Genomic DNA, 50,919 nt, shown 5'->3' on the forward strand with positions numbered 1-50,919 from the left:
CGACACTGTCGGCACCGTCGCCGTTATCGACTCTGCAGCTGTGCGGCGATCCGGTGGCTCGAAGTCGCGTGCGCTACTGGATGCGCTGACCGGCTCGGCGCTAATCATCGTCGTCACGATCCAAACGTTCCCGTATGTCAAGGGCCTGTTGGACACGACGCTGGGCGACAAGAACTTCGCCGTAATCATCGACGAAGCCCATACTTCGCAGTCCGGCAAAACGGCGTCGGACCTGAAGAAGGTCCTCACTGAGGGCGGCCAGGTCGCGACCGACGAGGAAGTCGACTCCCAAGACGTCGTGAACGAGATCGTCGAGGCCGACGACGCGCGCGAGGCGCAGATCGCCGCCGAGACGGCGGCCAGGGCCGGTGCTCGGAATGTGTCGCTGCTGGCCTTCACCGCCACGCCGAAAACGAAGACGAAGGTGCTGTTCGGCCGCAAGGACGAGGACGGGAAGCCGGTGTCCTTCGACGTCTACCCGATGCGGCAGGCGATCGAGGAAGGCTTCATCCTCGACGTGCTGCGCGGCTACCAGACCTACAGGACCGCGTTCGAGATCGAGCAGCGCGGCGCGGACGGCGTCGTCACGGGCATCATGGCGGACAGCGACGACCGCCTTGTCGACCCGAAGGTCGCGGCCCGCAAGATCATGCGGTTCGCGAACCTACACCCGACGAATATCGGCCAAAAGGTCGAGATCATCGTCGAGCACTTCCGCGCGAACGTCGCCCAGCTCCTCGACGGCCACGCCAAGGCGATGGTAGTCACGGACTCCCGCCAAGCCGCGGTGCGATACAAGGTCGAGGTAGACAAGTACCTCGCGCAGAAGGGCTACGGCTACCAATCCATTGTCGCCTTCTCCGACAAGATCAGCGACGACGAGTACGGCCTGACTGATGTCACCGAGGCGTCGATGAACCCCGGCCTCGGCTCGGACCTCGCGCGGGAGTTCCGCCGTCCCGAGTATCGCTTGATGCTTGTCGCCGACAAGTTTCAGACCGGCTTCGACCAGCCGCTGCTGTGTGCGATGTACGTCGACAAGAAACTCCCAGACGTGCATGCCGTCCAGACACTATCGCGGCTCAACCGCACCTACCGAGCGCCGTCGGGGGAGGGGAAGAACCGTACCTTCGTGCTCGACTTTGTCAACGACCCGGCCGAGATCCGCGAAGCATTCCTCACGTACTACCTCGAGGCCCACATCGAGACCGAGACCGACCCGAACTTGGTGCACCGGCTCGCGACCAAACTGGCCCAGGCGCGGATATACACCATCGAGGACGTCGAGCGTTACGCGAAGGCGTGGTGGACGCCGACGCAGTCGCACGCGGCGCTCGCGGCTGCCGTGACCCCGGCCCGCGACCAGTTCGCGCAGCGCTGGGCCGAGGTGACGGACCAGCAGGACAGTCAGGGCTTAGACGAGCTGCGGACCTTCCGCAAGGACTGCGGCTCTTACGTACGCCTGTACGACTTCATGTCGCAGGTTGTCGACTACGCCACCAGCGATTTGGAGAAGCTAGCCGAGTTTCTTCGGCAGCTCGTACGGCTGCTCCCCTCCAACGACCCGGGAGCGGACGCCGACGTGTCCGGCCTTGAGCTGCGCCGCGTCCGCCAGATCGAGCAGGGCAAGGCTGATATCGGCCTCTCCGGCGACCAGAACACGCCCGGTCTGTCCGGCATAACCGGCGTCGGGTCCGGAGTGTCCAGGCCCGATCCGCAACAGGAGTTGCTGTCGGACATCATCGCTCGCATCAACTCGCTCTTCGGCGCAGAGTTTGCCGACCCGCAGATCGCGGGCTTCGTCATCGCGGCCGCAGGGATGGCCGAGGAGGACCAGCGCATCGCCGACCAGATCGACCACAACGCCGTCGACCAGTTCCTGGCCTCGCGGGAGCTGCGCGAGACTCTAACGGACGCTGCCGTGCTGAACGAAGGCGCGTTCGGCAAGCTGACCGGTGCGCTGACCGGCGAGAACGAGCGGGCCGACGAATTCATCCGACTGATCGGGCAGTACCTGTACAAGTCGCGCAGGATGCGGATGGTGGATGCGGCGGATTTCGACGACGACCATTCGGTCGAGAACGAATAAGGCGATGGCGACGAAAAGCGCTCCACACCCCGCGATTCTCGCGGTGCTCCAAGACTTAGAGTCCGTGCCGTACACCGACGGTGACCGCGGCCCGGTTGGCTTGGACCATGCGACAAGTGTGTCCTTGGCGAGGGCCCTTGCCGTCGGCGGGCTCAGTCGCCTCGATCCGGGTCTCACGACCGTCGAGATCTGGGACCCTGCGGCTGGCTTGGGGTTCGCTGGTTTCCTGCTGGTCGAAGCGCTTCAGGCGTCAGGAGTCGAGATCCGCTACCGCGGCCAGGACATTAACGAGGCCGCCGCGTCCGCGAGCCGTCTTCGATTCAACGCGGTCCACGACGCCGAAATCGCTCAAGCGGACACGCTGGCGCACGATGCCTTCAAGGACTTCAGCGCCGACCTGGTGATTGTCGACGCGCCTTGGGGGTTGGACTGGCGGGGCTCGGCCTCGCACGTGGAAGCGCGGCAGTCAAAAGGTGAGTTCCGTTTCGGTCTTCCGCAGCGCTCCGACAGCACCTGGCTATTCATCTCTTTAGCCCTTGAAAAGCTTCATCCGGCTGAGCAGGGCGGGGGACGAGTCGCGGCATTGGTGAACCCGGGCGCTTTGAGTTCCGGCGGCGCAACCGCTGCGGTGCGGAAGCGGATAGTCGACGAAGGCCTTCTGGAATCGGTCACTCGGCTTCCCGACGGCCTGGCACCGAACACTCAGATCCCCCTTTACCTCCTTACATTCTCGAACAACGCCAGGGACGTCACCCGGGGCAGAGCGATGGTTGCCGACTTGCAAACGATGTTCACTACGGACCATCACCGAAGGTCGATCCCGGTCGAGGCGTTCCACGAGCTCGAATTCGGGCTGCGGACGACGAAGTCAGGCGCCCGCAACCGCACCATCAGCACTCGCCAGTTCACGCGACGGGACGCACGGCTGTCGCGCACCACTAAGGAAGGCAATCAGCTCTCTTGGCGCGTCACCACCCACAACAACACGGGAATCGACGGTGGTTTGCTGGAGGCCCGCTATGGGCCCCACTCCGGCGTCTCGCTAATCGAGGAACCGCGCGAGACCGTCGACCTCGATCCCAGTCACGTCTTCAAGGACGACTCGCGCGAGCTGCTGAGAGACATGGCCGCAAAAGGCTGGCCCAGCCGGCGTTTGAGCAGTCTCTTAGCCCGCGAGCCCTGCATTGAAACTGATCCGGATGACGAGCAAGACGGGCTGTATTTGTTCGTGCCAACCAGCCGGGGGGGCAGAGCCGCCACGGACCTATCCGAGACGACCGCCGGCGGTCGTGTCCTGGCGATCCAGCTCGACGACGACTCGATCTACCTACCCTTCATGGCGGCGTGGCTCAACTCGGAGCAGGGCATTGCCAGTAGGCTCCATGCGATCGACAAGGGAAGCTCGGGCCACCACCTTAAGGTACTGCGGTCGGACCCCAACTCATTGATGCGTTGGGCCGACGAGCTCCTCGTGCCGGTCCCGGATCTCCGCGTTCAGCTCTCCCTCGCGGCGGCGGATGAGCGGCTCAGCTCTTTCCAGACTGACCTCGGCACCCGACGAGCGAGCATATGGTCATCCCCAGAGGACGCCGACGAGGTGGTAAGCAAGGTCGCGGCCGCCTTCGACGACTCGTTGACGTCGTGGCTCGACCAGCTGCCATACCCGATCGCATCGGCGCTGTGGACCGCGGAGTCCGCCCAGTCGGCGGGGGAACAGCAGCGCGCCTATCTACACGCCTGGGAGGCGATCGTGACCTTCCACGCGACGGTCCTCCTCTCCGCGAGCCGCGCCGATCCGGGTGGCAGCAGCGAGACGGAGGCCGCTATTCGTCAAACCCTGCATGAGCAGCACCTGGGCATCGAGAAGGCTTCGTTCGGAACCTGGGTGGTGATCGTCGAAAAAACGTCAAAGAACCTGCGCAGCGCGATAGAGGACGGTGACGCCGATGACGTGGCACGTGTCCGCCGCGCGTTCGCCGAGCTTGGCCGCGCCGGAATCGAGCGGCTGATCTCGAAAGAACTCGTCAACAAGTTCAAAGAGGTGAATACCAAGCGCAACCGGTGGTCCGGCCACACGGGGTACACCTCAGAGCGGGAGTTGAGGACGCAGGTCGACTCGCTCGAGTCGGACCTCCGAGAGCTCCGCGGGCTCCTCGAAAACGTTTGGTCACAGCTCATGCTGGTTCGCCCCGGCAGCGCCAAACGCCGTCGCGACGGCCTCGTCCAGACCGCCGAGGTCGCAGTAGGGACTCGCACGCCTTTTGCGGCCCGGGAGTTCGCTGTGGGGGAGCAGATGTTCGAGGACGAGCTGTACCTCGTCCGGGATGGATCGCAGTCGCCGCTGTGCCTAGGTCACTTCGTGCAGCTTCGCGCCGCGCCGAGCAGTGCCCAGTTCACCACGTATTTTTACAACCGGACCGAGGGGCGCAGCGTGCGCATGGTCAGCTACCAGTACGGGCCGGAGAGCGAACTGCAGGACGACGTGAAGAGCCTCCTCTCGGATTTTGGGGGACTCGCCGACGCAGTCGCCGATGACCATCATGGAAGGACGTAAGGGCACAGCCTCACAGCCGAATATAGGACTACAATTTCCGGTGTGACCATCGCCGTCTGCGAACGTGAGGTACCGCAATGGATACTCGACAACGGAGAGGCCGCCTAACTACTCCATCGGCCGACCCGACCTCAAGGGAGCCATTTAATGATCTCCGCGCTACCGACTGCTCGTAGCTTCGACCAGCTTGTCGGCCCGTACTACGACACCTCGGGTCTGACCCAGTGGTGGGGCGTGAGCCGGCAGGCCGTCGCCAGGGCCGCATCGTCCGGAGACGTGATCGCCTGCCAGCTCGACGGCGGCGGATGGGTCTATCCCGCCTGGCAGTTCACCGACTCGGGAACGGTCTACCCGGACCTGGTGACCTTGTGGTCGATACTGCACGCCGCGGCCGACGCCTGGACCTGCGCAACCTGGATTCGCAGTCCGCTCGCCGATCTCGATGGCCGCAGCGCAGCGCAATGGGTCACCGAAGGGCGCCCGATCGAGCCAGTACTTGAGCTCGCACGCGCCGACGCGCGTAAGTGGGCGACGTGACCCGCGACCCGGTCGAATTGCGCCTGTCCGCGAATGATCGCGACTGCCGATAGCGAGTGAGTAGCGGATCGCGTCGACACTGCGCGGAAGCTCGATCAGGCTGCTAGCGTCGAAAACCGTACCGGCTTCGCAGTCACGCATTGTGTGTCAACCGAGGCCCCGGTTCTGCCCCGAATGTTGAGTGCGCCAGGGGGATTTGGACCGGGTCAGTCGCCCGTGGGGGCCGTCGTTAGCTGTACAGCGTCGGTCCTCGAAGGCAGTGAAAGACACGCCACACCCTGTCGGTCTTCTCTACTCACCCCGTAAGTTCTCGGAAGCGTAGCGACGACAGCTGCCTTGCTATCGAACTCACGACGCTGCTCGTTCACTGAATACGATTCGCAGCCTCGGTATCGGAGGCGATCGGCTGGCCCGGACAGGTGGACAGGACACTTGCGATCGCGGTCTTTTCCGCCTCGGTCACCCACAGTCGATACCGAAACTTGACCGCGACTTGACGGGCCACATAGGCGCACCGGAACGTCTTGTTCGGAGGCAGCCACGATGCGGCATCGGAGTCGCCCTTCGCCATGTTGGGGGCCTGAGTGGTAGCGATGAGATTGAGCGGATCATTCGCCAGATTGACCCGCTCGGCGACCGACAATTGCTGCGCGCCCTTTTGCCACGAATCACTCAGAGCGACGACGTGCTCGATTGGGACGAGCGGCGAAGTAGCCTCCCCCCGAACGAAATTCGATGTTGTCCCGGTATACGGATCGTGGAGAACTCCCGTCTGCACCACACACGGCGGCGAAGCAGCCGCCACACTCGATCGGACCTTGCACGTGATGTTCACCAGGTCGCGGGAGAGTATGTCCTCACGGGTGCTCAACGAGTTCCCGCCCCACAAAACGGTGTTCGCATCAGTCCACGCGGCCCCGAATGCGCTGCGCGCATACCCCGTCTTCGGCGCACGCCCCTTCACAGCGAGCTGCTCCAACACCGACAGCGCCGACAACGCCCCGTCGACCTCAACGCCAGGTAAAACGGTCCCTGGCGAAGCCGGAGCGGCCAAAACCGACCCACCCTCTTCCGGCAGAGCCGAGCAACCGGACACAGCGACGATGAAAGCCACAGCCGCCGCGGCACCCATCGCTCGCCTGCGCATCACAACGTCACCGTTTCGGTCAGCGGCATGGCGTCGACGCCCTGACCAGTAAAAGCGAGACGCCCAGTTGACAAAGCTGCAGATAAAACATGGTCGATCTGGATTTGTCCGGCGTCGGACTTGGTGAACAGCATCCGCTCGCCGGAGTACGGATCTGCGAGCGAACCCGCCAGCACGACGCAGTTGCGGGTGCCTGCCCGGAACTCGACCTCGGTCATCGACAGCGCCAGGACGTTGTCGCGGGTACCGCAGCCGTCGTGACCGCCCGGCCCGTCGTAGTCGTCCGTCCACGCCGGGCCGAACACACACCCTTCACCGCTCTTGCATCCACGCTCGTAGCCGAGGGGATCGGGTCGCGCAGCGACCACGCGAACCTGGGCGAGCAGCTCCTCGATCTGTGTGCGAGTAGGACTACCCGGAGCCGGTTCGGCGGGGGAGAAACCAGGAACGACGGGCCGGTCGCACGAGCCGAAGACCGCCATCACCGCCGCAGCGACCACCAGCAGGACCGCTACCCACAGTTTTCTCACACACGTCCCATCGTCGATCTTCTCGGTCGGTCTTCGGTTCTTGCGACAGCAGTGTGCCGTACGGGACCGACAGTGATCCGCTGCCGCGGAACCGGCGTCAGCGAACCTCGACGACGACCTTGCCGAGCACGTGCCCGTTCTCGACGAGCGCGAGAGCCTCGCCTGCTCGCTCGAGCGGGAAGACATGGTCGATGCGCGGGCGAAGGACACCCGACGCGGTCAGATCCGCCAGCCGCGCGAATGCTGCGGTGCTGCGGTCACGTTCGACTCCGGAACCACCGAACTGGGCTGCCGACACCGGATCTGCGACGCTGACGATCGGTACCCCCGCCGTCACTGCGGTCGCGGCGGCGCGCAACGTCGCGCCTCCGACGAGATCGACGATGCCGGTCACCGGTCGCGAGATCGCGTCGACGAAGTCGGGGCCCGATTCGACGAACTCGGCCCCGAGGCTCTCGATCCACTCCTGTTTACCTGCGCTCGCGACCGCGAGAACGTCGATCCCATCGGCTCGCGCGAGTTGCAGAACGGCCGAACCCACGCCGCCGCCCGCGCCGAGCACCAGGATGGAATCACCCGCGGCCGGATGAAGTCGGCGTAGCGCGTCGTACGCGGTGCCGGCTGCCACCGGAAGGGTGGCCGCGGCTGCCCACGAGACGGCCTCCGGCTTGTGTGCAGTGCTCGACGCGTTGAGCACGGTGTACTGCGCATAGCCTCCGAATCCCGCGGCGGTGGCTCCGAACACGTGGTCGCCGATCGGGAAGTCCACCACACCGGAGCCCGCCGCTACGACGGTGCCCGATACCTCCCGTCCCAGAACCGCGGGCAAGGTGATCTGCACGGTGTCCTTGCGATTGCCCTCCCGCACCTTCCAATCCGCTGGATTGACCCCGGCGGCATGTACCGCGACGAGAATTTGCCCGGGGCCCGGCTCCGCGACGGGTAGGTCGAGAAGGTGCTCGGTGTCGGGTCCGCCGTATTCGCTGAAGCCGTACGCGATCATGCGCCTACTGTGCCTTACCGGTCGGATCGATCGGTAGCGCAACGCAGAGACTCGCTCGGAGCGCCTCGCCTCGGCGGTGTCGGTGACTGCTGATTGGATGGACCGATGTTGCACGGTTTGTGGTCCCCCGGTGCCGGGCTGATGCTGTGGGACGACGAAACCACCACCGGCGACGAACCCGCGCTGCCCCAGACTCACGCGCATGTCCTGACCAAAACGTTCCGGCACCGTGCCGAGGTGTCGTTTCCGGCAGCGGGACGGAGGGCTACCGCGCCGGCCCCGGTGCAGGTTCCGGCCATCGCGCTCGCGCCGCACGATGCGGTCGAATTACTGCTGCGGACGCCGTCCGAGCACGCGTTGATCTCCGGTGATCTCCGCTATCTGGCGCACGTCGCCCGCGGAATCGAACGCTGGGTCCGTGGCGGCCGCGTCGTTCCGGCCCTGAAGTTGATGGACGGGCAGTGGTGGCCTCGCTGGCGTCTGGTCGGCGGCGAACGTCAACGCGCCTGGGCAAGCGAGCTCGCCGTCGCGATGCCGTCCGTGCAGCGCGCCGGCGAGCGGCCCAAGAGGATTCTCGACGACATGGTCGAAGAGCTCACCGATCCGATCGTCAGATCGGTTCTGGGCAGACCCGACTCGGAACATCCGCTGTTGTCGGCCCTGATTCGCGATGATCCATATCCCGATGGCACTCAACAGGTTTCGACGCTGCTCGAGAACTGGCGCGGAAGCCTCACCGTCGACGAGCCGTCCCTGGTGCTACGCCTGCTCGAACCCGATGACGACGAGGTCGCCGCCGAGAGCGCCTCCCCGGAAGAGGTGGAGTCGTACTGGACGCTGCAGGTGTGTCTGCGCGCGGACGGCGAAGCGCCGCGACCTGTTCCGATGAGCCGCAAGGTTGACGCGACCCTGCTGTCTATCGCGGTGCGCAAACTCGGCGAAGCTGTGGCGGCGTACCCGAGGCTGCGTGATCTGCCGTCGCAGGAAGGCACCCTCGATCTGCTGCTTCCGACGTCGGTGGTCATCGACCTCGTCGAGCACGGTGCGACGGCACTGCAGGCCACCGGTACGACGGTTCTGCTTCCTCGGGCCTGGACGAGATTGGATCCGTCGATGCGGTTGCGCGTCGAGTCACCCGCGGTGACGAAAGCGGCCGCCGACAGGGCGGTCGGCATGGACGAATTGGTGTCGTACGACTGGCAACTCCAACTCGGCGACATGGTGCTCACCGAGGTGGAGATGAACAGGCTCGCCGTCTCGAAGGGCGATCTCGTCAGGCTCCGCGGTCAGTGGGTGTTGGCCGACGGCGGTCAACTCGCGCGGGCCGCCAAGTACGTTGCCGAGCATCACGGCGACGGGACTGCACTGAGCACGCTGATGCGCGAGATGACGCTGGCCGATCCACCGCCGGCTCCGGTCCAGGACATCCGAGCCACCGGGTGGGCGGCCACGTTGCTCGAACCCGGTGCGGTGCCGGAGACCATCCCCGTACCGGCCGGTGTGAACGCGACTCTGCGGCCGTATCAGCAGCGTGGGCTCGATTGGCTCGCGTTCATGAGTCGGCTCGGTCTCGGAGCGGTACTCGCCGACGACATGGGGCTCGGCAAGACGCTGCAGGTGCTGACCCTGCTCGCGCACGAACGGAGTCCGATGCCGACGCTACTGGTGGCCCCGATGTCGGTGGTCGGTAACTGGCAGCGTGAGGCGGCGAAATTCACTCCGGCACTGCGAGTTCTGGTGCACCACGGGCCGGCTCGGTCCAAGGGCGAGGAGCTCGATCGGGCGATCGCCGAACACGATCTGATCGTCACCACGTACGCCCTGATGGCCAAGGATCGCGAGCAGCTCGCCGAGCAGACCTGGCGTCGTGTGGTTCTCGACGAGGCGCAGCACATCAAGAACTCGGGCACCGTTCAGGCCAAGGCTGCGCTCGCCATCCCTGCTGACCACAAGTTGGCACTCACCGGAACGCCCGTGGAGAACCGGCTGGACGAACTGAGGTCCATTCTCGACTTCGCCAATCCGGGCATGCTGGGCCGGCCGTCCGACTTTCGGAAGCGATTCTCGGTTCCCATCGAGCGCGAGAACGACGAGAACGCCGTCTCACGGCTGCGCGCCATCACCTCGCCCTTCATTCTGCGCCGCGTCAAGACCGATCCGACGGTCATCTCGGACCTACCCGAGAAGAACGAGATGACCGTGCGGGCGAATCTCACCGCCGAGCAGGCTGCGCTGTACAAGGCTGTCGTCGACGAGATGATTGCGCAGATCGCCGATGCGAAAGGCATGAAGCGCAAGGGTGCCGTCCTGTCTGCGCTCACTCGCCTCAAGCAGGTGTGCAACCACCCCGCCCATTTCCTGTCCGACGGCTCGCCGGTGCTCAAGAGGGGACAGCATCGCTCGGGCAAGATCGGTTTGGTGGAGGACATGCTCGATTCGATTCTGGGCGACAACGAGAAGGCGTTGTTGTTCACGCAGTTCCGGGAGTTCGGTGAGCTCGTGGCTCCGTACTTCGCCGAGCGATTCGGCACCGCGGTGCCGTTCCTGCACGGTGGTGTGAGCAAGTCCAAGCGCGATGAGATGGTGGAGAACTTCCAGAGCGGTGACGGTCCGCCGATCATGATGCTCTCGCTCAAGGCCGGCGGCACCGGGTTGAATCTGACGGCCGCCAATCATGTCGTTCATCTGGATCGTTGGTGGAACCCGGCGGTGGAGAATCAGGCGACCGACCGGGCCTTTCGCATCGGCCAGCGTAAGAACGTCGAGGTGCGCAAACTGCTGTGCGTGGGCACCGTGGAGGAACGTATCGACTCGATGCTCGTCTCCAAGCAGGATCTGGCGAATCTGGCGGTGGGCACCGGCGAGAACTGGGTGACCGAAATGGACACCGCGGAACTGCAGGAGCTGTTTCGCCTCAGTGAGGATGCGGTGGGGGAGTGATGGTCGACTTCTCGCAATACGGCAAGCGGCGACAAGCCAAGGGCGGCATCGAGTCCAGAAACAAGCGCGGCGCGTTCGGGCAGACGTGGTGGGGCAGGCATTTCGTGGCGGCCATGGAAGACCTCGCGGATCCGGGTCGGATTGCTCGCGGCAGAACGTATGCGCGCCAGGGACAGGTGCTCACGCTCGGGGTGGAGCGGGGGCAGATATACGGCGAAGTGCAGGGCAGTCAGCTCGAGCCGTTCTCGGCCTCGGTCACCGTCGATCCGCTCACACAGGGGGAGGTTGCCGCACTCGTCGACAGGGTGCGGTCGAACCCGGGCATGCTGGGCGAGTTGGCGTCCAATGCCATTCCGCAGGCGCTGGCTTCGGTGTTGCTGCCGCACGACAAGGGGCAGCTCGATTTCGACTGCACATGTCCCGACGACGGGTGGCCCTGCAAGCACGCGGCGGCTCTGATGTACATCGCCGCCGAGCACATCGACGCGTCCGCCGCCACCATCCTGACGCTGCGTGGAGTCGATCTCGACCAACTGATCGAGGGCGTCGGGGGCGGGGAACGAGAGGACGAGTTCGATCCCGACGACTGGTTCGCCGATCGAGCGTCGTTCCCCGACCTTCCCCAGGTGTCGTTCGCTCCCGCGATGGACGATCTCGATCCGTTGATCCTGCGCCGAATATTTCGCGCCGACGGCTCCACCGAGGCCGAGGTCAGTCGGGCCAACGCCGATCTGAGGCAGTTCTACGACCGACTGTGAAGGTGTTCTGGACTTACACGGACATCCGACTATAGGATGGGCGTACTTCACTTCCACGCTCGAGGACGGACGAATTCCATGGCTCGCGAACTCACACACTTCATCGGCGGCAAGCACGTCGCCGGAACCTCCGGAAACTTCGGGGACGTCTTCGACCCCAACACCGGCGAGGTGCAGGCCCGTGTGCCCCTGGCTGACGTATCCGAGGTCGAAGCCGTCATTGCCGATGCCGAACAGGCCCAACGTGAATGGGCGAAATGGAACCCGCAGCGTCGGGCCCGCGTCCTGATGAAGTTCCTGGCGCTCGTCACCCGCGACACCGAGGAACTGGCCCGCTTGCTCTCCTCCGAGCACGGCAAGACGATCGCCGACGCCAAGGGCGACATCCAGCGTGGCGTCGAGGTCGTGGAGTTCGCCGTCGGCGTCCCGCATCTGCTCAAGGGTGAGTACACCGAGGGTGCAGGCGGCGGAATCGACGTCTACTCGATGCGTCAGCCGCTCGGTGTCGTAGCCGGCATCACCCCGTTCAACTTCCCGGCGATGATTCCGCTGTGGAAGGCCGGCCCGGCCATCGCCTGCGGAAACGCGTTCATCCTCAAGCCCTCCGAGCGTGACCCGTCGGTCCCGCTCAAGCTTGCCGAGCTCTTCCTCGAAGCGGGACTGCCGCCGGGTGTGTTCAACGTCGTCAACGGAGGCAAGGATGCCGTCGACGTGCTCCTGACCGACGACCGCGTCAAGGCGATCGGCTTCGTCGGTTCGACGCCCATCGCGCAGTACATCTACGAGACCGCAGCCCAGCACGGTAAGCGCGCACAGTGCTTCGGTGGAGCCAAGAACCACGCACTGGTGATGCCGGACGCCGATCTCGACGAGGTCGCCGACGCTCTGCTCGGAGCTGCATATGGTTCGGCAGGTGAGCGGTGCATGGCGATTTCCGTCGCGGTTCCGGTCGGGGAGGAGACCGCCGACGCGTTGGTCGCCAAGTTGACCGAGCGCGTGGCGAAGCTGAAGATCGGTCGCTCCGATGACGAGAGCGCGGACTTCGGCCCGCTCGTCGGCAGCGATGCTTTGAAGCGAGTCAACGATTACACCCAGATCGGCGTGGACGAGGGAGCCGAGTTGGTCGTCGACGGCCGCGGCTTCGTGCTCGAAGGCCACGAGGGTGGATTCTTCGCCGGCGCAACACTGTTCGACAAGGTGACCACCGACATGCGCATCTACAAGGAAGAGATCTTCGGACCCGTCCTGATCGTCGTACGCGCGAAGGACTACGAGGACGCGCTGCGCCTGCCCACCGAACACGAATACGGCAACGGCGTCTCCATCTTCACCCGTGACGGCGACACCGCTCGCGATTTCTGCTCCCGCGTCCAGGTGGGCATGGTCGGCGTCAACGTGCCGATTCCGGTGCCGATCGCGTACCACACGTTCGGTGGTTGGAAGCGTTCGGGATTCGGCGATCTGAACCAGCACGGACCAGATTCGATCCGCTTCTACACCAAGACCAAGACCGTCACCCAGCGCTGGCCGTCGGGCACCAAAGAGGCGGCCGCTCAGAATCACTTCGTCATTCCGAACATGGACTGATCCGGCGATGTTCGCATTGAACGAGGACGAACGAGCGATCAACGACACCGCCCGCGAATTCGCCGACGAGTTCCTGGCCCCCAACGCCATCGAGTGGGATCAGCAGAAGCACTTCCCGGTCGACGTGCTGCGCAAGGCAGCGGGTCTGGGAATGGGCGGAATCTACATTCGCGAGGATGTGGGCGGATCGGGCCTGACCAGGGTCGACTCGGTGAGGATCTTCGAGCAACTGGCCACCGGTGATCCGTCCATTGCGGCGTACATCTCCATCCACAACATGGTCGCGTGGATGATCGACACCTACGGCAACGACGAGCAACGGCAGCGCTGGCTGCCGGGGCTGTGTGCGATGGATCAGCTGGGGAGTTACTGCCTCACCGAACCCGGTGCGGGATCCGATGCCGCGATGCTCAGCACCAAGGCAGTGCGGGACGGTGACGAGTACGTGTTGGACGGGGTCAAGCAATTCATCTCCGGCGCAGGTACTTCCGAGGTGTACGTCGTTATGGCTCGCACCGGTTCTTCCGGTCCACGGGGCATCTCGGCGTTCATCGTGCCGAAGGACTCCGCCGGTCTCTCGTTCGGAGCGAACGAGAAGAAGATGGGCTGGAACGCTCAGCCCACCCGGCAGGTCGTTCTCGAAGGAGTTCGCGTTCCGGCGGAGAATCTGCTCGGCAACGAGGGCGACGGGTTTCGGATCGCGATGAACGGACTCAACGGCGGACGTATCAACATCGCCGCGTGTTCGATCGGCGGCGCGCAGTCCGCTCTCGACAAAGCCGTCTCCTATCTGGCCGAGCGCAAAGCATTCGGGGCACGGTTGCTCGATGCGCAGGCGCTTCAGTTTCGACTGGCCGATTACAAGACCGAACTAGAGGCCGCGCGCACGCTGCTGTGGCGGGCCGCGGACGCCTTGCAGAACGATGCTCCGGAGAAGGTCGAAATGTGCGCCATGGCAAAGCGTTTCGGAACCGATACCGGTTTCGAGGTCGCCAACGGAGCGCTGCAGCTGTTGGGTGGCTACGGATACCTGGCCGAATACGGTGTCGAGAAGATAGTCCGTGACCTTCGGGTGCACCAGATTCTGGAAGGCACCAACGAGATCATGCGCGTCGTCGTCGCCCGATCGATCGTGGGTGCCGCATGAGCGACGTGATCCTCGAGGTCTCCGGCGGTATCGGCCGGATCACCCTGAACCGCCCCAAAGCGATCAACGCGCTCGATCATGCGATGGTGCGGGAGATCGCACCGGCGTTGGAGCAGTGGGCAATCGACGACGCTGTCGACGTCGTTCTCCTGACCGGAGCCGGAGAGCGTGGATTGTGTGCGGGCGGCGACATCGTCTCGATCTACCACGACGCCAAGGACGGCGGCAGCGGCAGCAAGGACTTCTGGCGTGAAGAGTACATCCTCAACGCCGCGATCGCGCGGTTCCCCAAACCGTTCGTGGCCATCATGGACGGCATCGTCATGGGCGGAGGCGTCGGACTCTCGGCGCATGCCAATACTCGCATCGTGACCGAACGGTCGAAGATCGCGATGCCCGAGGTCGGTATCGGCTTCGTCCCCGATGTAGGTGGCACGTACCTGCTCTCGCGCGCTCCCGGCGAGATCGGGACCCACTTCGCGCTCACCACGGCGCGAATGAATGCCGCCGACGCCATCGCGGTCGGATTCGCCGATCACTACATTCCGTCCGACAAGTTGGACGACTTCTACTCGGCACTCGAGACGGTCGGCGTCGGCGAGGCCGTCGCGACGTTCAGCGAGCCCGCACCGGAGTCCACGGTCGAAGGCCAGCAGGAATGGATCGACGAGTGTTACGCCGGCGACGACGTCCAGGGCATCGTCGATGCTCTTGCCGCCAGCACAGTGCCCGAGGCGCAGCAGTCGGCGGAGGACATTGCGTCCAAATCGCCTGTGTCGCTGGCAGTGACACTGAGGTCGCTGCGCCGGGCAGCGACGCTGCCGACGCTGGAGGCGGTACTCGACGAGGAATACCGCGTGTCGGTCGCGTCGCTGTCCAGCCACGACCTCGTCGAAGGAATCCGAGCACAGGTGGTCGAGAAGGACCGCAATCCGCAATGGCAACCGCGTACGTTGGCAGACGTCACGCCCGAGGACATCGACCGGTACTTCGTACCTCTCGGGGACGCGGAACTGGGCCTGTCGAACGCACACACAGAAGGTGAGCAGTCATGAGCGAGAAGACGATCGGCTTCATCGGCCTCGGCCACATGGGTGGGCCGATGGCCGCCAATCTGGCTGCGGCCGGCTACACGGTGCAGGGCTTCGACCTGGTGCCTGCCGCGCTGGAGCAGGCCGCGAAGGACGGCGTCACCGTGGTGGAGTCGGCCGTGGCCGCCGTCGCCGATGCCGACATCGTCATCACGATGCTCCCCAACGGCAAATTGGTTCTCGGGTTGTACGCGGATCTGCTGCCCGAGGCGGCACCGGGAACGTTGTTCATCGACTCCTCGACCATCGATGTCGCCGACGCGCACGCCGCGCACACGCTGGTGCACGAGGCCGGTCACAGAAGTCTCGACGCGCCGGTCTCGGGCGGTGTCGGGGGAGCCGCCGCAGGAACGTTGACCTTCATGGTCGGCGGTTCCGAAGAGGATTTTGCCTCTGCGGCAGCAGTTCTCGACGTCATGGGGCGCAAGGTGGTGCACTGCGGCGCGGCGGGCAACGGCCAGGCCGCCAAGATCTGCAACAACATGATTCTCGGCGTGTCGATGATCGCCATCAGTGAGGCGTTCGTGCTGGGGGAGAAGCTCGGTCTGAGCAACCAGGCGCTCTTCGATGTGGCGTCGACTGCGTCCGGTCAATGCTGGGCACTGACGACCAATTGCCCGGTGCCCGGTCCCGTTCCGACGAGCCCGGCCAACAACGACTACAAACCCGGGTTCGCGGCAGCGCTCATGGACAAGGACCTGAGCCTGGCTGCCAATGCACTGCGGGACAACGGCGTCGAGGGTGTTCTCGGCCTCCAGGCCGCCGAGCTGTACGCACGATTCAAGGGAACCTCCGGGGGCGGCACCGACGTCGACTTCTCCGGCATCATCAACGACATTCGCGAACGCTCGAACGGAGCAGGCCTGTGAGTGACCACCAGACGATTCTGCTCGAGCGTCGAGGCCGCGTCGGCATCATCACGCTCAACCGTCCCAAGGCGTTGAACGCGCTCAACTCCGAGTTGATGCGCGAGGTCGTCTCGGTGGTCGAAGAACTCGACGCGGACACGGGCATCGGTGCAATCCTCATCACCGGTTCCGAGCGGGCCTTCGCTGCCGGTGCCGACATCAAGGAGATGCAGCCCAAGTCCTACATGGACGTGTACCTCGACGATTTCTTCGCGGCATGGGATCGACTGGCCTCGGCGCGAACGCCGTTGATCGCGGCGGTGTCCGGTTACGCACTGGGCGGTGGGTGCGAACTCGCGATGCTGTGCGATGTACTGATCGCATCGGACACTGCGGTGTTCGGACAACCCGAGATCAAGCTCGGCGTCATCCCGGGAATCGGCGGGTCGCAGCGCTTGACGCGAGCGGTGGGCAAGGCCAAGGCCATGGAGATGTGCCTGACCGGTCGCAACATGAAGGTCGAGGAAGCCGAGCGAGCAGGGTTGGTCTCACGCATCGTGCCGGTCGCCGATCTCCTCGACGACGCCATCGCGACCGCAACCACCATCGCCGAGATGTCGCTGCCGGTCGCCATGATGGCGAAGGAAGCAGTGAACCGATCGTTCGAGTCGAGCCTTCGTGAGGGTGTTCTGTTCGAGCGCCGCGTGTTTCATTCGACGTTTGCCACGGAGGATCAGAAGGAAGGCATGTCGGCGTTCATCGAGAAGCGGACACCGAACTTCCAGCACCGCTAACTGTTCTTCTGGGTCGTCCGCAGGCTCCACTCCCGGGGTCGCCCTACCTGTCGGGGGACAGGAGGGCGGCACCGCGGGCCGAGACCAGTTCCGGCATCGGTGGCACCAGGGTCGTCAGGCCGGTCCGCAATTCGAGCGACCGTGCTATCGAGGTCATGTTCGCACCGCCACCCACCACGACGATCGACTGTGGTCTGGCACCGGACAATTGGATGGTCTGCTCCACCAGCATGCCCGCGTACCGCACCGGTCCGGCGATGAGATCGTCCACGTCGCGTCGCGTCAACACATGTCGCGCGGTGCCGGATGGATCAGTGGTGCTGACGACGGAGTCGACGCTCAGCTGCTCCTTGATGGATCGGCTGGCATCGAGTCCGATCCGCACACCGTGGGACGAGAGCAGCCTGCGAACCGAATGATCGAGGTCGTCGCCGCAGAACGTGGCAGTGCGCCGCGTCATGAGAGTGCGAGTGGACGCGAGATCTATGACGGTAACCGTGGTTCCGGTGCTGCCGATATCGCACAACACGGTGACGCCGTGATTGGGTACCAGCCCGATGAAACGCAGATAGCGCACTTGCGCAGCGGTTTCCGGAACGAGTGACGCCGTGCGGGCCGTACCGCGGGTGGCAACCGTGCCAGGATCGGTGGCCACCCGGTACGCGATGGCGGAGAACTGCACCGGCAGTGACATCGTCGCGGCGATGGAGTGGATGGCGTCGACGCCGGTGGCGATCGTGGTGGACAACGACTGCCCGGGGGCACGGCGCACCGTCCGCGACACGATGGGTGTGCGGTGGGGGCTGTCCAGATACGTCAATATCGCGCGTGCACCGTGCGCACCCGCCCCGACCCCCAACACCAGCACCCCGCCCCGCCCTTCAGCAGATCGACTCCGCCTTGCTCGCAGAGCAATTGCACCACGAACGGTACGGGTGTGCCATTGTCTTGTGACGAGTCACCATCGAACTCAGAACGATGTGGTGATGTCATCACTGTCGAAATCTCCTGCATCCGAACGCAGTTCCGCCAGGATTCGAACGAGCGCCAGCAACTTGTCGCGTGCCAGCCCGGGGCGCGCGAACACCAGCGAGTTCAAGCGCTCGGTGGCCTCCACGGCCAACGTGCGTCCCTCGTCGGTGATTTCGACCAACGTGGTGCGTCGATCGCTCGGATGTGGGATGCGTCGAACGTATCCGACGGATTCGAGGCGGTCGACAGCGTTGGTGACGCTCGTGGGATGCACCTGCAGACGCGCACTCGCCTTCGCCATCGGCAGAGCGCCGTTCTTGGTGAACGTCAACAAGGTGAGTAATTCGTAGCGCGAGAAAGTCAGTCCCGTCGGCTTCAACGCTTCCTCGACCCGGGCCAACATGATCTGCTGCGCGCGCATCAACGACGTGACTGCGGCCATACCGTCGGCGGCCTCGGACCACCCGTGCTCGGTCCACTGGCGGTGTGCCTCTGCAATGGGGTCGAGGGGAAGCGGAGACGGTGCTGGCATACCGACCATCCTCCCACGGTGTCCGGTTCGTGCGTCTACCGAATCTCCACGCGAGGTACGGCAAGTGGAACCCGATCGGTGATCGCCGCGCGGGCGCGCGAGATCTGCTCTCGGGCTTCGGCCGTACGCACAGAGTCCGTGTCGCCGGTTGCCAACGCACTGTCCAGAAGCGTCAGTTGGGTCAGTACGGCATCGACGTTCTCGGTTGTCCGGGCGGCACGGCCCACTCGCTCGGCGAGGCGAATGCCGGCCTGCACCACCATCGGACTGCCGGTGCCGTAGATCCGCACCGCGTCGAGGGCATGATCGATCAGCGGCGGAACGGCAACGCGGCGAACGATCACGCGCACGGTCCCGTCGGCGTCACAGCGTGCGCGGTGGGGCCGTGGGCGCTGGACGACCGCGACGAGCCCGACCGAGAGATCGTCGATCGCGTTGCGTGCGGTGTACGGGTCGTTGACTCCGGTCGACAGCGCACGTACCGCCATTTCCGTCATCTGTTCGACGGCGAACGCAATATCGTGCCGAGGTGTTCGACTGGTGCCGATAGCGAACGAGCCTCGAATTCGATCGACCGCGTCCTCTGAGATGTCTGCGGAGCGGTCGGCGAGGATATCGGCGAGCGGCTCTCCCGCAACGACGTGCTCACCTGGTGCGCGATGAATTTCGACCAGGGTGCCGCTGTCGGTGGCGATCTCGAGCACCCCGCGTTCGTCGATGTCGATGATCACCCCGGACTCCTCGGCGAGGATCGTGGTGTAGACGGGCGGCTTGACGACACCCTCCGCCGAGGCGGCGTCGTCGGGTTGTTCGAGTGGGTACAGCTCGTCGACAGTTTCGGAGAGCTCGTCGCGAACCCGACCGGACAGCGTCGCCACCTGAATCGATTGGGCGATGTGATGAATGAAGTAGACGAGCACGCCCACGTCCACCACCGCGAGCCCGACGGCCACGTTGACGGCGATATCCGGGACGAATACCGATCCGTCGGATTCGATCGAGCGAATCGATCGCAACACCATCAGCGAGTACAGGAACGTGGCACCGAAGATGCCGAGCACCACCTGGTTGCCGCGGTCTGCCATGAAATTGCGCACCAGGCGAGGGCCGTACGAGGAACTGGCGGTGGCCAGAACCGAGATGGTGATGGAGAACGACGTCGCGGCCACACCGAGCATCGACCCGCCGATGGCACCGAGGATGTCGCGGCTGCCACTGGCACCGACGTGGTAGAACAACGATCCCGTCAAGTCCACGCGAGTGTCGAGCAGATAGCGATCGAGACTCACCAGGGCCTGCGCGAGCACGAGTGCGACAACTCCGAGGACGGCGGGAATGAACCAGAACGATTCCCGCAGCTTCGCCATGTGTTCCTTCATGACGCACAGTCTTCCCTCGGGCGTCCGAATCAACCCTCGACACTCGAATTGCGGTGATCACTGGGTTGTTTCCCTCGGCTCAGGCGAGCAGAGCCGGCTTGCGTGCCACGGTCACAGCCCAGTCCGCATCGGCGCGCCATGGCCGCAGATCCCACGTGGCGAATCGGTGCTCGAGGGCGAAGCCGACCGCCGCCAGATCCTCGTCGAGCATGCCGACGGTGTACTCGCGATCGGTGGCGAATCCGGTGACGAACACTCCGCCGTCGGTCAGGTGAGCCCAGATGCGTTGAAGCGCTGCGCGTTCGGTACCGGGCTTCATGAAGACGAGTACGTTGCCTGCCGCGACGGCCGCGTCGAATGTCCGTCCCAGGTCCAGCGTCGTCAGATCGGCGACATGCACGTCGAGTTCCGGGCGCGCTCGGGCGGCTTCCGCCAGAACCGGATCGAGATCGACCGCGGTCACCCGATGGCCGCGGCGGGCGAGTTCGGCACCGAGCCGGCCGGTGCCGCATCCGGCGTCGAGGATGCTCGACGCGGGGGAGACCACCGCGTCGACCATGCGGGCCTCGCCGTGCAGATCCACGCCGCGTTCGGCCAGGCGGTCGAATCGCTCGATGTATCGCTTGGAATCGTCTGCGGAGTTCTCGGCTTGCCAACGTGTGGTCACCCCGTGAGAGTAGGTCAGGACAGGGCGTCGAGGGCCGCCCGGGCTTCCACGACCCGCGCGCGGGCCGCCTCCAGTGCATCGGCCGTCGACTTCGCCTGTTCGACACTGGCCTCGTTTGCTTCCCGCGCAGCCTGCGCTCTGGCTCTGGCAGCCTCCAGTTCGGTTTCGAGCCGCTCGACTTCCTCTGTGGCGCTGCGCCGTTCGGCCGCGGCACCTTCTGTGTCGGAGTCGGCGGCTTCGGCCGCGTCGCGTGCGACATCGAACGCGGTTTCGGCAGAATCGAGTTCGGCGACCAGTCGACTGTGTTCGGCCTCGCGCAGCTGCTCGGCTTCGGAGGAGTCCTCGGGATCGGACTCGGGTGCGTCGTCGGTGGTGTCCGGTACCCCGTGGGCCTCGTCGTCATCGCCGGGCGGGTCGGGAACGAGGGAGAGCAGTGCAGGCCCGAAGCCGCTGTAGGTTTCGGCCGTGACGGTTCGGCCCGCTCGTACGCGGTCGCGAATCTCCGGATCGGCCATCGCCGCGTTCAGGGTGTTGGAGATCTCGCGCGCAGCGTTGTCGCCGACGGTCGCCCCGAGGTCGCGTCCCAGCGAGACGGCTCGATCGGTCAGGGTGCGTATCGAAGTGCTTCGAGCAGTGGACAATTCACGCAGTCGGGGGCCGTCGCCGCGCTGCTGGGCTCGTTCGAGTTGCTCACCGAGGTCGAACAGTTCCGCCAGGGCCGATTCGTCTCGACGGGCGAGCCCGTTGACCAACCACGCGACGACCGTGGGCTTGCGAAGGGCACCGATTCGGGTAGCGCCGGTTTTGTCGCCGGCTTTCTTGAACCGAGTGGCGTATGCGGCGCGATGCGAGACGAAATCAGCGAGAGGGAGCGAATACAGATCGTCGACGACGGTGTCGAAAGGGGGGAGATTCTCGGACATCGAAGTCCACCGTCTCGTTCGAGCAGCCACCGTGCGTCGATGACATGCGTGAAAGATGTGTGCCCCCGGCAGGATTCGAACCTGCGGCCTTTCGCTCCGGAGGCGAACGCTCTATCCCCTGAGCTACGGGGGCGCACCGGACGAACCGGTGTGCCTGTTGGGCTGTACGAAAGACTAGCGCATGTGCGACGGGAGTCGAAATCACCCCTCGGGCAGCGGCTGCGCACCCTTCTCGGCGAGCATCTGCTTCATCAGCGTCGACTCGCTGGTCTGAGTCGCAACCATGGACCCCGCCAGGTTGATCACCGCAGGAGACTGCGCGTGAGTCTGCGCGTACTCCATCATCGCCAGGCCGCCCTCGTGGTGGCGCAGCATGAGCTGCAGAAACATCACGTCGACGTCCGTGCCCGTCGCCTGCCGAAGCGCGGCGAGTTCAGTGGAACTGGCCATGCCCGGCATGGCCCGGGTGGGATCCGAGGATCCGGGGTCCATGGACATCCCGCCCATCGAGTGACCATGAGAGTCGTCCTCGGTCATCCAGGTCATGTAGCCGTCGGTCGCGATCGGCGCTCGGTCCCACAGAGCCAACCAGCCCTGCATCTGCCCCACCTGATTCTGCTGCGAGGTGAGCATGTCGAACGCCAGGCTCTTGACGCCCTGATCGGGAGCATTGGTCAATGCCACCGCGGCCATCTCGATGGCCTGGTTGTGGTGCACGGTCATGTCCTGTGCGAAACCGACATCGACCGAGTCCGCGGCAGGCGAGTTGTCATCGTCGCGGAACGGATTCCCCACCAGAAAGCCCAGCGCGAACCCGATCGCCAGGACGGCGATCAGGGCCAGCGCCACCAGCGCGGTGCGCTGACTCGGCTTCGTCGAAGACATGGTGCGTGCCGCATCATCGGTCGGTGTCGGTGCGGTCATCAGCTGGCGGGGATCTGGAGATCGCTGGGCAGCTGCGCTCCACCGGGCAGTCCGCCGGCACCGCCGGTCTCACTGGGGTCGGGAGTGATCCCGGCACCGTCCATCGGAACGGCGTCCGGGCCGGGCGCGGAGGCGTCGAACAGCGGCGGGTTGTCCGGATCGAAGGCATTGTCGCCCGTGCCCGGTACCGATGCGCAGCTGGCACCGACCTCCGGGTAGGCGAAACGGTTGAGGCGCAGTGCCGAGATGAACTGGCTGATGCGTTCGTCGTCCACGCTGTCGAGCTTGAGCTGGTGGCCCCAGGATTGCAGCGAGACCGGGGAGTCGAGGCCCGGGTACGGCGACATCATCATCTGCGTTTCACCGTCGACGCGATCGGCCAGTGACTCGACCTGGTCCGCGTTCGGATCGTCGGGGTTGTACGTGACCCAGACGGCACCGTGCTCGAGGGAGTGCACGGCGTTCTCGGTGCGAATGGCCTCGGGGTAGACGATTCCCGTGCAGGTGGCCCACACCGCATCGTGCGGTCCACCGAACGGCGGCGTCTGGTCGTAGGCGACCCGTTGCGTGCGTCCGACGTGCAGAGCCGCGGGGTACTCCTGCACGGTCACGCCGTCGATGCCGGTCGACGGATCCTGATTGGCCTCGCTGGGCTCGAACTTCTGCGCCTCTGCTCGGTCCTGGTACTTCGGATACAGATTGATCCCGAGGCCTGCGACGAGACCGACGACCACAACGACACCGGCAACCGTCAGCCAGGGAATCTGCCTGCCCGTGGCGGTGGGCACGCCGCCCTTCTTCTTGCGAGCTGACTTCTTGTTGGCTGCGTTGATGGCTTTGTCCGCCTTCGCAGCCGACTTGTTCTGACTGCCTTTGTCGGGACCCGTTGGCATCGCTGTAGTTGCTCTCTCAGTCGAGGAAAGGTGGTGGTCGTTGGCGCTGGTGAAGCGTATCTGCTGGTGACGGCGTTGATCGAGGGCCGTCGGTGCAGAGCGCCCTCACTGTACGTTCTCTGTCTGAGAGCGCGCTCAGAGCCCGCGTGGACCGCATCGACCGAGGGGGCTCGCGGGCAGACGGGCAGTGGATGCGAGTTCGCCGCGCACCAGCCAATAGGATAGCTACCTGTGACTCCCGCCGATCTTGCCGAACTGCTGCACGCGACCGCCGCGAAGGTGCTTGCCGACCGTGGCCTGGACGCATCCGTTCTCCCTGCGAAGCTGACCGTCGAGCGTCCCCGCAATCCCGAGCACGGTGATTACGCAACCAACGTGGCCCTGCAGGTCGCGAAGAAGGCCGGAGCCAATCCCCGTGACTTCGCCGGCTGGCTCGCCGAGGCTCTCGCAGCCGATGCCGCGATCGCCGACGCCGACGTCGCGGGCCCCGGATTCCTCAACATCAGGCTGGCCGCTGCAGCGCAGGGCGAGATAGTTGCCCGCGTCCTCGCCGCAGGATCGGCATTCGGCAACGGATCCTCGATGGCAGGCAAGAAGGTCAACCTCGAGTTCGTCTCGGCCAACCCCACGGGTCCGGTGCACCTCGGTGGAACCCGATGGGCAGCCGTCGGCGATGCACTCGGTCGCATCCTGACCGCCCACGGCGCAGAGGTCACCCGCGAGTACTTCTTCAACGATCACGGCGCTCAGATCTCGCGCTTCACTCACTCGCTCATCGCCGCCGCGAAGGGTGAGCCTGCACCCGACAACGGCTACGCGGGCGAATACATCGCAGAAATCGCAGCGCACGTGCTTGCCGAGCGACCCGACGCGCTCGCGCTGGACACCGAGGCACAGGAAGAGGCGTTCCGGTCCATCGGCACCGAGCTGATGTTCGATCGGATCAAAGCGAACCTGCACGAGTTCGGCGTCGACTTCGACGTCTACTTCCACGAGAACTCGCTGTTCGAGTCCGGAGCCGTCGACAAGTCGGTCGAGTACCTCAAGGCCTCGGGGAGCCTGTACGAGGAGGACGGGGCCTGGTGGCTGCGGTCCACCGACTTCGGTGACGACAAGGATCGCGTCGTCATCAAGAGCGACGGCAACGCCGCCTACATCGCCGGCGACATCGCCTACTTCCAGAACAAGCGCCAGCGCGGCTTCGACCTGTGTATCTACATGCTCGGGGCCGACCACCACGGATACATCGGGCGGCTCAAGGCAGCCGCGGCTGCGTTCGGTGACGACCCAGAGACCGTCGAGGTGCTCATCGGACAGATGGTCAACCTGGTCCGCGACGGCGTTGCCGTGAAGATGAGCAAGCGCGCCGGAACCGTCATCACCCTCGACGACCTGGTCGACGCCATCGGCGTCGACGCCTCCCGCTACGTCATGATCCGCTCGTCCGTCGATTCCAGCATCGACATCGATCTGGCCCTGTGGGCGAGCGCGAGCAACGAGAACCCGGTGTACTACGTCCAGTACGCCCACGCCCGCCTTGCCTCGCTCGCGCGCAACGCCGCCGAGTTGGGCATCAGCGCGGAGCGGCCGGATCTGAGCCTGCTCACCCACGAGCAAGAAGGCGAGCTGATCAGGACGATCGGCGAGTACCCACGAGTGGTGGCCAGTGCCGCCGAACTTCGCGAACCACACCGGATCGCCCGCTACCTCGAAGAGCTGGCGGGGGCCTACCACCGTTTCTACGGTGCGTGTCGAGTACTTCCACAAGGAGACGAGGAGCCCGGACCTGTGAACACCGCACGACTGGCGTTGGGGAACGCGACCCGGCAGGTCCTGGCCAACGGCCTCGAACTGCTCGGGGTCAGCGCACCGGAGCGCATGTGAGCGCACATCCGGCAGGACCCAAGCATGCCGATGCCCCCGCGAAAGAGTCGATGTCCCATCGCCCGGCCGACGCGTCGGAGATGACGACGCTGCCCGAGCAGGTGTGGCCCCGCAACGCCGAGCGCGGCGAGGACGGCACCGTCCGTCTCGCCGGAGTGTCGGTCACCGATCTCGCGGAGCAGTACGGCACACCGTTGTTCGTCATCGACGAGGACGACTTCCGTTCGCGCTGCCGTGAAATGGCCGCCGCCTTCGGGGCGCCCGAACGAGTTCACTACGCCTCCAAGGCTTTCCTGTGTGGGGAGATCGCGCGGTGGGTGGCCGACGAAGGGCTCTCCCTCGACATCTGCTCCGGAGGCGAGTTGGCCATCGCGTTGGCCGCCGGATTCCCGGCTGACCGAATTGCCATGCACGGCAACAACAAATCGGTCGCCGAGCTCGAGGCGGGCGTGCGCGCAGGCGTCGAGCATGTGGTTCTCGACTCCAACATCGAGATCGACCGTCTCGACGGCGTTGCCGGCGCGGCCGGTGTGGTGCAGGACGTTCTGATTCGGATCACCGTCGGCGTCGAAGCCCATACGCACGAGTTCATCGCCACCGCACACGAGGATCAGAAGTTCGGCTTCTCGCTCGCCGACGGCTCGGCCCTCGAGGCGGTCCGGCGCGTGTTCGCTGCCGACAACCTTCGCCTCGTGGGACTGCACAGTCACATCGGTTCGCAGATATTCGAAGTCGACGGCTTCGAGCTGGCAGCGCACAAGGTCATCGGATTGCTGCGAGACATCGTCTCGGAGTTCGGCGTCGACAAGACCGCACAGATCTCGACGCTGGATCTCGGTGGCGGCATGGGTATCTCGTACGTGCCGAGTGACGATCCGCCCCCGGTGGAGCAGCTCGCGGCGAAGTTGACCGCCATCGTGGAGACGGAGTCCGCCGCAGTAGGACTACCGGTGCCGACGATCGCCGTCGAGCCCGGCCGCGCCATCGCCGGACCGGGCACCGTGACGCTCTACGAGGTCGGCACGATCAAGGATGTCACCGTCGACAAGTCGACGCGCAGGCGGTACATCAGCGTCGACGGCGGAATGAGCGACAACATTCGCACCTCTCTGTACCAGGCCGAATACGACTGCCGACTGGTCTCCCGGTCGAGCGATGCCGAGGCCGTCGTGGCTCGAGTGGTCGGAAAGCATTGCGAGAGTGGCGACATCGTCATCAAGAACACATGGATGCCGGCAGACGTCGGGCCGGGTGACCTGCTCGCGGTAGCGGCCACCGGGGCCTACTGCTACTCCATGTCCAGTCGCTACAACCTGCTGACGCGGCCCGCTGTGGTTGCGGTCAAGGACGGGCATTCGCGCCTGATCCTGCGGCGGGAAACCATCGAAGATCTGCTCAGCTTGGAGGTTCACCCATGACATCGAAGCCGATAGGCGTCGCCGTACTCGGACTCGGAAACGTCGGTAGCGAGGTCGTCCGCATCCTCACCGAGAACGCCGAGGACTTCGAGGCGAGAATCGGTGCGCCACTGGCCATTCGAGGAATCGCTGTGCGTCGAATCGACGGCGATCGTGGAGTGCCGGCCGAGTTGCTCACCGACGATCCGGCCGAACTGGTCGGCCGCGACGACGTCGACATCGTCGTCGAGGTGCTCGGTGGGATCGACATCCCCCGCAAGCTGGTGCTGTCGGCCCTCGAGAAGGGCAAGTCCGTCATCACGGCGAACAAGGCTCTGCTGGCCGAGTACACCGGAGAGCTCGCCGACGCGGCCGAGAAGTCGCGCGCGGACCTCTACTTCGAGGCCGCGGTGGCCGGAGCGATTCCGGTTGTTCGCCCGCTGATGCAGTCCCTCGCGGGTGACCGCGTGAACAAGGTCGCGGGCATCGTCAACGGCACCACCAACTTCATCCTCTCGGCCATGGACGAGACCGGAGCCGATTACGCCGAAACTCTCGCCGAGGCAGGGCGTCTGGGCTACGCCGAGGCCGACCCGACCGCCGACGTCGAGGGCTACGACGCTGCATCGAAGGCTGCCATCCTGGCGTCCATCGCATTCCACACTCGGGTCACGGCCGGCGACGTCTACCGCGAGGGCATCAGCAAGATCACCTCGGACGATCTCGAAACCGCGAAATCCCTTGACTGCACCATCAAGCTGCTGGCCATCTGCGAGCGGATCGTCACGCCCAAGGGCAAGGAGCGAATCTCCGCTCGGGTCTACCCTGCGCTCGTTCCGCTGAACCACCCGTTGGCGTCGGTGAACGGTGCGTTCAACGCCGTGGTCGTCGAAGCAGAGGCCGCCGGACGCCTGATGTTCTACGGCCAGGGTGCAGGCGGTGCTCCGACGGCGTCCGCGGTGCTCGGCGATCTCGTCATGGCCGCACGCAACAAGTTCTACGGCGGACGGGGCCCGCTCGAATCGAAGTACGCCAAGCTCAAGGTGGCCCCCATGGGTGACATCCTCACTCGCTACTACGTCAGCATGCAGGTCGCGGACAAGCCCGGCGTTCTCGCCACGGTGGCGGCCGAGTTCTCCAAGCGCGACGTCAGCATCTCCACAGTGCGTCAGCAGGGCTCGGGTGACGGAGCCAGGCTCGTCGTCGTCACGCACCTCGCGGCCGATTCCGCACTGTCCGACACCGTTGCATCCCTCGAGCAGCTCGACGTCGTCGTGCACGTCGCCAGCGTTCTCCGATTGGAAGGCACCACCGTATGAGCGTCCACACCCCCTGGCCCGGCCTGATCGAGGCATACCGATCGCGTCTGGCGATCGGCCCGGATTGGAAGACCGTCACGCTGCGCGAGGGCGGTACCCCGTTGCTGCCGGCCGGGCACCTGTCCGAACTGACCGGGTGCACAGTGCATCTGAAGGTCGAGGGGCTCAACCCCACCGGCTCCTTCAAGGACCGCGGGATGACCATGGCCGTCACCGACGCGCTCGCCCGAGGCCAGGAAGCCGTTCTCTGTGCCTCGACCGGCAACACCTCGGCCTCCGCAGCCGCCTATGCGGCCAAGGCCGGAATGAGCTGTGCGGTACTGGTTCCGCAGGGCAAGATCGCCATGGGCAAGCTGGCCCAGGCAGTCATGCACGGAGCCAAGATCATTCAGGTGCAGGGCAACTTCGACGACTGCCTCGAACTGGCTCGCAAGACCACGGCCGAGTTTCCGACCATCGGCCTGGTCAACTCCGTCAACCCCGTCCGCATCGAGGGCCAGAAGACCGCGGCCTTCGAGATCTGCGACGCCCTCGGCGACGCACCGGACATCCATGCACTGCCGGTCGGAAACGCAGGCAACATCACCGCGTACTGGCGCGGCTACTCGGAGTACTTCCGTGACGGTCTCACCACGCGCACGCCACGGATGCTCGGAGTCCAGGCCGCAGGTGCCGCTCCTCTGGTTCACGGTGCACCGGTGAAGGATCCGGAAACGATCGCCACCGCAATCCGGATCGGTTCGCCCGCATCCTGGAACGGTGCCGTCAACGCCAAGGAAGAATCGAACGGTGCATTCCGCGCGGCGACCGACGAGGAGATCCTCGAGGCGTACCGATTGATCGCGAAGACCGAGGGCGTGTTCGTCGAGCCCGCCTCCGCGGCCAGCGTCGCCGGGCTCCTCGCAGCCCGAAAGGAAGGGTGGCTCGAGCCAGGGCTGACCGTCGTGTGCACCGTGACCGGGAACGGACTCAAGGATCCCGATACAGCACTCTCGGGAATGCCTGTCGTAGAACCCATTTCGGTCGATCCCGTCGCTGTCGCGGCTGCGCTCGAGCTGGCCTGAGTTGACGGAATCCCCGGCAATGACGACGACACTCCCCATCGGGCTCACCGTGACCGCGCGCGTCCCGGCGTCCAGTGCCAATATCGGACCCGGATTCGACAGTCTGGGAATAGCTTTGGGGCTGTACGACGAGATCGAGGTCACGACCACCGCGTCGGGACTGCGGATTCACGTCGACGGTGAGGGTTCGGCGGACGTGCCGTGGGGTCCGACGCATCTGGTGGTGCGCGCCATCGAGCGTGGGCTCGAAGCTGCCGGAGTGTGGGCCGATGGCCTGGATATCCACTGCCGCAACGTGATTCCACACTCGCGTGGGCTCGGTTCCTCGGCCTCGGCTGTGGTCGGTGGGCTCGCTGCCGCGAACGCGCTCGCCGCGAAGGTGGATCCGGCGCTCGCGCTCTCCGAGAGTCAGCTCGTCCAACTGTCGTCGGAGTTCGAGGGTCATCCGGACAACGCGTCGGCGAGTTGCCTCGGTGGTGCCGTGGTGTCGTGGAGCGAACCGCCCAATGCCAGTGTGACGGCGCGGAAGTACGCAGCCGTTCGGCTCGAGGTGCATCCGAGTATCAAGGTTGTCGTGCTCGTACCGTCCGAGCGCTCGTCGACCTCGCATACCCGGGGTCTGTTGCCCGAGTTGGTGCCCCACCGTGACGCGGCCTTCAACGTGAGCCGAAGTGCACTCGCGGTGGTGGCGCTCACCGAACGGCCGGATCTGTTGATGTCCGCGACGGAGGACCTGCTGCATCAGGGTCAGCGCGCTCAGGCGTTACCGGACACCACACGGTGGATCGCCGCACTCCGCGCGCGGTCCATCGCGGCGGTCGTGTCGGGCGCTGGGCCGACGGTCATGGCGCTGTGCACCGAGGAGTTTCCGGCCGATCTGCGCGATGCCGCGTCGGCCGAGGGGTGGCGGGTACTCGACCTGGAGGTGGCCGACGGAGTGACCATCACCTGACAAACGCCGAGTAGGGTTCTTGCCGAGTGGGGACAACGGCGCTATGGTGAACCCTGTCCGTACATCGTGCGCTTCAGACGCCGGTTTCGTCAGGGCAATCAGGTCGCTGTATTCGGGGGATTCAAACGTCCGAGTGATGTGACGCTCCTGACTCGATCCTCCCCGTGGTTCTCTGCGGTCTCGGATCGATGGTGTCGTCGACGGAGTGCGTCGAACATGAACGGCAATATCCGAGTTCGGCAGAACGTCGAACTGCGGAACGAACCCTCGGCTGCGCATCGAGCGAGCGAGGGAAGGAAAGGACCTCCGTGACCGATACGGAACTTATCTCTGCGCCCGAAACGTCACGCCGACGTGCTGGCCTGTCCGGAATGGTTCTCACCGAGCTGCGCAGCCTCGCTGGCGAACTCGGTATCAAGAGCGTTTCCGGTATGCGCAAGGGCGACCTGATCGCGGCTATCACCGAGCGCCAATCGGGCACTTCGCCGACCAAATCCGCTGCGCCGAAGTCCGACGCAGCCAAGTCCGACGCACCCAAGGCTCGACGCGCTGCTGCGTCGACACCGGTTGCCGACGAACGACCCGCAACCGACACTGCTCCCGAGCCTTCTGCTGCGGATGCGCCGGTTGCCGAGACGTCGGACGCTGCACCAGAAGCAGGCCGTCGCACCCGGGGCCGCCGTGCTGCGGGTCGCCGCGCAGGTGCGCCCGACCAGTTGCCACTGGACGGCAGCGCCGACACGGCCGCATCGGCCCCCGCGACCGCGGATTCGACCGTTGCAGCGGAGACCACCGATAAACAGGACGAGTCCGGCGACAACGCCGCGACGGAGCGGCCACGCCGCAGCCGCGGCGAGCGAAACCGTCAGGACGGTGCCGAGCGCGAACCGCGTGACACCGACAACGGCAACCGCAACCAGAACGACCGCAACCAGGGTGACCGCAACCAGGCCGATCGGGACAACTCGAACCGCGACTCCAACCGTGAGAACGGCAACCGCAACCAGAACGACCGTGGCGGGCGCAATCGCAATCAAGGCGACGGTCGCAACGACAACCGCAACGAGGGTCGCAACAACGGTCCCCGTGACAGCCGCGACAACGACCAGGATGATGACGGTGAAGGCCGCGGACGTCGGGGTCGTCGGTTCCGTGAGCGGCGTCGTGGACGCGATCGTGGCGAGGGCAACGACGGTGGCGGCGGACGCGAGCGCGACACCGAGATCCGCGAGGACGATGTTCTTCAGCCGGTAGCCGGCATTCTCGACGTTCTCGACAATTACGCGTTCGTCCGTACCTCGGGCTACCTTGCCGGACCGAACGACGTCTACGTGTCGATGAACCTCGTTCGCAAGAACGGTCTTCGTCGCGGCGATGCTGTCACCGGTGCAGTTCGAGTGGCACGCGAAGGAGAGCAGTCGAGCCAGCGGCAGAAGTTCAACCCGCTCGTGCGATTGGACACCGTCAACGGGGGAGAGGTCGAGGCCGCCCGCAAGCGTCCGGAATTCGGCAAGCTCACCCCGCTGTACCCCAATCAGCGGCTGCGTCTCGAGACCCAGCAGAACATCCTCACCACGCGCATCATCGACTTGGTGATGCCGATCGGCAAGGGCCAGCGTGCGCTCATCGTCAGCCCGCCGAAGGCAGGTAAGACGAGCGTTCTGCAGGCTATTGCCAACGCGATCGCCATCAACAACCCCGAGTGCTATCTGATGGTCATCCTCGTCGACGAGCGTCCCGAGGAAGTCACGGACATGCAGCGCTCCGTCAAGGGTGAGGTCATCGCCTCGACGTTCGACCGGCCGCCGGGCGACCACACCGCGGTAGCCGAGTTGGCGATCGAACGTGCCAAGCGCCTGGTCGAAGCCGGCCAGGACGTCGTTGTTCTGCTCGACTCGATCACCCGTCTGGGACGTGCGTACAACAACAGCTCGCCGGCTTCGGGCCGAATCCTGTCCGGTGGTGTCGACTCGACCGCGCTGTACCCGCCGAAGCGATTCCTCGGCGCGGCTCGAAACATCGAACACGGCGGATCGTTGACGATCATCGCCACGGCCATGGTCGAAACCGGATCCACCGGCGACACCGTGATCTTCGAGGAATTCAAGGGCACCGGTAACGCCGAGCTCAAGCTCGATCGCAAGATCGCCGAGCGCCGCGTGTTCCCGGCGGTCGATATCAACCCGTCCAGCACCCGCCACGACGAACTGCTTCTTGCTCCCGACGAGGCGGCAGTGGTGCACAAGTTGCGGCGCGTGTTGTCCGGACTCGACTCGCATCAAGCCATCGACCTGCTGGTCGATCGCCTGAAGAAGAGCAAGAACAACCTGGAATTCCTCATGGAGGTCTCCAAGACCGCGCCGGGCGGCAACAACGACTGACCGGGTGTTCCCCGGATCTTTTGCCCGGGGAACAAGCCGGCAGGTGCGTGCGTTGTAAGCATCTGTCGGCACAGAAGTACCGACGATTAGCAGGGCGGATGCACGCTCTGGCATAATCAACGGCCGAGTCCGGTTCCGGTTCACGTCTTCGATCGGCGAAGGCGACCCGGCGACCATTACAAAGAACGGTAAGGACACCATGAAGGCAGGAATTCACCCCGACTACACACTGACGACAGTCGTCTGTGGTTGCGGCAATACTTTCGAGACCCGAAGCACCACCGACAAAGAGCGCATCAGCGTCGAGGTCTGCTCGCAGTGCCACCCCTTCTACACCGGCAAGCAGAAGATTCTCGACACCGGCGGCCGCGTCGCTCGCTTCGAGGCTCGCTACGGCAAGCGCGCCGGCAAGAAGGCCGACGCAGACAGCTAGCTGTTCCGCCGACGCCCGTCCTGTGATTCACAGGACGGGCGTCGGCTTTTTTGTGTCCACATCCAGTTGCACCCGCGTTCGAGAGTGAGTCATCCCCATGGCGAGAACAGTGAAGCCTTCGGCCATCGACGACATCCTCGCCGAACACTCCGGGCTCGAGCAGCAACTGGCCGACCCCGCTCTGCACAACGACCCGTCCGCGGCCCGAAGAGCAGGCAAGAGGTTCGCCGAGCTGGCGCCCATCATGTCTGCACACACCAAGCTGACGTCCGCGCAGGACGATCTCGAAGCCGCGCGAGAGCTGGCCGCCGACGATTCGTCGTTCGCGGCCGAGATCCCCGACCTCGAGGCGACCGTCGTGCAGCTCGAGCAGACGCTGACCGATCTGCTGGCACCACGTGACCCGCACGACGGCGACGACATCGTGATGGAGGTCAAGTCGGGTGAGGGCGGCGAGGAATCGGCGCTCTTCGCTGCCGATCTGGCGCGGATGTACGTGCGCTACGCAGAACGCCGCGGCTGGCGCGTCGAGGTCCTCGACGCGAACGTCTCGGACCTGGGTGGATACAAGGACGCGACGTTGTCGATCAAGACCAAGGATCCGCTCGACGGCGTGTGGGCGCGGCTGAAGTTCGAGGGCGGCGTCCACCGCGTGCAGCGAGTGCCGGTGACCGAATCGCAGGGGCGCGTGCACACCTCCGCGGCCGGCATCCTGGTGTACCCCGAACCCGACGAGGTAGAGGAGGTGCAGATCGACGAGTCCGACCTGCGCATCGACGTGTACCGCTCGTCCGGCAAAGGCGGCCAGGGCGTCAACACCACCGACTCCGCAGTCCGGCTCACGCACCTTCCCACGGGCATCGTGGTCACCTGCCAGAACGAGCGCTCGCAGCTGCAGAACAAGGCGCGCGCGATGCAGGTGCTCGCCGCTCGCCTGCAGGCAGCAGCAGAAGAAGCCGCCGACGAAGAGGCCTCGGCCGGTAGGGCCAGTCAGGTGCGCACCGTCGACCGCTCCGAGCGAATCAGAACGTACAACTTCCCCGAGAATCGCATCACCGATCACCGGATCGGCTTCAAGGCCCACAACCTCGACTCACTTCTGGACGGTGAGATGGATGCGCTGCTCGACGCGCTGGCCAAGGCGGACCGAGATGCGCGAATGCAAGCAGAATAGTTGCGGCACATAGCTTTACAGAGTTCGCTGGGCTGATTCACCGATCGGTGCGATACCCTGGCGGCCAGGTTCGACACCGTACCAGCGCCCGAGAGGCACACCAGAGATGAACCAGGCCTTGACCCCCGCAGGCGAGAACGCCGTGTCCGAGCTGTCGTCGCGCTACGGCATCTCGACCGATGCCGTTCGTACGATGCTCGACGCCGTCAACAACGGCCGCGGCACCATGGCGCAGTTCAACATTCCCGAGCTCGGAGGCAGCGGGCAGTGGATGCGTGGCGGCATGACCATGGTCGGCAACATGTTCGATCACGGGCTCAAGAGCCGGGTCGACGGTCTCTGCCGGGATCTGTCTGCAGTGTTGGCGCAGCACCAGGTGTACCCGCCGAGGGAGGCCGGTAGTTCGTCCTTCGGTGGCAACTCGTTCGGTGGCGGCTCGTGGTGGCCCTCGGAGCTCGGTGCGCCGAGTTCGAGCGGTGGCCAGAACGGCTCGCAATATGCAGTGTTCCCGGGATCTCGACGCCTCGCCGTGTTGGTCGGCGGCGAACTGGCCGTGTACGACACTCTCGATCACTCGATCGGCGGAGTGCAGCAACAGCAGGGCGGCGGACCGGGATCACTGGAGTTCACCAGCCAGTACGGCACGTTCACCGCAGGTAGCCTCCCTCGCGTCGACCAGCAGTCGAGCGGAACGAACACGCAGAACCAGTCGGCACCGCAATCCGCTCCGCAGACGTACACGCAAGCGTCCTCGCCGCAGCAGTCCACGCCGCAGCAGTCCTCGAATCAGTCGTCTCAGGGCAATCGGTCGGGCGTCGACATCTCCGACATCACGGCTGCGATCGAGGCACTCGCAGGGTTGCACGCCAAGGGATTTCTGACCGACGACGAGTTCTACGCCAAGAAGTCGGAGTTGCTGGGACGGGTGTGACCGCGCTGTCGGTGGCTCGTGGCAGTCTGTACGGGTGAGTCGCAAGCCGCTACGTCTGGCCATCCTCGAAGCAACATCGATGCTGGAGGCGGCCGGTGTGCCGAGCCCACGGGTCGACGCAGAACTGCTTGCCGCGCACCTCGTGGGCGTGGAACGCGGCCGTCTCGGTCTGGTGCCGCTCGTCGAGCCAGAGCTTGTCGAGGCTTATTTCCGTACTGTCGAGCAACGCGCGAAACGCATTCCGCTGCAATACATCACGGGCACGACCTCGCTGGGGAACATCGACGTCGAAGTAGGCCCGGGCGTCTTTGTGCCGCGTCCGGAAACGGAGTTGCTGTTGGCCTGGGCTCTCGCGTTCCTCGAGAACGTCGACCACCATCCGCCCGTGATTCTCGACCTCTGCACGGGTTCGGGTGCCTTGGCGTTGGCGATCGCCAACGCTCGGCCGGACGCCGTCGTCCATGCCGTCGAGCTGGACCCGTCGGCGTTGGCGTGGGCCCGTCGCAACGCGGATCTTCGCAGCGGACACGGCGATACGCCGATCACTCTGCACCACGGCGACGTCACTGCTCGTGACCTGTTGACCGAACTCGACGGTGCAGTCGACATGATCGTCGCGAACCCGCCCTACATCCCGGAGGGCGCACATCTCGATCCCGAGGTGATCGATCACGACCCGCACATGGCGCTGTTCGGTGGCGCGGACGGATTGTCGGTCATCGAACCGATGATCGGTAATATCGCCCGCTGGCTTCGAATCGGAGGCGGTGTCGCGATCGAACACGACGACTCCAATGGACGCGAGGTGGCGGCACTGCTGTCCCGACGACGGGTGTTCACCGAGGTCACCGCGCATCCGGATCTCGCGGGAAGGCCCAGGTTCGTCGTCGCCGCACGGGCACGCCCGGCCGAAGCCTGACGACGGGAACGGCAGGCGGGAGACACCTGACATCACTTCGTTATCGAAGGTGGAAGGATGGTCGCCGTGAGTACCGTCTACGACTGTCGTGAAGCCGATGCGCGCGCTGCCGGATTGACCGCGGCCCGCGGTGCCCTCAAGTCCGGTCGACTCGTCGTCATGCCTACCGACACCTTGTACGGGATCGCCGCGGATGCATTCGACGGCAGCGCTGTCACGGATCTGCTGCGTGCCAAGGGCAGGGGACGCGATATGCCGGTTCCGGTGCTCGTCGGTTCGTGGAACACCATCGACGGCCTGGTCCAGAGCGTCCGACCGCGGACCCGAGACCTGATTCGCGCCTTCTGGCCCGGCGCGCTGAGCATCGTGGTGCAGCAGGCTCCGTCTCTGGCCTGGGACCTGGGTGATGCTCAGGGCACCGTCATGCTGCGGATGCCTCTGCATCCGGTTGCGCTCGAGCTGCTGCGTGAGGTCGGCCCGCTCGCAGTCTCCAGCGCCAATATCTCCGGAAGTCCACCGGCCACCACGGTGACCGAGGCGCGAGACCAGCTCGGCGGCTCGGCCGCGGTCTACCTGGACGGGGGACCCGCCGATCACGCGGTGGCGTCGACCATCATCGATCTGACGAGCGATCGAGCACGAATTCTGCGGGTCGGTGCCATTCCCACCGACAAGATTGCCGAGGTTCTCGGGGTCACCGCCGAAAGCCTGGTCCCGGGAGCGTCCTGACATGCCCGTCCGTCCCGCATGAGCGGCGAGGTACTGGCTCAGTCGAATCTGGGTGCAGGCGTTCCGATTCGCGAACTGCTGCTGGTCTTTCTCACGGCCGCTGTGGTCACGTTCTTCGCCACCGGCGGAGTTCGGGTGGCGGCGATCAAGTTCGGTGCTGTCGCCGTTCCTCGTGATCGTGACGTCCACGTGCAGGCCACCCCGAGGCTCGGGGGAGTGGGGATCTACGCAGGAATGCTGGCTGCGCTGCTGTTCGCGTCGCAGTTGCCTGCGCTGGCTCGCGGGTTCGACGTCGCCTACAACCGCGATATTCCGGCCGCACTGGTTGCCGGCTTCGTGATCGTGCTGGTCGGCGTCATCGACGACCGATGGGGTCTGGATGCTCTGACCAAGTTCGTGGGCCAGGTGACGGCGGCGGGAGTCCTCGTCATCATGGGTGTGAGCTGGGTCGTGCTGTATCAGCCGTGGGGCGGCGAAGAGGGACAGCCCGGAACCACGCTCGTACTGGACCAACTGCAAGCCGGACTGGTGACCGTTCTGATCACCGTCGTGATCGTCAACGCGATGAACTTCGTCGACGGGCTCGACGGGTTGGCCGCAGGCCTCGGGCTCATCTCCTCGGTGGCGATCTGCATCTTCTCGGTGGGGCTGCTGCAGGAGCAGGGTGGAGACGTCGGTGTCTACCCGCCCGCGCTGATCGCAGCAGCTCTGGCAGGTGCCTGCCTGGGATTTCTGCCGCACAATTTCCAACCCGCTCGCATCTTCATGGGCGATTCGGGATCCATGCTGATCGGGCTGACGCTGGCCACGGTCTCGACGAGTGCCTCGGGGCGGATCCCGTTGACGGCATACGGACCACGCGATCTGCTGGGTCTGTTGTCGCCGCTTCTGCTGGTCGGGGCCGTCATGCTCATCCCCATACTCGATCTGCTGCTGGCTGTGATTCGCCGCACCAGGGCCGGACGCAGCCCCTTCAGCCCGGACAAGATGCACCTGCATCATCGACTCCTGCAAATCGGTCACTCGCATCGACGCGTGGTGCTGGTGATCTACCTGTGGGTCGGTGTCCTCGCCTTCGGGGCCGTCGGATCGTCCCTGCTGGACCGGCGGATAGTGGTGCTCCTGGTGGCGGCCGGTCTGGTGTTCGCGCTGGTCGTGACCGCTGTGCCCACGTTGAGGGTGGATCGATCTCGAGGCTCGGCACCCCGACGCGAGGGACGGGGCGGCTGATCCCGTCGGCTGTTCGTAGTCGCGTGCTGGGTACCCTCGACAACTGTGACCTTCACTCCGCAGTCCATGCCCGACCAATTCGCGCCGCTTCGCGCCGCGGTTCGATACGGACTCATCGGACTGGTGGTGCTGACGGTGGTGAGCGTCGGCATTGCGGTCGCTGCAGCCGGAACGCCCGGCCTGTGGGGATCGCTCATCGGTGTGGCCATCGGCGGAGGCTTCGTCATCACGACGGCATTGTCGGTTGCGCTCACCACACGTTTTCCGGCCTCGGCCGTCGGGGCACTGCTGCTCGGCGGGTGGTTGGTGAAGATGGTGATTGCGCTGATCGTGCTGGTTGCGCTGAAGGACGCCGACTTCTACAACCGCTACGCGTTGGGACTGACCATTCTGGGAGCGCTCGTCGTCGTCCTCGGCGCAGAGGTCTTCGGGGTCGTCAAGACCAAGGTCGCCTACGTGGATGCGGTTCCGGCGGAGGACAACCCCGACAATCGGTAGTACGACAGGCTGTCGTAATCGGTTAAGCTGAGGGCCGCCTACACAACGTCGTAGTTCTGTTGATAAAGTTTGCATCAAGCGGTGGGCAAGACTGGGACGAAAGAGACTTTTTCCCCGGACTGGACCCCCGCAGGTAGCAGTCAGCGTGAGCTTCCTTACAGTAGGCCCGGAGTCATCGACTTCGGCAACGTAAGGTTCCGCCTGAGAGTTGCCGAGTCGACGTGAGTCGCCTACACCCGACAGACGCTTGGCCGATGAAGACCGGGCCTCAGCCTCTGACGATTGCGAGCCGATTTTCGTCGACTTGATAGATCGTCATTGTCCGATCGAACCGCAGCCGCTAGCCGGCTGCGGCCCGAACACGGGAGAGACCGCTGAGCGTCACCACCCTGGCTGCGGAATACAGTCCGCCGTCACTATCCGATTTCTTTCCTCCCGCGGTGCTGTTCGAGGGGACTCCGTTCGAGCTCGACAGACTGATGCTCATCCGCATCCTGATGTCGGCGATTCTGATCATCTTCATGGTGGTTGCCCTCCGCAGCCCGAAGATCGTTCCGCGTGGTCTTCAGAACGTCGGAGAGATCGCTCTCGATTTCGTTCGGATCCACGTCGCAGAAGATGTGCTCGGTAAAGAACAGGGACGCCGATTCCTGCCCGTCATCATGACCATCTTCTTCACTGTGTTCGCGGTGAATGCGAGTGCCGTCATTCCGTTTCTGAACATCTCGTCGAACGCACGCATCGGCCTACCGATCGTGCTCGCTGCGGTTGCGTACGTCGCGTTCATCTACGCCGGTGTGAAGAAGTTCGGTGTCGGGAAGTTCGTCAAGGGCACCATCGTCATTCCGGGCATTCCTCCGGCGATGCACGTGCTGCTCATACCGCTGGAGTTCGTCTCGAACTTCGTGCTTCGCCCGTTCACGTTGACGGTGCGTCTGCTCGCCAACATGCTGGCCGGCCACATCATGCTCGTGCTGTTCTTCAGCGCGACCCAGTTCTTCCTCTTCGAGGCGTCGGCCGGGCTGAAGATCTTCGCGGCACCCTCGCTCATCATGGGCTTCCTGTTCACGTTGTTCGAGATGCTGGTGATCTTCCTCCAGGCCTACATTTTCGCGCTGCTCACGGCGATCTACATCGATCTGTCGCTGCACGCCGACTCGCACTGACCGACCAACTGACCGAACCAGCTACACCGCCACCTCCGACACCCGGATGTGGACCGAAGAAAGGGAACGGAAAACCCAATGAGCCTTGAAGTTCTGGCCCAGGCGCAGGAAATCACCGCAAGCGGATACGGCGCCATCGGCTACGGCCTCGCAGCGATCGGTGGTGGCATCGGCCTCGGCCTCGTCGTCGCCAAGAACATGGAAGCAACCGCTCGTCAGCCCGAGCTGGCCGGTCAGCTCCGTACCACCATGTTCCTCGGCATCGCATTCACCGAGTCCCTCGCCCTGATCGGCCTCGTCGCCGGCTTCATTCTCTGAGAGCGCGATGACAAACGCGATTACGTTGCTGGCGGCGGAGGGGGAGGAGTACAACCCTCTTCTGCCCGCAACCTACGACATCGTTTGGTCGCTCGTCTGTGTCGCAGCAATCGGCTTCCTGTTCTGGAAGTACGTTGTGCCGCGCTTCACCAAGGTTCTCGCTGAGCGTTCCGAGCTCATCGAAGGCGGAATCAAGAAGGCAGAAGAGGCACAGGCCGAAGCCAAGGCGGCACTCGAGCAGTACCACGCTCAGCTGGCCGACGCCCGTTCCGAGGCCGCGCAGATCCGTGAGGAAGCGCGTACCCAGGGACAGGCAATTCTCGCCGAGATGAAGGAAAAGGCGCAGGAAGAAAGCGACCGGATCGTGGCCGCAGGTCACAATCAGCTCGTTGCTCAGCGTCAGCAGATCGTCACCGAGCTTCGGGGAGATCTGGGACGCACGGCCGTCGAACTCGCTGAGAAGGTCATCGGAGAGCAGTTGTCCGACGACGCGAAGCGTTCCAGTTCGATCGATCGCTTCCTCAACGAGCTGGATTCCGTCACCGCGGACTCCGCAGCCGGAAAGTGAGTCGAACCATGTACGCAACTTCTCGAGAGGCACTCGCCCGCACGCGGTCGGTTGCCCACGAAGCTCTGGGGTCCGCGTCGGCAGGCGAGGCAACAGCCGTCGCTGCTCAGACCGGTGCCGAGTTGTTCGCCGTCGTCGAGACTCTCGACGCGCAGCGCACGTTGCGTACCGCTCTCGCCGATGCGTCGGTCGAGGGCGTTCGGCGAAGCGATCTGGCCGGAGAGGTCTTCTCCGGCCAGGTGTCGAGTGCAACGGCGACGATCGTCAAGGCCGCAGCCGGCGAAAGCTGGTCCACCGCTCGTGACCTGCTGAACTCACTGGTCGAGCTGGGACGTGAAGCTCTGCTTCGCGCCGCTGCCGATCAGGATCAGTTGGACACGGTCGAGGACGAGCTGTTCCGGCTCGGACGGATCGTGGCAGCCAACCCGCAACTCGAGCAGGCCCTGTCGGATCGCTCGAAGCCGTCGCAGGCCAAGCGTGAACTGCTCGGTCGTCTGCTGTACGGCAAGGTCACCGCGGTCACCGAGGCGCTCGCAGTTCAGGCTGTGACGCGTCCGCGGAAGGCGGCTCCCGCCGACGTGCTCAACGGATTGGCCGATCTGGCCGCCGAACAGCGCGACCGCGCGGTTGCACACGTTCGTAGCGCAGCCCCACTGAGCGACAGTCAGCTCGAGAAGCTGACGGCAACCTTGACCCGCACGTACGGCAAGCAGGTCACGGTGCACGTCGAGGTCGATACCGAACTGCTCAGCGGACTTGTCGTTCGTATCGGCGACGAGGTCATCGACGGTAGCGGGGCAGGCCGCCTCGCTGCATTGCGAAAGACGCTCAAATAGTCCGACACGGACACAGTAACGAGAAGAAGCGTCTCGACTTTCGAGACATTTCACCCCGCGATCATTTGAAGGAAGAGCAGGAAACACTATGGCGGAGCTGACGATCTCCTCCGACGAGATCCGTAGCGCGATCGATAACTTCACCGCGAGCTACTCACCGGAGTCTTCCCGCGAGGAGGTCGGCACGGTTACGGACACGAGCGACGGAATCGCTCACGTGTCCGGATTGCCGTCGGCGATGTCCAACGAACTCCTGGAATTCCCCGGCGGAGTCCTCGGTGTCGCGCTGAACCTGGATGCCACCGAAATCGGTGCCGTCATCCTCGGTGACTACGAGCACATCGAAGAAGGCCAGGAAGTCAAGCGCACCGGAGACGTGCTGTCGGTCCCCGTGGGCGATGGCTACCTCGGCCGCGTCGTCGACCCCCTGGGCAAGCCCATCGACGGCCTCGGCGACATCGAGTCCTCCGAGACCCGCGCCCTCGAACTGCAGGCTGCCTCGGTGCTCGAGCGCCAGCCCGTCGAGGAGCCGCTGCAGACCGGCATCAAGGCGATCGACGCCATGACCCCGATCGGCCGCGGCCAGCGTCAGCTCATCATCGGCGACCGCAAGACCGGCAAGACCGCGGTCTGCATCGACGCGATCCTGAACCAGAAGGCCAACTGGGAGAGCGGCGACGACAAGAAGCAGGTTCGCTGCATCTACGTCGCCATCGGCCAGAAGGGCTCCACGATCGCAGGCGTCAAGGCTGCACTCGAGGAGCAGGGCGCACTCGAATACACGACCATCGTCGCGGCTCCCGCGTCCGATTCGGCCGGCTTCAAGTGGCTCGCCCCGTACACCGGCTCGGCCATCGGCCAGCACTGGATGTACCAGGGCAAGCACGTCCTCATCGTGTTCGACGACCTGACCAAGCAGGCCGAGGCGTACCGCGCCATCTCGCTGCTGCTGCGTCGTCCGCCGGGCCGCGAGGCATACCCCGGTGACGTCTTCTACTTGCACTCCCGTCTGCTCGAGCGTTCGGCCAAGCTCTCCGACGAGCTCGGCGGTGGATCGTTGACGGCTCTGCCGATCATCGAGACCAAGGCCAACGACGTCTCGGCGTACATCCCGACCAACGTCATCTCCATCACCGACGGCCAGGTCTTCCTGGAGTCGGACCTGTTCAACAAGGGCGTCCGTCCCGCAATCAACGTGGGCATCTCGGTGTCCCGAGTCGGCGGTGCGGCACAGACCAAGGGCATGAAGAAGGTCTCCGGATCTCTTCGCCTCGAGCTCGCTCAGTTCCGTGAGCTCGAAGCCTTCTCGGCGTTCGCATCCGACCTCGACGCAGCCTCCAAGGCACAGCTCGAGCGCGGCGCACGTCTGGTCGAGCTGCTCAAGCAGGATCAGTACGCCCCGGTTGCCGTCGAAGATCAGATCGTCTCGATCTGGCTCGCCGGCCAGGGCACGTACGACTCGGTGCCCGTCGGCGACGTGCGTCGCTTCGAGACCGATCTGCTCGAGGATCTGCACCGCAATGCCAGCGGTGTCTACGACAGCATTGCCGGTGGCAAGGCGCTCGACGAGGACAACCAGAAGGCACTGACCGAGGCGACCGAGAAGTTCAAGGCCGGATTCGTCGACTCGGACGGCAACCGTGTCGTCAACGAGGCCGAGGCAGACACTCTGAACGCCGACGAGGTCAGCCAGGAGCAGGTCAACGTCACCCGCAAGACAGTCAGCAAGTAGGCCCGCGATGACAGGTGACATGACGAGCACAGAAGGGAGCGTGAACAGCTAGATGGCAAGCATTCTCGAGCTTCGCTCCCGCATCAAGTCGGTCAACTCGACCAAGAAGATCACCAAGGCACAAGAGTTGATCGCGACATCGCGAATCACCAAGGCGCAGGCCCGCGTTGCCGCATCGAAGCCGTACGCGGAAGAGATCACCAAGGTGCTCTCCGCGTTGGCGAGTGCATCGAGTTCGCTCGATCACCCGCTGCTCAACGAGCGACCCGAGCCCAAGCGTGCAGCGGTTCTGGTCGTGACCAGCGACCGCGGTATGTGCGGCGGCTACAACTCCAACGTGCTCAAGGAGACGGAGGAGCTGTTCCAGCTGCTCCGCTCCGAGGGCAAGGATCCGGTCATCTACGTGCTCGGCGCAAAAGGCTTGGGCTACTACACATTCCGCGAGCGGGACGTGAAGGGTGCGTGGACGGGCTTCTCGCAGGAGCCCGGGTACGCCGACGCCGCCAAGGCGAGCAGGCACCTGGTCGAGTTGTTCATGGCCGGGTCTGGCACCGAGGTCGACGCTCCCAACGGTGAAGGCACCGTCGAGGGCGTGGACGAGTTGCACATCGTCTACACCCGCTTCGTGTCGATGCTCACGCAGAAGCCCGAAGTTCGCCGGATGGCACCTCTCGAAATCTCGTACACCGACGAGGAGTTCGAGATGGGTGCAGACGCGTTGAGCGACTCGCCGACCGCAGATGTGCAGGCACAGTACGAGTTCGAGCCGGAGGCAGGAACTCTGCTGTCGGCGCTGTTGCCCAAGTACATCAGCACCAGGATCTACGCGTCGTTGCTCGATGCAGCAGCGTCGGAGTCCGCGGCGCGTCGTACCGCCATGAAGGCAGCGACGGACAACGCGAACGAATTGGTCGAGACCTTGAGCCGTCAGGCCAACCAGGCTCGGCAGGCCCAGATCACCCAGGAAATCAGCGAAATCGTCGGTGGCGCCAACGCGTTGGCCGACAGCGCAGGAAGTGACTAAGCAATGACCGCAGCAGTAGCCCAAGAGAACGCGAGCGGAGCGGACACACAGTCCGGCCGTGTCGTTCGGGTCATCGGCCCCGTTGTGGACGTCGAGTTCCCGCGCGGCTCGATTCCCGCATTGTTCAACGCCCTCAACGCAGAGATCACTCTGCCGACCGTGGCCAAGACCCTGACGCTCGAGGTCGCACAGCACCTCGGCGACAACTTGGTTCGCACCATTTCGATGCAGCCCACCGACGGACTCGTCCGCGGCACCGCAGTCATCGACTCGGGCAAGCCGATCTCGGTTCCCGTCGGTGACGTCGTCAAGGGCCACGTGTTCAACGCCCTCGGTGACTGCCTGGACACCCCTGGACTCGGCCGTGACGGCGAGCAGTGGGGCATCCACCGTAAGCCACCAGCCTTCGATCAGCTCGAGGGCAAGACCGAGATCCTCGAGACCGGCATCAAGGTCATCGACCTTCTGACCCCGTACGTCAAGGGCGGAAAGATCGGTCTGTTCGGTGGTGCCGGTGTCGGCAAGACCGTGCTGATCCAGGAAATGATCACCCGTATCGCACGCGAGTTCTCGGGCACCTCGGTGTTCGCAGGAGTCGGCGAGCGCACCCGTGAGGGCACCGACCTTCACCTCGAAATGGAAGAGATGGGCGTCCTCCAGGACACCGCCCTCGTCTTCGGCCAGATGGACGAGCCGCCCGGCACGCGTATGCGCGTGGCGTTGTCGGCACTGACCATGGCGGAGTACTTCCGCGATGTTCAGGGACAGGACGTTCTTCTGTTCATCGACAACATCTTCCGCTTCACCCAGGCAGGTTCGGAGGTGTCGACCCTTCTCGGTCGTATGCCGTCGGCCGTCGGTTACCAGCCCACGCTGGCGGACGAGATGGGTGAGCTCCAGGAGCGCATCACCTCGACCCGTGGACGCTCGATCACCTCACTGCAGGCGATCTACGTTCCCGCCGACGACTACACCGACCCGGCACCGGCCACGACGTTCGCGCACCTCGATGCGACGACCGAGCTCTCGCGTCCGATTTCGCAGATGGGTATCTACCCCGCTGTGGACCCGCTGAGCTCCACCTCGCGCATCCTCGAGCCCGGCATCGTCGGTGCGGAGCACTTCCGCGTCGCCAACGAGGTCAAGCGGATCCTGCAGAAGTACAAGGAGCTGCAGGACATCATCGCCATTCTCGGTATGGACGAGCTTCAGGAAGAGGACAAGGTTCTGGTCGGCCGCGCACGCCGCCTCCAGAAGTTCCTCGGCCAGAACTTCATCGTTGCCGAGAAGTTCACCGGCGAGGCCGGTTCGGTCGTGTCGCTGTCCGACACCATCGAGGCGTTCGACAAGGTCACCAAGGGTGAGTACGACCACCTTCCCGAGCAGGCCTTCAACAGCTGTGGCGGTCTCGACGATGTCGAGGCAGCCGCGAAGAAGATGGCCGGAAAGTAGACCGACGTGACTTCTTCCGAGAAGAGCGGCATGGAGGTCTCCCTGGTCGCTGTGGAGCAAAAGCTGTGGTCCGGTACCGCGACCATCGTCAGCGCTCAGACCACCGAAGGTGAGATCGGCATCATGCTGGGCCACGAGCCTGTCCTCGGGCAGTTGATCGAGGGCGGCACGGTGTCGATCACGACCACGGACGGCGAGAAGCTCATCGCAGCCGTCCACGGTGGATTCCTGTCGGTGACGGGCAAGACGGTCACCGTGCTGGCAGAATCGGCCGACTTCGCAGAAGACATCGATGTCGAAGCGGCACGGGCTGTAGTGACAGAGAACGGGGACGACCTCGAGGCCATCGCTGTGGCCAAGGGACGTATCCGCGCTGTCGAGCGGTCCTAGGTTCACGAGAAGCCGCGACGAGACCTGCGATGCACACCGGATTGATTGTTCTGATCATTCTGGTTGTGCTGCTCGCAGGGCTCGTCGCGGCTTTTGCGTACCGTCTGACGGTTCTCAGGCGTGGGGGCACCGCGGCGATCATGCGAGTGTTGCCGTCGGAGGGTGGCACCGGTTGGCGCCACGGCATCATTAGGTACGGCGACAACACGCTGGTGTTCTTCAAATTGTCGAGCCTGCGTCCCGGCCCCGATCATCGGTTGGGCCGACAGGACGTTCACGTGGGGGATCGACGAGCACCGCGGGACACCGAGTTCGACATCATGACCTCCGACATCGCAGTGTTGGAGCTGTCCGATGGCGGAAAGAACTACGAGATAGCGCTGGACAGAAGTGCGTTGACCGCTTTCCTGTCCTGGGTGGAGTCGCGGCCATCGGGCCGCTCGCGTCGCCGCCGACCGGCGGCCTGATCAATTCCCGTCGGTAGTCGGCTCGCTCGACGCGCGGCTCGATCCCGGAACCCACTGGACATCGCCTTCGGGGTTGGCGTGGCGGCTCAGAATGAACAAAAGATCCGAGAGTCGGTTGAGGTACTTCGCCGGCAACGCACTCGTCGTGTCCGGGCTTGCGTGCACAGCAGCCCAAGCCGATCGTTCGGCACGGCGGGCCACCGTTCGCGACACATGTAGCAAGGCTCCCAAAGGCGTTCCACCTGGCAGGATGAACGACGTCAGTGCGGGCAGCTCCTCGTTGAATTCGTCGCACCAGCTTTCGAGGCGGTCGACGTAGCTCTGATCGATGCGCAGTGGAGGGTATTGCGGATCCTCGACGACCGGAGTGGAGAGATCGGCCCCCGCGTCGAACAGATCGCTCTGGATGGTTCGGATCACCGAATACACCGATTCGGGCGGGTTGCCCAGCGCGAGAACGACTCCGAGGCTTGCATTGGTCTCGTCGCAGTCGGCGTAGGCAATCAGGCGTTCGTCGTTCTTCGACACTCGCGAGAAGTCGCTGAGCCCGGTGGTCCCGTCGTCGCCGGTTCTCGTATAGATGCGGGTGAGGTGAACGGCCATGCGGGCTACGGTACCGCGCGGGTGTCGGTCGGTCCCGCTGGCTACGCTGTCGAAGTGAGTGAACGCTTTTTGGTCAACGGTGGTAACCGCCTCGTCGGTGAGGTGGCGGTCGGGGGCGCGAAGAACAGCGTCCTCAAGCTGATGGCGGCGGCGCTGCTGGCCGAGGGCACCAGCACGATCACGAACTGCCCCGACATCCTGGATGTACCGCTGATGGCAGAGGTCTTGCGCGGGCTCGGCTGTGAGGTCGAATTGGACGGTTCGGTCGTCCACATCACCACTCCGGCCATGCCGAAATATCATGCCGATTTCGCGGCAGTTCGCCAGTTCCGAGCCTCCGTGTGTGTCTTGGGACCGCTGGTCGCGCGGTGCAAGAGAGCCGTCGTTGCTCTGCCCGGTGGCGACGCGATCGGTTCGCGACCCCTCGACATGCACCAGTCCGGTCTCCAATTGCTGGGCGCGCGCAGCGAAATTCAACACGGATGCGTGGTCGCAGAAGCAGACGAACTGCGCGGGGCGAACATCAGACTCGCGTTTCCGTCCGTGGGTGCCACCGAGAACATCTTGATGGCTGCTGTCCTCGCCACCGGGGAGACGGTGATCGACAACGCGGCGCGTGAGCCGGACATCGTCGACGTCTGCAACATGCTCAACGAGATGGGTGCCGACGTTCGCGGTGCAGGCACATCGACCTTGACCATTCGTGGTGTGAGCGCGCTGAAGCCCACGACCCACAAGGTGATCGGCGATCGTATCGTCGCCGCGACCTGGGGAATCGCCGCCGCGATGACGCGTGGGGACGTTCGAGTGCGCGGGGTCAATCCGAAGCACCTTTCGTTGGTGTTGGACAAACTGAGGTCGGCCGGGGCCGAGGTCACCAGTGAGCCGGACGGCTTTCGCGTCGTTCAACACGAGCGTCCGCGGGCGGTCAATTTCGCGACGCTTCCGTACCCGGGGTTTCCGACCGACCTCCAGCCGATGGCCATCGGGCTTGCAACCGTCGCCGACGGCACGTCGATGATCACCGAAAACGTCTTCGAGGCACGATTCCGATTCGTCGAGGAGATGATCAGACTCGGGGCCGACGCTCGCACAGACGGCCACCATGCCGTGGTCCGCGGTGTGCCGCAGCTGTCCAGTGCGCCGGTGTGGTCCTCCGACATTCGGGCGGGGGCGGGCTTGGTACTCGCAGGACTGGTGGCCGACGGCACGACCGAGGTGCACGACGTGTTCCACATCGACAGGGGCTATCCACGGTTCGTGGAAAATCTGACCGCTCTCGGAGGGAGCATCGAGCGGGTCAGCTGACCAAGCCTGCTTTCGAGGACGTCGACCAGTACTCGCAGGGCACGATCGAATCGATCGTCCGCCACCGAGCCGTAGCCGACGACGATTCCACCTTGGGTGGTGGGCGACCGCGTCGAGTGTTCGAGGGTGGACACGGCGACCCCGTTCGCTGCGCAGTCGGCTGCGACGTGGCGTGCTACCTCGGTGTCGAGCATCAGAACGGTATGCAGCCCGGCACCGACACCACGAAGCTCGCCGAATCGAGAGAGCGCGGCGTTGACGACGCGGTCACGTGCCCGATAGATCCGACGCGCGGTGCGTACGGATCGGTCCCATTCGCCGTCGCGTAGCAGTGAGCTCATCGCGTGCTGGATGGGAACCGAGGGGTGGTCACCGATTGCGCGACGTGTGTCGGTGATGCGCTCGACCATCGACGGGGGAGCCACCATCCATCCGAGTCGTACGCCGGCACCCAACGTCTTCGATACGGTTCCCAAGTAGACGGCGCGGTCCGGAACGAGCTCGGTGACTGTAGGCAAAGGTGCTATGCCATAACGGAATTCGGAATCGTAGTCGTCTTCGATGATGGTCGATCCAATGCTTCGTGCCCAGTCCGCCAGTGCACGCCTGCGACCGATGGGCATGAGCCCGCCGGTGGGGTATTGGTGTGAGGGGGTGACATAGATGGCAGGGGTCCTCGGAGGTACGAATTCAAGTTCTTCGACTACTAGGCCTTCACGGTCGACAGGGACATCGTGAACGGACCACCTGCGGTGGGTCGCGAGGGCGGCGGCTGATCGATATCCCGGATTCTCCAGTGCGAGAACATGTTCGACACCGACGTTCGCGGAGAGTGCGCCCAGTACCAAGTCCAGACCGTGGATGCTTCCCGTGGTTACGACGATCGAATCCGCGGTGGTGTGCAGTCCACGTGCACGGCCCAGCAGGTCCGCGATGCGTGTTCTCAGGTCGAGCAAGCCTGCCGGATCGGGGTAGTCGCCGGGCGGGGGCGATACGCCGACATCTCGCCAGGCCCGCTTCCACGCTTCGGACGCGCGCGGGGGAGTCCACGGTATTCCGGGTCGGAGCGAAATGCGCTGAGCAACCGGTGGGTTTTCTTGTGCTCGGCGTGGGCTGCGGCGCGATCGAACGGCATGCGCAACATCTCGGACGTAAGTGCCGGATCCGCGACGTGCATCGAGCCAACCTTCGGCCACGAGCTGCTGGTACGCCTTCTCCACCACCGCGCGAGCCAAGCCCACTTCGGTGGAAAGCGCTCTGGTGCTGGGCAATCGGGCGCCAGGCGCAAGCTCGCCGCGATCGATGGCCGCGCGGATACCGTCGGCTACTTGAACGGGCAACGTACGACGGTCGGCGCGATCGACCGTGATCGACAGCGAATTCGCCGGCAAGGTCATCGTGCGCCACCTGTCGAGGTAGATAAGTGGCCTAGCAAAGTCACTACCAATTGGACCATGACAGTGAGCCAACCGAGCGGGATCCTGTATTCATGACGACCGACGAATCATTCCTGTCCCCGACGCCCAGAACCACAGTGATCCGTGGTCGGCAGCGCGCGCGAGCAGAGCGATCGGCACTGCTGGACGTTCTCCGCTCGGCTCGCCTCTGCCATCTGGGCGTGGTGGTGGAGAACGTGCCGCGTGTGCTTCCGACCGTGTTCGGCGTGGATCCGGACGGCCCGGACAGGGACGGAACTCTGTACCTGCACGGCTCGGTCGCCTCTCGCAGCCTGATCGAGGCTCCGGCCCAGGACATCTGCGTCACGGTTACCGTCGTCGACGGGTTGGTCCTGGCTCGATCCGCGTTCCATCACTCGATGAACTATCGAAGTGCGGTCGTGGTTGGGCGGCCGCGTCGAGTGGAGGACGAGCAGGAGCGAATCCGCGCTTTGGACGCAATAGTCGATCAGGTCGTCCCGGGTAGAAGTGCACACCTGCGTGCGCATACGAGGAAAGAAGTCGCAGCGACCAGCGTGCTGGCGCTTTCGCTGTACGAGGCATCGGTGAAGGCACGTACCGGCGGACCGGTCGACGATGCCTCCGACATTGCTGCCGGGGGAGTCTGGGCGGGGGTTGTGCCCATCGGTGACAGCGTCGGGCGTGCAGTACGTGCCGATGACGTGGAACCACACCTTGCAGAGCCGGACCACGTAGTCGCGTTGTCTCGCTCCTGAAACCGGTGTCGACAGCAATTTCCGCAAATATGGCTGGCGTCACACGACAGGATTTGTCGTCGGAACGGAGCAGGCTGGAGCGTCCATGTGCTCGGACCTGCATGGATGCGTGCACAAGCTCGATCAACCAGCCGATTTGCGCGCATGGGGTTGGTGGCGTAACTTTTGTCGAGTCAGAGCGACGGACACCGACCTGGTCTTCACGGACTGGGATACGAGGTTGGACGTGTGGCCTGGCAGGTTGTATCCCCCAAGAGTCGGGCCTTGTGTCCGAGACCAAGCTGGGATAGGCTGGAACAGTTGCCCTGGAGGCCTTCGGACGGTGTGTTCGTGGGTCGAGAGTGTGTGCGTGTTCTTTGAGAACTCAACAGTGTGTCGATGAATGTCAGTGCCGAATTTTATTTGGTGAAAGCATTCGATGTATCAGCCATCCGCTTGTGGTGGTTGTTGTCGGGTGTTGTTTTGAATATGCTAGTTGAGTTTTTTTGCTAGTGATTTGACTTGATGTCTTTGACTGATTCGCAGCCTCTTCGGGGGTTGTTGTTTCGCAGGTCTTTTACGGAGAGTTTGATCCTGGCTCAGGACGAACGCTGGCGGCGTGCTTAACACATGCAAGTCGAGCGGTAAGGCCTTTCGGGGTACACGAGCGGCGAACG

At 64.5% G+C, this 50,919-nt stretch carries 46 protein-coding genes, 1 tRNA gene and 1 rRNA gene (1 of these 48 cut by a window edge); 35 read left to right on the plus strand and 13 right to left on the minus strand.

The features are described from left to right. The 3 genes from MTX35_RS22475 to MTX35_RS22485 all read left to right on the plus strand — a co-directional run. Positions 1 to 2,089 carry the 3' portion of a type I restriction endonuclease subunit R gene (locus tag MTX35_RS22475; protein ID WP_243597100.1) on the plus strand. It extends 1,127 nt beyond the left edge of the window, so 2,089 of the gene's 3,216 nt are visible here — the last part of the coding sequence; its start codon lies off the left edge, out of view; its stop codon occupies positions 2,087 to 2,089. 64 nt (positions 2,090 to 2,153) lie between these two features. Next, a complete protein-coding gene (locus MTX35_RS22480) occupies positions 2,154 to 4,643 on the plus strand; it encodes a class I SAM-dependent DNA methyltransferase (protein WP_243597101.1) in 2,490 nt (829 codons plus the stop codon). Positions 4,644 to 4,790: 147 nt separating this feature from the next. After that, positions 4,791 to 5,180 (plus strand): hypothetical protein, encoded by a 390-nt coding sequence (locus MTX35_RS22485; protein WP_243597102.1) that lies wholly within the window; start codon positions 4,791 to 4,793, stop codon positions 5,178 to 5,180. A gap of 364 nt (positions 5,181 to 5,544) precedes the next feature. On the opposite strand, the gene MTX35_RS22490 is transcribed toward MTX35_RS22485, so the two are convergent. The 3 genes from MTX35_RS22490 to MTX35_RS22500 all read right to left on the minus strand — a co-directional run bounded on the left by MTX35_RS22490 (position 5,545) and on the right by MTX35_RS22500 (position 7,860). Further along, entirely contained in the window at positions 5,545 to 6,294 is a 750-nt protein-coding gene (locus tag MTX35_RS22490; RefSeq protein ID WP_243597103.1) for an HNH endonuclease family protein, read from the minus strand. Between the two features lie 32 nt (positions 6,295 to 6,326). Continuing rightward, on the minus strand, positions 6,327 to 6,857 hold the full coding sequence (locus tag MTX35_RS22495) for a hypothetical protein (protein WP_374230346.1): 531 nt from the start codon (positions 6,855 to 6,857) through the stop codon (positions 6,327 to 6,329). 97 nt (positions 6,858 to 6,954) lie between these two features. Then, complete coding sequence (locus tag MTX35_RS22500) at positions 6,955 to 7,860, minus strand: NADP-dependent oxidoreductase (RefSeq protein ID WP_243597104.1); 906 nt, start codon at positions 7,858 to 7,860, stop codon at positions 6,955 to 6,957. Positions 7,861 to 7,965: 105 nt separating this feature from the next. Here MTX35_RS22500 and MTX35_RS22505 point away from each other — a divergent pair, with 105 nt between their 5' ends. The 7 genes from MTX35_RS22505 (at position 7,966) to MTX35_RS22535 (ending at position 17,025) form a co-directional block, all read left to right on the plus strand. Continuing rightward, positions 7,966 to 10,800, plus strand: a complete 2,835-nt coding sequence (locus tag MTX35_RS22505) for a DEAD/DEAH box helicase (RefSeq protein ID WP_243597105.1) — start codon at positions 7,966 to 7,968, stop codon at positions 10,798 to 10,800. Then, entirely contained in the window at positions 10,800 to 11,558 is a 759-nt protein-coding gene (locus MTX35_RS22510) for an SWIM zinc finger family protein (RefSeq protein ID WP_243597106.1), read from the plus strand. Before MTX35_RS22505 ends, MTX35_RS22510 begins: the two co-directional genes overlap by 1 nt. Before the next feature lie 78 nt (positions 11,559 to 11,636). Next, on the plus strand, positions 11,637 to 13,145 hold the full coding sequence (locus tag MTX35_RS22515) for a CoA-acylating methylmalonate-semialdehyde dehydrogenase (RefSeq protein ID WP_243597107.1): 1,509 nt from the start codon (positions 11,637 to 11,639) through the stop codon (positions 13,143 to 13,145). Positions 13,146 to 13,152: 7 nt separating this feature from the next. Then, positions 13,153 to 14,292, plus strand: a complete 1,140-nt coding sequence (locus MTX35_RS22520; RefSeq protein WP_243597108.1) for an isobutyryl-CoA dehydrogenase — start codon at positions 13,153 to 13,155, stop codon at positions 14,290 to 14,292. Further along, on the plus strand, positions 14,289 to 15,347 hold the full coding sequence (locus tag MTX35_RS22525) for an enoyl-CoA hydratase/isomerase family protein (protein WP_243597109.1): 1,059 nt from the start codon (positions 14,289 to 14,291) through the stop codon (positions 15,345 to 15,347). Before MTX35_RS22520 ends, MTX35_RS22525 begins: the two co-directional genes overlap by 4 nt. Beyond that, positions 15,344 to 16,252, plus strand: coding sequence for a 3-hydroxyisobutyrate dehydrogenase (gene mmsB, locus MTX35_RS22530; RefSeq protein WP_243597110.1), 909 nt, complete (start codon positions 15,344 to 15,346; stop codon positions 16,250 to 16,252). Before MTX35_RS22525 ends, mmsB begins: the two co-directional genes overlap by 4 nt. Continuing rightward, entirely contained in the window at positions 16,249 to 17,025 is a 777-nt protein-coding gene (locus MTX35_RS22535; protein WP_243597111.1) for an enoyl-CoA hydratase, read from the plus strand. Before mmsB ends, MTX35_RS22535 begins: the two co-directional genes overlap by 4 nt. Before the next feature lie 43 nt (positions 17,026 to 17,068). Here the strand turns inward: MTX35_RS22535 and MTX35_RS22540 are convergent, their stop codons facing one another. The 8 genes from MTX35_RS22540 to MTX35_RS22575 all read right to left on the minus strand — a co-directional run bounded on the left by MTX35_RS22540 (position 17,069) and on the right by MTX35_RS22575 (position 23,315). Then, complete coding sequence (locus tag MTX35_RS22540) at positions 17,069 to 17,893, minus strand: rod shape-determining protein (protein WP_243597112.1); 825 nt, start codon at positions 17,891 to 17,893, stop codon at positions 17,069 to 17,071. Between the two features lie 102 nt (positions 17,894 to 17,995). Further along, positions 17,996 to 18,529: a MarR family winged helix-turn-helix transcriptional regulator gene (locus tag MTX35_RS22545; protein ID WP_243597113.1), complete on the minus strand. Its 534-nt coding sequence runs from the start codon at positions 18,527 to 18,529 to the stop codon at positions 17,996 to 17,998. A gap of 35 nt (positions 18,530 to 18,564) precedes the next feature. Beyond that, complete coding sequence (locus tag MTX35_RS22550; RefSeq protein WP_243597114.1) at positions 18,565 to 19,908, minus strand: DUF2254 domain-containing protein; 1,344 nt, start codon at positions 19,906 to 19,908, stop codon at positions 18,565 to 18,567. A 79-nt stretch (positions 19,909 to 19,987) separates the two neighbouring features. Further along, positions 19,988 to 20,575: a trans-aconitate 2-methyltransferase gene (locus MTX35_RS22555; protein WP_243597115.1), complete on the minus strand. Its 588-nt coding sequence runs from the start codon at positions 20,573 to 20,575 to the stop codon at positions 19,988 to 19,990. 14 nt (positions 20,576 to 20,589) lie between these two features. Continuing rightward, positions 20,590 to 21,498 (minus strand): hypothetical protein, encoded by a 909-nt coding sequence (locus MTX35_RS22560; RefSeq protein WP_243597116.1) that lies wholly within the window; start codon positions 21,496 to 21,498, stop codon positions 20,590 to 20,592. Positions 21,499 to 21,558: 60 nt separating this feature from the next. Further along, positions 21,559 to 21,631 (minus strand) — tRNA-Arg (locus MTX35_RS22565). 68 nt (positions 21,632 to 21,699) lie between these two features. Continuing rightward, positions 21,700 to 22,383, minus strand: coding sequence for a DUF305 domain-containing protein (locus tag MTX35_RS22570; RefSeq protein ID WP_243597117.1), 684 nt, complete (start codon positions 22,381 to 22,383; stop codon positions 21,700 to 21,702). Between the two features lie 38 nt (positions 22,384 to 22,421). Next, the gene (locus tag MTX35_RS22575) at positions 22,422 to 23,315 is read right to left on the minus strand and encodes a DUF3105 domain-containing protein (protein ID WP_243597118.1); all 894 of its coding nucleotides are present in this window, start codon (positions 23,313 to 23,315) and stop codon (positions 22,422 to 22,424) included. A gap of 231 nt (positions 23,316 to 23,546) precedes the next feature. Between MTX35_RS22575 and argS the strand changes: the two genes are divergently transcribed. The 22 genes from argS (at position 23,547) to MTX35_RS22685 (ending at position 46,179) form a co-directional block, all read left to right on the plus strand. Next, a complete protein-coding gene (gene argS / locus MTX35_RS22580) occupies positions 23,547 to 25,199 on the plus strand; it encodes an arginine--tRNA ligase (RefSeq protein WP_243597119.1) in 1,653 nt (550 codons plus the stop codon). Beyond that, positions 25,196 to 26,617 (plus strand): diaminopimelate decarboxylase, encoded by a 1,422-nt coding sequence (lysA, locus tag MTX35_RS22585; protein WP_243597120.1) that lies wholly within the window; start codon positions 25,196 to 25,198, stop codon positions 26,615 to 26,617. The genes argS and lysA overlap by 4 nt, the downstream gene beginning before the upstream one ends. Next, positions 26,614 to 27,915 (plus strand): homoserine dehydrogenase, encoded by a 1,302-nt coding sequence (locus MTX35_RS22590; RefSeq protein WP_243597121.1) that lies wholly within the window; start codon positions 26,614 to 26,616, stop codon positions 27,913 to 27,915. The genes lysA and MTX35_RS22590 overlap by 4 nt, the downstream gene beginning before the upstream one ends. Then, positions 27,912 to 28,979, plus strand: coding sequence for a threonine synthase (gene thrC / locus MTX35_RS22595; RefSeq protein ID WP_243597122.1), 1,068 nt, complete (start codon positions 27,912 to 27,914; stop codon positions 28,977 to 28,979). The genes MTX35_RS22590 and thrC overlap by 4 nt, the downstream gene beginning before the upstream one ends. 19 nt (positions 28,980 to 28,998) lie before the next feature. Next, positions 28,999 to 29,931, plus strand: a complete 933-nt coding sequence (gene thrB, locus MTX35_RS22600; protein WP_243597123.1) for a homoserine kinase — start codon at positions 28,999 to 29,001, stop codon at positions 29,929 to 29,931. Positions 29,932 to 30,119: 188 nt separating this feature from the next. After that, positions 30,120 to 32,312 (plus strand): transcription termination factor Rho, encoded by a 2,193-nt coding sequence (rho, locus tag MTX35_RS22605; protein ID WP_374230347.1) that lies wholly within the window; start codon positions 30,120 to 30,122, stop codon positions 32,310 to 32,312. A gap of 199 nt (positions 32,313 to 32,511) precedes the next feature. Beyond that, on the plus strand, positions 32,512 to 32,745 hold the full coding sequence (gene rpmE, locus MTX35_RS22610; protein WP_008715081.1) for a 50S ribosomal protein L31: 234 nt from the start codon (positions 32,512 to 32,514) through the stop codon (positions 32,743 to 32,745). 97 nt (positions 32,746 to 32,842) lie between these two features. Beyond that, complete coding sequence (prfA, locus tag MTX35_RS22615) at positions 32,843 to 33,919, plus strand: peptide chain release factor 1 (protein WP_243597125.1); 1,077 nt, start codon at positions 32,843 to 32,845, stop codon at positions 33,917 to 33,919. Positions 33,920 to 34,025: 106 nt separating this feature from the next. Continuing rightward, a complete protein-coding gene (locus MTX35_RS22620; protein WP_243597126.1) occupies positions 34,026 to 34,850 on the plus strand; it encodes an SHOCT domain-containing protein in 825 nt (274 codons plus the stop codon). A gap of 34 nt (positions 34,851 to 34,884) precedes the next feature. Continuing rightward, on the plus strand, positions 34,885 to 35,769 hold the full coding sequence (gene prmC / locus MTX35_RS22625; RefSeq protein ID WP_243597127.1) for a peptide chain release factor N(5)-glutamine methyltransferase: 885 nt from the start codon (positions 34,885 to 34,887) through the stop codon (positions 35,767 to 35,769). Between the two features lie 66 nt (positions 35,770 to 35,835). Continuing rightward, positions 35,836 to 36,498, plus strand: a complete 663-nt coding sequence (locus MTX35_RS22630) for an L-threonylcarbamoyladenylate synthase (protein ID WP_243597140.1) — start codon at positions 35,836 to 35,838, stop codon at positions 36,496 to 36,498. A gap of 18 nt (positions 36,499 to 36,516) precedes the next feature. Further along, positions 36,517 to 37,728, plus strand: a complete 1,212-nt coding sequence (locus MTX35_RS22635; RefSeq protein ID WP_243597128.1) for a glycosyltransferase family 4 protein — start codon at positions 36,517 to 36,519, stop codon at positions 37,726 to 37,728. 66 nt (positions 37,729 to 37,794) lie between these two features. Next, the gene (locus tag MTX35_RS22640) at positions 37,795 to 38,226 is read left to right on the plus strand and encodes a hypothetical protein (protein WP_243597141.1); all 432 of its coding nucleotides are present in this window, start codon (positions 37,795 to 37,797) and stop codon (positions 38,224 to 38,226) included. Between the two features lie 440 nt (positions 38,227 to 38,666). After that, positions 38,667 to 39,392 carry a F0F1 ATP synthase subunit A gene (atpB, locus tag MTX35_RS22645; protein WP_243597129.1) on the plus strand — a complete coding sequence of 242 codons (726 nt, stop codon included), beginning with the start codon at positions 38,667 to 38,669 and terminating at the stop codon, positions 39,390 to 39,392. A 78-nt stretch (positions 39,393 to 39,470) separates the two neighbouring features. Beyond that, complete coding sequence (locus MTX35_RS22650) at positions 39,471 to 39,710, plus strand: ATP synthase F0 subunit C (RefSeq protein WP_008715092.1); 240 nt, start codon at positions 39,471 to 39,473, stop codon at positions 39,708 to 39,710. A 7-nt stretch (positions 39,711 to 39,717) separates the two neighbouring features. Next, complete coding sequence (locus MTX35_RS22655; protein ID WP_243597130.1) at positions 39,718 to 40,278, plus strand: F0F1 ATP synthase subunit B; 561 nt, start codon at positions 39,718 to 39,720, stop codon at positions 40,276 to 40,278. Between the two features lie 8 nt (positions 40,279 to 40,286). Next, positions 40,287 to 41,114: a F0F1 ATP synthase subunit delta gene (locus tag MTX35_RS22660; protein ID WP_243597131.1), complete on the plus strand. Its 828-nt coding sequence runs from the start codon at positions 40,287 to 40,289 to the stop codon at positions 41,112 to 41,114. Positions 41,115 to 41,202: 88 nt separating this feature from the next. Next, positions 41,203 to 42,846 (plus strand): F0F1 ATP synthase subunit alpha, encoded by a 1,644-nt coding sequence (atpA, locus tag MTX35_RS22665; RefSeq protein ID WP_243597132.1) that lies wholly within the window; start codon positions 41,203 to 41,205, stop codon positions 42,844 to 42,846. 52 nt (positions 42,847 to 42,898) lie between these two features. Further along, on the plus strand, positions 42,899 to 43,870 hold the full coding sequence (locus MTX35_RS22670; protein ID WP_037193379.1) for a F0F1 ATP synthase subunit gamma: 972 nt from the start codon (positions 42,899 to 42,901) through the stop codon (positions 43,868 to 43,870). Positions 43,871 to 43,873: 3 nt separating this feature from the next. Then, on the plus strand, positions 43,874 to 45,322 hold the full coding sequence (gene atpD, locus MTX35_RS22675; protein ID WP_094638681.1) for a F0F1 ATP synthase subunit beta: 1,449 nt from the start codon (positions 43,874 to 43,876) through the stop codon (positions 45,320 to 45,322). Positions 45,323 to 45,352: 30 nt separating this feature from the next. Then, positions 45,353 to 45,712 carry a F0F1 ATP synthase subunit epsilon gene (locus tag MTX35_RS22680; protein WP_243597142.1) on the plus strand — a complete coding sequence of 120 codons (360 nt, stop codon included), beginning with the start codon at positions 45,353 to 45,355 and terminating at the stop codon, positions 45,710 to 45,712. A 29-nt stretch (positions 45,713 to 45,741) separates the two neighbouring features. After that, positions 45,742 to 46,179 (plus strand): DUF2550 domain-containing protein, encoded by a 438-nt coding sequence (locus MTX35_RS22685; protein WP_243597133.1) that lies wholly within the window; start codon positions 45,742 to 45,744, stop codon positions 46,177 to 46,179. Here MTX35_RS22685 and MTX35_RS22690 read toward each other — a convergent pair whose 3' ends face one another. Next, positions 46,180 to 46,782 carry a cob(I)yrinic acid a,c-diamide adenosyltransferase gene (locus MTX35_RS22690; protein ID WP_243597134.1) on the minus strand — a complete coding sequence of 201 codons (603 nt, stop codon included), beginning with the start codon at positions 46,780 to 46,782 and terminating at the stop codon, positions 46,180 to 46,182. Positions 46,783 to 46,836: 54 nt separating this feature from the next. On the opposite strand from MTX35_RS22690, the gene murA reads away from it, so the two are divergent. Continuing rightward, the gene (gene murA, locus MTX35_RS22695) at positions 46,837 to 48,090 is read left to right on the plus strand and encodes a UDP-N-acetylglucosamine 1-carboxyvinyltransferase (RefSeq protein WP_243597135.1); all 1,254 of its coding nucleotides are present in this window, start codon (positions 46,837 to 46,839) and stop codon (positions 48,088 to 48,090) included. On the opposite strand, the gene MTX35_RS22700 is transcribed toward murA, so the two are convergent. Beyond that, entirely contained in the window at positions 48,030 to 49,487 is a 1,458-nt protein-coding gene (locus tag MTX35_RS22700) for a PLP-dependent aminotransferase family protein (protein ID WP_243597136.1), read from the minus strand. The two genes, murA and MTX35_RS22700, sit on opposite strands and share 61 nt — an antisense overlap. 92 nt (positions 49,488 to 49,579) lie before the next feature. Between MTX35_RS22700 and MTX35_RS22705 the strand changes: the two genes are divergently transcribed. Further along, complete coding sequence (locus MTX35_RS22705) at positions 49,580 to 50,263, plus strand: pyridoxamine 5'-phosphate oxidase family protein (RefSeq protein ID WP_243597137.1); 684 nt, start codon at positions 49,580 to 49,582, stop codon at positions 50,261 to 50,263. Positions 50,264 to 50,818: 555 nt separating this feature from the next. Continuing rightward, positions 50,819 to 50,919, plus strand: a 16S ribosomal RNA gene (locus MTX35_RS22710); the annotation flags it as partial.

This window comes from Rhodococcus sp. ARC_M12, from assembly GCF_022810385.1.
Lineage (GTDB): Bacteria > Actinomycetota > Actinomycetes > Mycobacteriales > Mycobacteriaceae > Rhodococcoides > Rhodococcoides navarretei.

What these genes read in the sequence shown, in the direction of transcription:
- MTX35_RS22485 (WP_243597102.1), top strand. Translation starts at nt 4,791, where the DNA reads ATGATCTCCGCGCTACCGACTGCTCGTAGCTTCGACCAGCTTGTCGGC.
- MTX35_RS22500 (WP_243597104.1), bottom strand. Translation starts at nt 7,860, where the DNA reads ATGATCGCGTACGGCTTCAGCGAATACGGCGGACCCGACACCGAGCAC.
- MTX35_RS22505 (WP_243597105.1), top strand. Translation starts at nt 7,966, where the DNA reads ATGTTGCACGGTTTGTGGTCCCCCGGTGCCGGGCTGATGCTGTGGGAC.
- MTX35_RS22510 (WP_243597106.1), top strand. Translation starts at nt 10,800, where the DNA reads ATGGTCGACTTCTCGCAATACGGCAAGCGGCGACAAGCCAAGGGCGGC.
- MTX35_RS22515 (WP_243597107.1), top strand. Translation starts at nt 11,637, where the DNA reads ATGGCTCGCGAACTCACACACTTCATCGGCGGCAAGCACGTCGCCGGA.
- MTX35_RS22520 (WP_243597108.1), top strand. Translation starts at nt 13,153, where the DNA reads ATGTTCGCATTGAACGAGGACGAACGAGCGATCAACGACACCGCCCGC.
- MTX35_RS22525 (WP_243597109.1), top strand. Translation starts at nt 14,289, where the DNA reads ATGAGCGACGTGATCCTCGAGGTCTCCGGCGGTATCGGCCGGATCACC.
- mmsB (WP_243597110.1), top strand. Translation starts at nt 15,344, where the DNA reads ATGAGCGAGAAGACGATCGGCTTCATCGGCCTCGGCCACATGGGTGGG.
- MTX35_RS22545 (WP_243597113.1), bottom strand. Translation starts at nt 18,529, where the DNA reads ATGCCAGCACCGTCTCCGCTTCCCCTCGACCCCATTGCAGAGGCACAC.
- MTX35_RS22550 (WP_243597114.1), bottom strand. Translation starts at nt 19,908, where the DNA reads ATGAAGGAACACATGGCGAAGCTGCGGGAATCGTTCTGGTTCATTCCC.
- MTX35_RS22560 (WP_243597116.1), bottom strand. Translation starts at nt 21,498, where the DNA reads ATGTCCGAGAATCTCCCCCCTTTCGACACCGTCGTCGACGATCTGTAT.
- MTX35_RS22570 (WP_243597117.1), bottom strand. Translation starts at nt 22,383, where the DNA reads ATGTCTTCGACGAAGCCGAGTCAGCGCACCGCGCTGGTGGCGCTGGCC.
- MTX35_RS22575 (WP_243597118.1), bottom strand. Translation starts at nt 23,315, where the DNA reads ATGCCAACGGGTCCCGACAAAGGCAGTCAGAACAAGTCGGCTGCGAAG.
- MTX35_RS22590 (WP_243597121.1), top strand. Translation starts at nt 26,614, where the DNA reads ATGACATCGAAGCCGATAGGCGTCGCCGTACTCGGACTCGGAAACGTC.
- thrC (WP_243597122.1), top strand. Translation starts at nt 27,912, where the DNA reads ATGAGCGTCCACACCCCCTGGCCCGGCCTGATCGAGGCATACCGATCG.
- thrB (WP_243597123.1), top strand. Translation starts at nt 28,999, where the DNA reads ATGACGACGACACTCCCCATCGGGCTCACCGTGACCGCGCGCGTCCCG.
- rho (WP_374230347.1), top strand. Translation starts at nt 30,120, where the DNA reads ATGGTGTCGTCGACGGAGTGCGTCGAACATGAACGGCAATATCCGAGT.
- rpmE (WP_008715081.1), top strand. Translation starts at nt 32,512, where the DNA reads ATGAAGGCAGGAATTCACCCCGACTACACACTGACGACAGTCGTCTGT.
- prfA (WP_243597125.1), top strand. Translation starts at nt 32,843, where the DNA reads ATGGCGAGAACAGTGAAGCCTTCGGCCATCGACGACATCCTCGCCGAA.
- MTX35_RS22620 (WP_243597126.1), top strand. Translation starts at nt 34,026, where the DNA reads ATGAACCAGGCCTTGACCCCCGCAGGCGAGAACGCCGTGTCCGAGCTG.
- MTX35_RS22635 (WP_243597128.1), top strand. Translation starts at nt 36,517, where the DNA reads ATGAGCGGCGAGGTACTGGCTCAGTCGAATCTGGGTGCAGGCGTTCCG.
- MTX35_RS22640 (WP_243597141.1), top strand. Translation starts at nt 37,795, where the DNA reads ATGCCCGACCAATTCGCGCCGCTTCGCGCCGCGGTTCGATACGGACTC.
- MTX35_RS22650 (WP_008715092.1), top strand. Translation starts at nt 39,471, where the DNA reads ATGAGCCTTGAAGTTCTGGCCCAGGCGCAGGAAATCACCGCAAGCGGA.
- MTX35_RS22655 (WP_243597130.1), top strand. Translation starts at nt 39,718, where the DNA reads ATGACAAACGCGATTACGTTGCTGGCGGCGGAGGGGGAGGAGTACAAC.
- MTX35_RS22660 (WP_243597131.1), top strand. Translation starts at nt 40,287, where the DNA reads ATGTACGCAACTTCTCGAGAGGCACTCGCCCGCACGCGGTCGGTTGCC.
- atpA (WP_243597132.1), top strand. Translation starts at nt 41,203, where the DNA reads ATGGCGGAGCTGACGATCTCCTCCGACGAGATCCGTAGCGCGATCGAT.
- MTX35_RS22670 (WP_037193379.1), top strand. Translation starts at nt 42,899, where the DNA reads ATGGCAAGCATTCTCGAGCTTCGCTCCCGCATCAAGTCGGTCAACTCG.
- atpD (WP_094638681.1), top strand. Translation starts at nt 43,874, where the DNA reads ATGACCGCAGCAGTAGCCCAAGAGAACGCGAGCGGAGCGGACACACAG.
- MTX35_RS22680 (WP_243597142.1), top strand. Translation starts at nt 45,353, where the DNA reads ATGGAGGTCTCCCTGGTCGCTGTGGAGCAAAAGCTGTGGTCCGGTACC.
- MTX35_RS22685 (WP_243597133.1), top strand. Translation starts at nt 45,742, where the DNA reads ATGCACACCGGATTGATTGTTCTGATCATTCTGGTTGTGCTGCTCGCA.
- MTX35_RS22690 (WP_243597134.1), bottom strand. Translation starts at nt 46,782, where the DNA reads ATGGCCGTTCACCTCACCCGCATCTATACGAGAACCGGCGACGACGGG.
- MTX35_RS22700 (WP_243597136.1), bottom strand. Translation starts at nt 49,487, where the DNA reads ATGACCTTGCCGGCGAATTCGCTGTCGATCACGGTCGATCGCGCCGAC.
- MTX35_RS22705 (WP_243597137.1), top strand. Translation starts at nt 49,580, where the DNA reads ATGACGACCGACGAATCATTCCTGTCCCCGACGCCCAGAACCACAGTG.